The sequence below is a fragment of the Vibrio sp. 1069 genome (assembly GCF_033340555.1).
This window is the reverse complement of the sequence record NZ_JAWOWP010000012.1, coordinates 56606-114276: the sequence shown is the minus strand read 5'-3', so window position 1 is coordinate 114276 and position 57671 is coordinate 56606. Positions and strand designations below refer to the sequence as shown.

Here is a 57671-nt window from a genome sequence, read left to right as displayed (position 1 = left end):
TTGTGGTTTAGCCACAGTTGTTCATTAGCTGAAGAAGCAACGATTGCAAACAGCTACAACTGAGCATTGGTGCACGCTGAGAGTAAATGGTAACCGATTAGATAACCATTGATTGTTTATAAAGTCAAGATCAGCGAAAATAGCGGCCAATTACGATTAACACGACGGATTTGACAAGCGAAGAACTGAAAAGAGAGTACTTCCAAAAGTGTGTACAAATCCGTGTACAAACTAAAAGAATTTATACATGGCAAACCAAGATTTTCTTAATGAAATCAATAAGCGAAGGACCTTTGCTATCATCTCGCACCCGGATGCGGGTAAAACCACCATTACTGAAAAAGTCCTTTTATTCGGAAACGCGATCCAAAAAGCAGGTACGGTTAAAGGTCGTGGTAACGCACAGCATGCAAAATCAGACTGGATGGAAATGGAAAAAGAACGTGGTATCTCGGTAACCACTTCTGTAATGCAGTTCCCTTACAATGACTGTCTGGTAAACCTACTTGATACGCCTGGACACGAAGACTTCTCGGAAGATACATACCGTACGTTAACGGCAGTAGACTCGTGTTTGATGGTTATCGATGCGGCGAAAGGTGTCGAGGATCGTACACGTAAGCTGATGGAAGTAACGCGTCTGCGTGACACGCCAATCGTAACCTTCATGAACAAACTTGACCGTGACGTTCGTGATCCAATGGAAGTATTGGACGAGGTAGAAAACGAGTTGGGCATGATGTGTGCGCCAATTACATGGCCAATCGGCTGTGGTAAAGAATTTAAAGGTGTGTACCACATTCACCGTGATGAAACGATTTTATACGAATCAGGTCACGGTCATGAGATTCAAGAAGTTCGAATCATCAAAGGTCTCGACAACCCAGAGCTTGATGAAAAAGTTGGTGCAGGCCTTGCGGAAAGTGTTCGAGAAGAGCTTGAGCTTGTCATGGGTGCTTGCCCTGAGTTTGATTTGGAAATGTTCTTAACCGGTGATCTTACGCCAGTTTACTTCGGTACTGCATTAGGTAACTTTGGTGTGGATCATATGCTAGACGGTCTAACTGAATGGGCTCCAGCGCCGAAAACTCGTCAAGCGGTTGAACGTGAAGTTGAAGCGACTGAAGAGAAGTTCTCTGGTTTCGTATTTAAGATCCAAGCGAACATGGACCCAAAACACCGCGACCGTATCGCATTCATGCGTATTGTATCGGGCACTTACACGCAAGGTATGAAGATGAACCACGTTCGTCTTGGCAAGCAAGTGAGTATCTCTGATGCAGTAACCTTTATGGCTGGTGACCGTGCACGTGCGGAACACGCTTACGCCGGTGACATCATTGGTCTACACAACCACGGCACTATTCAGATTGGTGATACCTTTACTCAAGGTGAATCACTGAAGTTCTCTGGTATTCCGAACTTCGCTCCGGAACTATTCCGTCGTATTCGCCTGAAAGATCCATTAAAGCAGAAGCAGCTTCTCAAAGGTTTGGTTCAGCTATCAGAAGAAGGTGCGGTACAGGTATTCCGTCCTCTACAGAACAACGATCTGATCGTTGGTGCCGTTGGTGTACTTCAGTTCGATGTTGTTGTGGCTCGTTTGAAATCTGAGTATAACGTTGAAGCGATTTATGAAGGCATTAACGTTGCAACTGCGCGTTGGGTTGAGTGTGGTGATGCGAAGAAACTGGATGAGTTCCAACGCAAGAATCAAGCGAACTTAGCATTGGATGGTGGTGATAACCTAACGTATATCGCTCCAACAATGGTTAACTTAAACTTGGCGAAAGAGCGTTTCCCTGACGTTGATTTCCGTGCGACGCGTGAGCACTAATTTGCGCGGTTAGGGTAAGCCTTAACGCAAACTAGATTTTAAAACGCCCTTGGCTATAAACTTAGCCAAGGGCGTTTTTATATAAGGATAAGATATGAATTGGTTTAAACGTGGGCTAAAGCGTTACGACAACTGGTGTAAAGAGATGGGGTTAACTCCCGATCAGAAACGCAGTTGTGTCCCATATCGAAAAGACCCAGCCCATCAAACTGAAGAGAAGAGTGAAGCCCAACCATCCTCTGATTTTCTGCCCGCAGATACAGATAAAAAGCGTCAAGATGAAGCTCTTTGATACGCACTGCCACTTTGATTTTGATGTGTTTCAAGATGACTTTGCACATCAACTTGAGCTTGCTCAAACGCAAGGCGTCGCAAGAATTTTGATTCCTTCCGTCGGTCCGCAAAACTGGGCTCGTATTCAAACTTTGGCAGAGCAACATGCCAATTTGTATTATGCGCTCGGCTTTCATCCGTATTTTCTTGAAGATAACGTTGAGCAGCACCTTACAGAGCTAGAAGGCTATCTAAATCAAAAAGGGCAGCAGTGCGTGGCAATAGGAGAGTGTGGTTTAGATTTTGCCATTGATGTTGAGCCACAGTTGCAAGAAAAGATACTTGAAGTTCAATTTGAGCTGGCTAGACGCTTCGAACTCCCAGTTATTTTACATAGCCGAAAAGCGCACAATCGCCTCATTCAAATGGTGAAAGCGGCGAATCTCCCTAGAGGTGGTGTGCTACACGCTTTTTCTGGGAGTTATCAGCAAGCCATGGAGTGGGTCAAATTAGGTTTTTTTATCGGTGTAGGAGGAACGATTACCTACCCAAGAGCCAAGAAAACACGCGACGCAATTCAAAAATTACCACTCGAAAACCTAGTAATCGAAACAGACGCACCAGATATGCCTATACTTGGATATCAAGGGGAGTCAAATCACCCAGCCAAACTCATTCACGTCTTTAATGAGCTCGTAGAGTTGCATAACGGCCGAAAGCAATCGATTGCCTCTCAACTGTGGAAAAATAGCAATTTTGCTTTCTCGATATGTGAATAAAATCTAAAGATGTGGTTTGAAATCGAAAACGTTTTCCTGCTTATTGTGAATTAACTCACAAAGCTGGTTGAATCAATCATGAATCTTATAGGAAAGTGTGAGGCTGGCATTACTTTAATTGATTCTGCATGAGTATAATTGCCCCCGCTTTATAGCTCCATTTTGTAACACGCCAATAAATAACTTATAAGGAAGTCATAAACTATGAGCCTGTTTATGAGCCTAATCGGTATGGTAGTGCTTCTTGCGATTGCAGTGGCATTTTCTAACAACCGAAAAGCTATCAACTTTAGAACTGTGGGTGGCGCATTCGCTATCCAATTCGCATTAGGTGCATTTGTTCTGTATGTACCTTGGGGCCGTGATCTACTAAACGGTTTCTCTTCAGGTGTTTCTAACGTTATCAACTACGGTAACGATGGTTCATCATTCCTGTTCGGTGGTCTTGTTTCTGACAAGATGTTCGAAGTATTCGGCGGCGGCGGTTTCATCTTCGCATTCCGTGTTCTTCCTACACTGATCTTCTTCTCTGCACTGATTTCAGTTCTTTACTACATTGGCGTTATGCAATGGGTTATCAAGATTCTTGGTGGCGCACTACAAAAAGCGCTAGGCACTTCGCGTGCGGAATCAATGTCAGCAGCAGCTAACATTTTCGTAGGTCAAACTGAGGCACCTCTAGTTGTTCGTCCATTCGTTCCAAAAATGACTCAATCAGAGCTATTCGCGGTAATGTGTGGTGGTCTAGCTTCTGTTGCTGGTGGTGTACTAGCTGGTTACGCATCTATGGGTGTTCCACTAGAGTACCTAGTTGCGGCATCATTCATGGCAGCACCAGGTGGTCTACTGTTCGCTAAAATCCTTCACCCTGAGACTGACCAGCCTCACGAAAGTATCGAAGAAGCGATGGACGGCGGTGACGACAAACCAGTTAACGTAATCGACGCAGCTGCGGGCGGTGCGGCTTCTGGTCTACAACTTGCGCTTAACGTAGGTGCAATGCTAATCGCATTCGTTGGTCTAATCGCGCTAATCAACGGTATGCTAGGTGGCATCGGTGGTTGGTTCGGCATGCCAGAACTAACACTAGAGCTAATCCTAGGTTACGCGTTCTCTCCACTAGCATTCCTAATCGGTGTTCCATGGGCAGAAGCTGTAACAGCTGGTTCATTCATCGGTCAGAAAATCGTAGTGAACGAATTCGTTGCTTACTTGAACTTCACACCATATCTAGGTGAAAACGCTCAAGTAATCGCGGCAACTGGTGAAGTAATGTCTGAGAAGACAACAGCTATCATCTCATTCGCACTATGTGGTTTCGCGAACCTTTCTTCTATCGCGATTCTACTTGGTGGTCTAGGTAGCCTTGCACCAAACCGTCGTAGTGACATCGCTCGCATGGGTGTTAAAGCAGTTCTTGCAGGTACGTTGTCTAACCTTATGGCAGCGACAATTGCAGGCTTCTGCTTAAGCCTTGCAGCACTATAATTAGAATCGGTTCTTAATATATAGACGCCGTTTTACATCATGCCCTGTAGCAAGAGATTGCTGCGGGGCATTTTTCGTTTTTCGGGCTCCAAAATTTCATCGGGTGTTTGCCTTAGTCGAGGTATTACGCAGTCAATGGAATAGGGGATAGGAAATTTTGAGATACAAACCGTTTGCGCTCTATTTGGTGCTACAGTTTTGCGGTGAAACTCTATAATGTATTAATCACAGGATAGTGGTTAAGCTTGATTCTTAATCACGTAATGAATATTACATAATCGATGGGCAAATGAATTGCCCTGCAATATCAGATCTAATAGGCGTTTTGCTTTGTGATGTGATATTAAAGACACCGCAATCATAGATTGTTGTGCCATAGGCCAAACTGGTACTGTGCGGTGACAAGGATAGCAATTGGCATATGATAAATTTTCGCTGTATATGCCGAGTCTTCAGGGAACCAAGTCCGTTCATTAATAGACTGTTTAGCCATTTACTCACATTGTCTCGACTTGTTGATTATAGTTAAAGACGTGATGTAAGGCTGAGTAGTGAATTTTTTGAATATTGATCGGAGATAGAAATGAGCGATTTAAAAGCAGCAGCGCTACGTGCACTTAAACTTATGGACCTAACTACGTTGAATGACGATGACACTGATGCAAAAGTGATCTCACTATGTCATGACGCGAAAACAGCAGTAGGCAACACAGCTGCAATTTGTATTTACCCTCGCTTTATTCCTATTGCTAAGAAGACACTTCGTGAGCAAGGTACGCCAGAGGTTCGTATTGCAACAGTAACGAACTTCCCACATGGTAACGACGACATTGAAATCGCAGTTGCTGAAACAAAAGCGGCGGTTGCTTACGGTGCAGACGAAGTTGACGTAGTTTTTCCTTACCGCGCGCTAATGGCGGGTGATGAGAAAGTAGGCTTCGAACTAGTTAAGCAATGTAAAGAAGCTTGTGGTGACATTCTTCTTAAAGTGATCATCGAAACAGGTGAACTAAAAGAAGAAGCACTAATCAAGAAAGCATCTCAAATCTGTATTGAAGCAGGTGCTGACTTCATTAAAACTTCAACTGGTAAAGTGCCAGTAAACGCAACACCAGAATACGCTCGCATGATGCTTGAAGTTATTCGCGACATGGGTGTTGCAGAAACTGTTGGTTTCAAACCAGCAGGTGGTGTGCGCACTGCTGAAGACGCAGCAGCATACCTAGCAATGGCTGACGAAATCCTAGGTGACAACTGGGTTGATGCTCGTCACTACCGTTTTGGTGCGTCTAGCCTGCTAACCAACCTACTAAATACATTAGAAGTATCGGACGACGTCGCTGATCCAACAGCGTACTAATTCCAATAATACGTCTGAACGGTAGCACCTAAACGGGTGCTACCAAACCTCTTCTATCCTACTACAACCATGGCTCAAAAGAGCTTGGGAGGCACTAATGTATTTACCACAAGAAATCATTCGTAAAAAACGTGACGGTGAAGTACTTACCGCAGACGAAATCAACTTCTTTATTCAAGGCGTAGCGAACAACACGGTATCTGAAGGTCAGATTGCGGCGTTTGCTATGACGATTTTCTTTAATGAAATGACCATGGATGAGCGCATCGCCTTAACGTGTGCAATGCGTGATTCGGGCATGGTTATCGACTGGAGCCACATGAACTTCGGTGGTCCAATTGTCGACAAACACTCAACCGGTGGTGTGGGTGACGTAACTTCTTTAATGCTTGGCCCAATGGTGGCAGCGTGTGGCGGTTTCGTACCTATGATCTCTGGCCGCGGTCTTGGTCATACAGGCGGTACGCTGGATAAACTTGAATCTATCCCTGGTTACAACATTACGCCGAGCAACGATGTTTTTGGTCAAGTAACCAAAGACGCTGGTGTGGCGATCATCGGTCAAACTGGTGACCTTGCTCCTGCGGATAAGCGTGTTTACGCGACTCGTGATATTACCGCAACGGTAGACAATATCTCCCTGATTACGGCGTCGATCCTTTCTAAGAAACTGGCGGCGGGTCTGGAATCGCTAGTGATGGACGTAAAAGTGGGTTCAGGTGCATTTATGCCAACTTACGAAGCGTCTGAAGAGCTAGCAAAATCAATCGTTGCGGTAGCAAACGGTGCTGGCACTAAAACTACGGCAATTCTTACGGACATGAACCAAGTATTGGCGTCTTCAGCGGGTAACGCAGTGGAAGTTCGTGAAGCGGTTCGTTTCTTAACGGGTGAATACCGTAATCCTCGTCTACTTGAAGTGACCATGGCTTCATGTGCTGAAATGTTAGTACTTGGCAAGCTTGCTGAGAACACAGAAGACGCACGCGCAAAACTGATGGAAGTGCTGGATAACGGCAAAGCGGCTGAGTGCTTCGGCAAGATGGTTGCCGGTTTAGGCGGCCCTGCGGACTTCGTAGAAAACTACGACAACTACTTAGAAAAAGCAGCAATCATTAAGCCAGTTTACGCAACAGAAACGGGCATTGTCTCTGCAATGGATACACGTGCTATCGGCATGGCTGTGGTTGCTATGGGTGGTGGTCGTCGCGTTGCTACTGATGAAATCGACTACGCAGTTGGTTTCGACGAGTTCATCCGCCTAGGTGAGGTCGCAGACAGTGATAAACCTCTTGCGGTCATCCACGCTCGCACTGAAGAGCAATGGGAAGAAGCGGCAAAAGCACTGCGCAGTGCAATCAAAGTAGGTGGTGAATACACACCAACTCCAGAGGTTTACCGCCAAATTCGTGCAGAAGATATCTAATAGAACAAGTAATTACACAAGGCCAAGGCCTACTCAACCATAATAAAAAGCCGAGTGGGCCTAAGGAACGAGCAATGAAAAGAGCATTTATTTTAGTACTAGACTCATTCGGTATCGGTGCAACTGCCGATGCTAAAGAATTTGGTGATGTAGGTTCAGACACACTAGGTCACATCGCTGACCAATGTGACAAAGGCTTAGCAGATAACGACAATCGCCAAGGTGCACTTCGCCTTCCAAATCTATCGAAACTTGGTTTGGCAATGGCGCATAAAGAATCGACAGGTCGCTTCGCACCTGGACTAGACGCAGACGCTGAAATCATTGGTGCATACGGTCATGCAGCAGAGCTTTCTTCAGGTAAAGACACGCCGTCTGGTCACTGGGAAATCGCAGGTGTTCCTGTTCTGTTTGACTGGGGTTACTTCACTGACAAAGCAAACAGCTTCCCGAAAGAATTGACTGACCGCATTCTTGAGCGTGCAGGTCTTGACGGTTTCCTAGGTAACTGTCACGCGTCTGGTACTCAAGTTCTTGACGATCTTGGTGAAGAGCACATGAAGACTGGCAAACCAATCTTCTACACGTCTGCTGACTCTGTATTCCAAATCGCATGTCACGAAGAGACTTTCGGTCTAGACCGTCTACTAGAGCTTTGCCAAATCGCACGTGAAGAGCTAGAAGATTACAACATTGGTCGTGTTATCGCGCGCCCATTCGTTGGTGCTGGTAAAGGTCAATTTGAGCGTACAGGTAACCGTCGTGATCTTTCTGTAGAGCCACCATCAGCAACGGTTCTTCAGAAGCTCGTTGATGAGAAGCAAGGCAACGTGGTTTCTATTGGTAAGATTGCTGATATCTACGCAAACTGCGGCATCACTAAGAAAGTGAAAGCGACAGGTATCCCTGCATTGTTCGAAGCAACGCTAGAGCAAATCAAAGAAGCGGGCGACAACACGATCGTATTCACTAACTTTGTAGACTTCGACTCAGCTTACGGTCACCGTCGTGACGTAGCGGGTTACGCAGCGGCACTTGAGTACTTCGATGGTCGTATCAATGAAGTGCTAGAGATTATGGAAGAAGACGATGTGCTTATCCTAACGGCAGACCACGGCTGTGACCCAACATGGCCAGGTACTGACCATACTCGTGAGCACATCCCAGTATTGGTTTATGGTCAAAAAGTACCAGCTGGTTCTCTTGGCCGCCGCGAAACATTCGCAGATATCGGTCAAACATTGGCAAGTTACTTCGGTACTTCTCCAATGGATTACGGTAAGAACTTCCTATAATTAGTTAGGTTTTTGAAAACTAGGAGCTTGATTGCTCCTAGTTTTATGTTTGCAGTATGTAAATGCTGCTTGTCGGAAATGAGAATACTCTGGCTTATATCGCCTTAAGCGCGGAGCGCTAGAGAAAGGTTAAGGAAAAGAAAATGGCAACTCCACATATCAATGCTGAAATGGGTGCATTTGCAGACGTCGTACTGATGCCTGGTGATCCACTACGTGCAAAATACATCGCAGAGACTTTCCTTGAAGATGTCGTTCAAGTGTGTGACGTTCGTAATATGTTTGGTTACACAGGCACATACAAAGGCCGTAAGATCTCGGTAATGGGCCACGGTATGGGTATCCCATCATGCTCGATTTACGCGACTGAACTAATCAAAGACTTCGGCGTGAAGAAAATCATCCGTGTTGGCAGCTGTGGCGCAGTGAATGAAGACATCAAAGTGCGTGATGTTGTGATCGGCATGGGTGCATGTACTGACTCTAAAGTGAACCGTATCCGCTTTAAAGGTCATGACTTCGCGGCAATCGCAGACTACAACATGGTTCGTGCGGCAGAAGACGCTGCAAAAGCTCGCGGTATTGACGTTAAAGTTGGTAACCTATTCTCAGCAGAGCTTTTCTACACGCCAGATCCAGAAATGTTCGATGTAATGGACAAGTACGGCATTGTTGGTGTTGAAATGGAAGCGGCTGGTATTTACGGTGTTGCGGCAGAATACGGTGCAAAAGCTCTGACAATCTGTACGGTTTCTGATCATATCAAGACTGGCGAACAGACTACATCTGACGAGCGTCAAACGACATTCAACGACATGATGCTAATCGCACTAGATTCAGTATTGCTTGGTGACGAAGAGTAAGCGACGAAGAGTCATTCTATTTTTCGCTCTCAAGAGCTAAAAAACAGCCCGCACATTGCGGGCTGTTTTTATATGAGTTATTAGCGCTACCTAGTTACTTGGTTAGCAGCAGGTTTGGCGCTTTTTTACGACGTATCGGTTGTCGACGTAAAATCAAGATGAACAACATACCACAGACAAAGCTCATTAAGACCATCATGTACATATAACGATCACTCTTGCGATAGTGGTGGTCAGAAATAGCCGTCACCCGGCCCGTCTCAAAGGTCACGCGAACAAAACCGATAAGCGCACCATCTGCAAAAACTGGTTCAACCAACTGCTGGCGACCAATGGAAGCTGTTGCCAAAGGCGTATCCAGGCCAAGAACTTCGCGTACCGATAATGCCTCTTCACTAGACGCTAAACGTACACCCTGTGCATCGTAGATTGTTGCATCAAACACTAAACGGTCTTGTGCTAGCTGGTTTGTTAGCTGAAGTAATCGTTCTTGATCTTTAGTTAAAATCATCTCACTGGCAGAAAGAGACGCCTGTGAAATCAAAACTTTGGTGAGTGTTTCAAGCTGTTGTGCTTGAATTTTCTCATTACCCTTACTGATCACAACACTGTTTTTTATTGTGATAAACAACATCACACACAGCAGGATTAGTGCCAGAATTCTTAGGGCATTCCTTACTGAGAACAAAGATTCACTCATGCTCTTTACTCATCCATTTAAAATAAAACAAAGACTTGCCTTTTTAGTTTGTTGAGGTAACGTTTTAGCAAAGTCATAAGGGATTATATACATGGACGCGTCAAAAAGCTTGCCTATCAGAAAACATACGACACTTTTAAAACGATTACCCGAGACTCGATTTGCCTCCCAATTAGATAAAGCAAAAGCAAACTGGATCGTATTTGCTGAGTACCTTTCGCCAAGTCACTTCGAAGACATTGATTTCTTCACCGGCTTTTACAACCCGATACTAGAAACGTGGAAAGTTGGCCAATATGAAGTAGCCCTGATGGCCGGAGAGTTGACTCCTCAACATGAAACGATCTTACAAAGTCTCAACCTAGATTACGCCTCGCTTAATGAAGTGCCCGATCTATCAACCCAAGGGTTGATTGTATTTGATATGGATTCAACGGCGATCCAGATAGAGTGTATTGATGAAATCGCGAAACTGGCAGGAGTAGGGGATGAGGTCGCTGAAGTCACTGAACGTGCCATGCAAGGTGAGCTGGATTTTGAGCAAAGTTTACGTCAGCGAGTTGGTAAGCTCAAAGGTGCCGATGAATCAATTCTTGAACAAGTTCGTTCCCAGTTACCATTCATGCCGGACTTTGAAGCGCTAATTGCGACGTTGAAAGCCTTGGGCTGGAAAACAGCGATTGCCTCCGGTGGTTTTACTTACTTCTCTGATTACATCAAAGATAAAGTCGACCTAGATTTTGCTCGTTCCAATCAATTAGAAATTATTGACGGCAAACTCACGGGTAACGTACTTGGCGACGTGGTAACGGCGCAGATGAAGTCAGACATTCTAGTGGAATTGGCGGATGAATATGAAATTGAGCAACACAACACGGTCGCTGTCGGTGATGGCGCTAATGATCTTGTGATGATGTCGGTGGCAGGATTAGGGATTGCGTATCACGCAAAACCAAAAGTGGAAGCTCAAGCGCAATCAGCGATTCGCTTTGCTGGGTTAGGCGGTGTGCTCTGTATTTTATCTGGCGCATTGGTGAAGCAGCAAAAGGTCAGCTGGAAAGCTAAACCTTAACCATCCATTCAAAAACACCGCCAGAAAGGCGGTGTTTTTTTTTTTTTCAATTTGGTATGACTTTGAATTTACTCGGTTAACTCCAATCTAATTACAACCTCTTCAGTAATGTCTTCAAATTCACTGTAACCAACGAGCGCTGTTAACTCTTTTTCTAACTTGCTCGCTTGATGTACGCCAAATTGGGTTAAGTCACTTAAATCTTGTTGCAGTAATGATGTCATCGGATCGAAAATTGGCGCAGTAGAAAGGCGAATCACGTAAAAGTCACCCATCATTCGCGCTTTCTTTATAAATTGAATCCGCTCTTTTACGCTGTTGAACTCTTGATGAAGCTTTGACTCAATGCCTGTAATTTTATTGCCTACTTTTGCGGCGCTTATGTAGATATCCTGATGTCTGGCTTGAGCACCTTCTACACGTTTTATTGGCTCTGCGATTAATGTGCTTGTCCGGCCTTTAAAGATAGGTTCAAGTGACAACAGTTGGTCATGCCCAAGACGGGCAAAAAGCTCAATGTGTTTAGGTAGCGGCAAGTTCACCCCGATAACGGGGGTTTTGATTGAAGATGACGTGCTCTTACTGATAAAAATGGGCGTGCTCAGCGTACGCGAGAGCAACATGCAGTGCAGCCTTTCAAGTAGAGCATTACTTGGTAGCGTCTCTTTTTGCGGGATTAGCTTGTCTTGATTGTGCTCGATAATGCTATTGAAAAAAGCGATTACCTTCATGGTTTGGCTGCTTTCATCAATAACTAGCTGCACGCTACAACCATCTGGGCTTACACGAATTACTCGGTATGGCACCGACATTAACGGCAATTTTTTATCGTAGAGTTGTAATTCTCGAAAGTTGATTCTTACCTCTTGCCCAGAACGTAACATCGTGGGCTCACTTAGCCTAATTCCGAGTCCTCTTTTGGAAAGGTCAACAGTACAGCCGCCTGTTTTAGTTTGTCCTGAGTACAACTCTAAAGGTGTTTTAAAACGATAACGAGGCTCTTTACGACGAGACTTTGCATCAAAATAAATGCCCTTTGGATTGCCGATAACTCTTCTCGGATGACGAAACGCGTTTAACGTATTAGCGGGTAAGCGCGGCTTTTCAGTTAGCAGGTAATCTTGCCCTGATTTTTCGTCAGCAATTTCTTGCAAAATACCAATATGAGTCAGTGATTGAGACGTTTCTGCCAACTCTGGAGAGAAAGTTGCTAGGTCTTCCTGCTCTTGCTCTGATAGTTCAAAGATTGAAATTCTAAAGGCGCGCCAACTCTCTCGTTTGCCACCTAAATGCCAAAATAGCTGGCGCTGTTCGCGAGTTGCTTCTGGGCGAAACATCGAATAGAAATAGGTTCGATTCTCGTGCTCGTGAGTAAATGAATAAAGGACATTGGTTGTTCCTTTAACACCAGGCTTAATGAGTGACGCGATGCGTTGCTCGTTGAATAAGGAACCAAACATTTGCTGGTTTCTCTCATCGTGCCAGTATTGCCAAAGCTTTTGATTGTTTGGCGTTAACATTGCTAATTTTAGGTCACTACCATCAAAGAATAGAGGCAAGCTGCTGGTGTGCTTTAGTGCGATATGCTCATAACCGCGAGTTCGAGCTCGAATAATCTTGTCTTGATTGTCGTGACGAGCCCTTTTAGCAGCACTGTTGAGCGCTTCATCTATCACTCGGGTGACGACATTGGTGTCAGTTAAGCGTATGGTTCTGAGGTATCGAACTGAATCATTTTCGTAACAGTCATCAACCGCGAGTATGCGGTATGCAAGCGGTTTCTCTATACCTGCAACGTTAGATTTGCTGGCAAATTCAGTAAACGTGACCTGAATAATTTCCCCAAGGTTATATTTAAATGCGCTAGGGACTTTGAACTTTGCGCCAGAGCTAGATAAATCAATGCTTAATCCATGAAGAAGCTGTCCTTTAGAACGGCAAATTTCAACTTGAGATTGGACTTTCAAGCGTTTTTCTTGGCGCTTTAAATCGTAGCCTAGGTGAACGGGTTCTGCTAAGAACGGGCTTTTAGGATCCGTTAACGATTGCGTTTTTTGCTGAGTAAGGCGCTTGCTCATTACGCGAAAGTTATTTCGCGTGTTGACCAATGCTTCCCACATTCCTTCCGTGTAGCAGCCAAACTTTTTGATGTTTTTATGGTAAGCGTTGAAAGCAACATCATCCAACCAATGTGGAATGCCATCCAAAATATACTCGCGACATTCGCCTTGAACGCGACCTCGCAAATCAATGCTTTTTTTGCATGGAGCCATTAAGCGGTTAAGTTCCATTTTAACCAAAATTTTGGCCGAAGGCGGCTCTTCCTCGGTCAGTTGGCCAAGGACAAAGTCAAAGTCATTCGTACCGTAAACGGGAATGAGTCGTTCTGCGAGCGAGAGAATTTCAGATTGCTGCATTATTTCTGTTAGAGTATGTCGTTACTTTAAATTGTATCGGCTAAGCGAAGTAATACTTAAGTATATCAATAGTTCATTTCAGTTCAGGTCTGACTTGGCTGTGCTTAGTCACATTTGTAGAAAAAATTGAGGCATCATGGCGAAAGCAAAACGAGCGTATGTTTGTAATGATTGTGGCGCGGACTTTCCCCGTTGGCAGGGGCAGTGTAACGCATGTGGTGCATGGAATACGATAACAGAAGTACGTATCGCTGCATCGCCAACCGTTGCTCGCAATGAACGCTTAAGCGGCTACGCTGGTTCCGCAACAGAAGCTACGGTTCAAACGCTATCCGAAATTGATCTGCAAGAAGTACCTCGCTTCACCAGTGGGTTTAAAGAGCTTGACCGCGTGTTGGGTGGTGGTGTTGTGCCAGGTGCCGCAATTTTGATTGGTGGTAACCCTGGTGCAGGTAAATCAACCCTTCTGTTGCAAACCATGTGTAGTTTATCTGCGCAAATGCCAACGCTTTACGTAACCGGTGAAGAGTCGTTACAGCAGGTGGCAATGCGTGCTTCCCGATTGGGCTTGCCGAAAGATCATTTAAAAATGCTATCGGAAACGAACGTCGACAAAATTTGCCAAATCGCCGAAAAAGAGCAGCCTCGTATAATGGTAATAGACTCGATTCAGGTGATGCACGTTTCTGATGTTGAATCGTCGCCTGGCAGTGTTGCTCAGGTACGTGAATCTGCGACGGCTCTGACACGATACGCAAAACAGAATAATGTTGCGGTATTTATTGTTGGTCACGTAACAAAAGATGGTACCCTTGCGGGCCCCAAAGTTCTTGAACACATTATCGACTGTTCGGTACTACTCGATGGTGGAACGGATAGCCGATTCCGCACTTTGCGTAGTCATAAAAACCGTTTTGGCGCTGTGAATGAGCTTGGTGTCTTTGCAATGACAGGCCAAGGATTGAAGGAAGTGAGTAACCCATCAGCGATCTTCCTTTCTCGTGGTGAAGAAGAAACATCAGGCTCTTCCGTCATGGTGGTTTGGGAAGGCACGCGCCCTCTGCTAGTAGAGATTCAAGCGCTGGTGGATTACTCGCAGTTAGCCAACCCTCGTCGTGTTGCGGTCGGCTTGGAGCAGAACCGCCTATCACTTTTGCTCGCTGTGTTGCATAAGCATGGTGGCTTACAAATGGCAGACCAAGATGTCTTTGTTAATGTGGTTGGCGGTGTTAAGGTGACGGAGACGAGCGCTGATCTTGCTTTAGTTATGGCGCTTTTATCGAGTTTTCGTGACCGTCCACTCCCTAAAGATGTGGTGATTTTTGGTGAAGTAGGGCTTGCGGGCGAAATCCGTCCAGTGCCAAGTGGGCAAGAGCGTTTGAATGAAGCGTTCAAACATGGTTTCAAGAAAGCCATCGTGCCAGCAGCCAACATGCCGAAAGGTGGCATCCCTGGCATGCAAATTCACGGCGTTAAGAAATTGTCGGAAGCTATAGAGGCTTTTGACGAGCTGTAATGCTCATAAGAATGGTATTTGTGCAATCACAAACTGTTCTATCCGTCCTCAATAAAATGCGAATAAAGTACATAAATTGCTGTGTTTGACTATGCTTTGGGGACGGAAATTTCACGTTAAAATTTTTTTTCTTCCATCCGCACGCAAGGGTATCAGTATTGACAGAATGTGATATACTCTGCGCGCACTTTATACCTTATTAACAGAGTAAGACAATGACTGATTTATCAAAATACAGAAACATTGGTATTTTTGCTCACGTAGACGCGGGTAAAACTACCTCTACAGAGCGTATCCTAAAGCTAACTGGTAAGATCCATAAGATCGGTGACACTCACGACGGTTCAACTACTACTGACTTCATGGAGCAGGAAGCTGAGCGTGGTATCACAATCCAGTCTGCCGCAACAACTTGTTTCTGGAACGATCACCGTCTAAACATCATCGATACTCCTGGACACGTTGACTTCACTATCGAAGTTTACCGTTCTCTAAAAGTACTTGACGGTGGTATCGGTGTATTCTGTGGTTCTGGTGGTGTTGAGCCTCAGTCAGAAACTAACTGGCGTTACGCTGACGAATCACACGTATCACGTCTGATCTTCGTTAACAAACTAGACCGTATGGGCGCAGATTTCTACAAAGTTGTAGATCAAGTACAGAACGTACTAGGTGCTACACCTCTAGTTATGACTCTACCTATCGGTATCGAAGAAGATTTCGTAGGTGTTGTAGACGTACTAAGCCAACAAGCTTACGTATGGGATGAGTCTGGCCAACCAGAGAACTACGAAGTTCAAGATATTCCAGCAGACATGGTAGAGAAAGCTGCTGAATACCGTGAAATGCTAATCGAAACTGCTCTAGAGCAAGACGAAGATCTAATGATGGCTTACCTAGAAGAAGGCGAAGAGCCATCTCTAGAAGACATCAAACGTTGTATCCGTAAAGGTACTCGTGATCTAGCATTCTTCCCAACTTACTGTGGTTCAGCGTACAAGAACAAAGGTATCCAACTTATTCTTGACGCGGTAATTGATTACCTACCATCTCCAACAGAAGTTGATCCACAGCCTCTAACTGATTCAGAGACTGGTGAGCCAACTGGTGAAGTTGCGACTGTATCTGCAGACGAGCCACTACGTGCTCTTGCATTTAAGATTATGGATGACCGCTTCGGTGCTCTAACCTTTATCCGCATCTACTCTGGTAAGATGAAGAAAGGTGATACAATCCTTAACTCTGCAACTGGTAAAACAGAGCGTATCGGCCGTATGGTTGAGATGCACGCGGACGAGCGTAACGAGATCGATTCAGCACAAGCTGGTGACATCATCGCTGTAGTTGGTATGAAGAACGTTCAAACTGGTCACACTCTATGTGATCCTAAGCACGAATGTACTCTTGAGCCAATGATCTTCCCAGATCCAGTAATCTCTATCGCAGTTAAGCCTAAAGATAAAGGCGGTTCTGAGAAGATGGGTATCGCGATCGGTAAAATGGTTGCAGAAGATCCATCATTCCAAGTTGAGACTGATGAAGATTCAGGCGAAACTATCCTGAAAGGTATGGGTGAACTTCACCTAGACATCAAGGTAGATATCCTTAAGCGTACTTACGGCGTTGAGCTAGAAGTTGGTGCTCCACAGGTTGCTTACCGTGAAACTATCACTCAAGCAATCGAAGATAGCTACACGCACAAGAAACAGTCTGGTGGTTCTGGTCAGTTCGGTAAGATCGATTACCGCATCAAACCAGGTGAGCCAAACTCTGGCTTCACGTTCAAATCAACAGTTGTTGGTGGTAACGTACCTAAAGAATTCTGGCCTGCAGTTGAGAAAGGCTTTGCGTCAATGATGGAGCACGGTGTTCTAGCTGGCTTCCCTACTCTAGACGTTGAAGTTGAACTATTCGACGGTGGTTTCCACGCAGTTGACTCTTCAGCTATCGCTTACGAAATCGCAGCGAAAGGTGCATTCCGTCAGTCTATGCCTAAAGCTGGCGCGCAACTTCTTGAGCCAATCATGAAAGTTGACGTGTTCACTCCAGAAGATCACGTTGGTGACGTAATCGGTGACCTTAACCGTCGTCGTGGTATGATCAAAGACCAACAAGCAGCGTCTACTGGCGTACGTATCAAGGGTGATGTACCTCTATCAGAAATGTTTGGTTACATCGGTACTCTACGTACTATGACTTCTGGTCGTGGTCAGTTCTCTATGGAGTTCTCACACTACGCACCATGTCCAACAAACGTTGCAGAGCAAGTAATTGCTGACGTTAAAGAGCGTAACGCTAAGAAGTAATTCTTAAGTTAACTCTATAACTTGAAAGCCCCGCTTAGTGCGGGGCTTTTTGTATTTAGCAGTCTTATACGCAGAGCGTTTTTGTTTTATTCCTATTTAGCGTTTGTTTTGACGATTGTTATGATGCCGTTCTAGTACTGTTGCCTTTTAGGTCAATGGTCTTAAAGTCTGGTACCACTGACTTTTCAAATATTTCTATTTCTTCCTTCAACCATTGCGCAAACAATTGAGCTTTAGGTCTTTTTAAGTAGCCTTTTGGCGCACACAAGTAATACGCAAAGTTGGGCTTGATAGCGATATCTCCAATTCGGACCAATTTGCCAGAACGAAAATATTGATGGGCTAAACTGTGTTTTACTAATGCCACGCCTTGAAGTGATAGTGCAGCCTCAAGCACGAGATGTGATCCACTGTATTTTAAGGTAGGCTTTGCAGCGCAGTGACCCAAGGTTGCTAACCACATATTCCAATCAAGATCAGGCCAAACATCTTCAATCAGCTCAGCTTTGCTTAAGTCCTCGATGTTATAGATCCCGTGCTCTTTCTGGTACACCGGATGACAAGCAGGATAAAAAGCTTCGTCCATCAGCCATTGTGATTCTAAATTGGGATATTTTCCTAAACCGTAACGAACACATAAATCTATCTGGCTATCTTGAAAAGACACCAAATCATTGGTTGGTTCTAATAGCAAGGCGATATCAGGGTGACGCTGGCGAAAAGCCGTAATTTTCGGGACTAACCAATGATGAGCGAAAGAGGGGAGTGTTGATATCGAAAGGTGGTTCGGGTTTGGATCTTGATTGACTAATCTAACCCCTTGCTGCAAATGAGCAAACCCTCTTTCTGCCTGACTAAACAGTAGCTCTCCCTCTGGTGTGAGCACGATTTTTCTGTGCTGACGAACAAATAGGTCCGTGCCTAAGAACTCTTCTAAATGACGAATTTGCTGACTAATGGCCGCTGGCGTAACAAACAGTTCTTTTGCTGCCGTTTTAAAGCTTCCTTCCTTTGCTGCAACGAAAAAGTAATACAAGCCCTGTAAGGGAGGCATTCGATCTTTCACATTAGTTTTCCTTAACTCTATGGCAGATTCTATCGTTTGAGGATATCAGCGTAGTCGCTGATTATTAAGTGGTCAACATTGTATAGGGATCTTTGAAATGGAAAACATGACATACACTTGTGAGCGTACTATACCTACTGCCCATCAGAGCGGGTTACAGTTAATTTATTCTAAACTGGCGGCTTGGAGAAGGAACTATAAGACACGTCGTCATTTGAGAGAGTTACCAAAGCACCTTTGGGACGATATTGGGTTAGGTGAAAGGGAGATTAGTTGTGAAGTGAGTAAGCCATTCTGGAGAGAGTAGTTTATGAGTTTGATTCAAGCTCAAAGTTAAGTTGCACTCCCCAATGGTGTTGAGGAGTGCAAGCAAAATTACAAGTCTTCTTCCCACACGACCAATTCATCTTTTGGCCAATTGTGGCCTATCTCATGATACTTTTGTTCGAGCACATGACGTTTAATTTTAAGCGTTGGCGTCAGTACGCCATTTTCTATACTCCAAGGTTCTTTAATCATTAACACACCTTTGATTTGCTCATGAGAGGCGAGTTCTTGATTCATCCTGGCAATAACTTTACGTGTGGTACGTGCGTATCGCTCTCGATCAAAGTTAGGGAAGTCATGTGGCACAACCAAAAGAATCGGAGCGGGTAGCCCTAAACCGATGAGACACATCATCTCTACGCGACTGTACTCGAAAAGCTTTTTCTCGATAGGAACCGGAGAGACAAATTTACCTTTGGCGGTTTTGAAGTTATCTTTTTTACGGCCTTGAATCGTTAGATAACCATCTGAGTCGATAGCGCCGATATCGCCTGTGTGTAGCCAGCCCTCTGAATCAAAAGACTCTTGGGTGGCAATGTCATTTTTGTAGTAGCCAGAAAATAGCCCTTTGCCACGCACCATGATTTCATCATCAGCTGCGATTTTTAACTCAATGCCTGGCCCTGCATTACCGACACTACCAATTTTGTCAGCTCTAAATGGGTAGTTGAGCGTGCTGTAGGCAAATGATTCCGTCATCCCCCAAGCCTCTGTGATATCAAGGCCCACTGAGTGGTACCATTCCAACAGCGCTGGCGAGACAGGTGCAGAGCCACAGCCTAATACTCGAGCCTGATCTAAACCTAGACCATCTGCTAGCTTTTTCTTGATCAAAGAATTGACGAATGGGATTTTCAACAGAATATTGAGCTTCTTCTGTGGAAGTTTGTCTTGAATACGTTGCTGGAATAGCGTCCATAATCGTGGGACGGAGATAAACAGAGTTGGTCGGTGCATCTTCACATCTTCGATAAAAGTGTCCAGTGACTCTGGAAATGCTGTTGGCACGCCACCCATAATCGATGAACCGAAGATATAAACACGCTCTGTAATATGAGCGAGCGGTAAATAAGAGAACAATCGGTCGTTTTCTTGGATACCAATATGATTGATCAGTTGCTGAACAGACCAACTGAATGCGCCGTAAGTTAGCATCGCGCCTTTCGGTAACCCTGATGTGCCTGAGGTATACACCAACGACATTAGCTTGTCATCGTAATGCTGCGGACGCTCTTCACTTGGCATTGCATCTGCAATGAGCGCTTGGTATTCGTGCTTACACTTTGGTGCCGTGTCATAAGGTAGAGCGATGCTAATGAGTTCAGGCATAGCATCAATGACTTGCTGAGTTGCTTTGGGATCATCGAGTTTTCCGCCAATGATCGCTTTACTTTCACTATGAGTCACACAGTATTCGATGGTATCTGCACCGGCGGTAGGAAAGATTGGCACACTGACATAGTCACCAAGCATCATAGCAAGATCGCAAATAAACCATTCTGCACAGTTTTTAGATACTAACGCAACTTTGTCGCCAGGCTTTACACCAAGCGAGCGTAGTGCGCTGACAAGTTTTAAGGCTTGATCTGCAACATCAGAGAATGTGTACTCAACAAACTGTCGGTTAATAATTTGTTTTAGGTAGACCTCATTTGGACGCTCTTGAGCCCATTTGAGGATCATTTCATTTGGTGGTGGGAGAGCGCAACCAGCAGCGCTATTTAGATTCGGCTGATTCATTTTAAGTGACTCCATGTCTTCTCATTGTATTTATAATTGTTAACGCATTGTTAACTTTAGCATGTTAAATCGCGACACGGGAATGCATTTTGATGAAATATGTGGGGAAGATAGCGTTAGTTATGGTTGAAGTCGGAGCGACTCGATCTAAAAAGCAATGTGATTGATGCTACGCAAAAGAGAACAGGCTTTTCAGCTGTTATGTCATACCGACTTCATACTAAGAGCACAGGTAAGCAATTTATTTTATTAATAATATTGCGAAAACATAGAATCTATCCTAATTATTTATTAACTAGTGGCTTAGTGTTGAAGATAAGTATAAATGTCTCCTAATTTCTTCAAAGCGCCAAACTTAAAGGTATGTCGTGGTTTTGAAGTAGCTATACTAATCTTACTTTGGAAAGTTAGGAGCTTCACCTCAAGCTATTGCCTGAGATTACTTGGGTACGATCATCAGCAAAAGGAAAGATGTGATGTTACGGAAGACTTTACTGGGTACCTATCTTTGTAGTTTATTCATTGCGGGGAATGCATATGGTGCTGAAGGAGATGATATTCCTCAGCGTGCCCAAACGGTTGGTGATGTTATTGAGCGCCCAGGCGTTCTCACACCTAAAGGTAAATGGTCATTTGATTCGTCTTTAAGCTATACACAAAACTCTTCAAACAAAGTATCTGTTGTTGGGTATACAGTCTTACCAACTCTGATTGTTGGGCGAATTGAAGTGAGTGATTCGGATAGGACTACAGTAACCGTTGGATTAACTGCTCGGTACGGTTTAACAAACGCCACAGAGTTAGAAGTTAGAGTGCCGTATGTGTATCGTAATGACCAAGTTTCTACGCGCCCCATTCAAGATGGTTCAAACAGTGAAGTAGTAAACACAACGGTGGATGGCGGAGGGCTTGGTGATGTAGAGTTCGCATTGAGGCACCAGTTTAACTTTGAGTCTGCGCCATACTGGGTAGGTGGCCTTAGAGTAAAGTCGGATACAGGACGATCGCCTTATGATGTTTCTATTGAAGATGGAAGCAACTCATTTAGTGATGTCCCTACAGGTTCGGGTTTTTGGAGTTTTGAGCCTAATTTATCTCTTATTCACCCTGTTGATCCTGCGGTCTTGTTCGCTAGTCTAAGTTATATTTATAACTTAGAGGATACTGTTACAGTTGGCGACACAAAAGCTGATGTTGAACTTGGAGACACTATTTCTCTTTCAGGGGGAATGGGGTTTGCGGTGAATCCTGATCTTTCATTCTCTTTAGGACTTAGCCATAAAACTATTTTAAAAAGCAAAGTAAATGGCAGATCGGCAGATGATGCTAAGTTGCTTCAATTAGATGCATTAACTTTTGGTATAAACTATGCCTTTAGTGAACGCTCATCTATCAATGTTAGTGCTCAAGCTGGTCTTACAGAAGATACTCCCGACTTTCAATTAACAGTACGAGTACCTTTTAATTTGTAAAATGGATATTAGGCCCTTGAGTCTTGGGCCTAATTTATCGTTAGCGCCTAGTGTTCGCATTATAAATTGATTGGATTATATTGGATAAAGTAGGTATATATTCTTAAAATGATGGTGGCCGATTGATATATCGAACTTTCTTTTGGTATGTAATCATAGATATCAGTCGTTTCTAATATCAAAGAAGCTTAACGTGACAATTTTTCAGATAAAAATGGAAATGCTCATTGAAGGTGGTTCAATAAGGCGTCTTCTAATTGTTGGTTTGCTTTGATTTCCCGTATTACCCCATTTACTTGAGCATCAATGTCTACGAGCGTGCTAAGTCCAATAATACTGTTATCTTTCGTGTTTTGAATAATATTGATAATACTTGAATTTATAAAGTCTGAACTTATTATATTAGGATTTTGAGACGAAGGCATTTTGGGTGAATCTATAGAATCATCTCCAATAATATTGCCTTCACCAAATTGTATGATGTTAACAATACCCTGGTTGAAAACATCTCCACTTTGATTTTCACTATTTGCGCTAATGTTTTTTAAATTACCATTTTCAATTACTAAGTTGGCAATATTTGTGTTCAAAATATCATCGCCATTTATAGTCGTAGTAATGCTTAATCCAATATTAATAATATACTCGTCCGTAATTTGGAAACCACCTCGATATTCTTCTAAAGATAAATTTGAAAGAGGAGTAAGTTCTTTCAGGCCAACATCTTTAGCATTCACATTAAAATGAGGTATTAGCATACAAAGCACTAACAAAAATTTATTGTAGTTCATAATGTAGGCCTTTCAGGTTGTTAAGTTCTTAAAGTTATTTAAAACAATGTTATATTAATTTTCACCGGAAACTGGGAGAGTAATGCTAAATACCCCTAAGGAATCTCTAGACACTCCTGTTTTTAATGGTGATCTTTGATATACGGTGAAATTATCATTGGTTATAAAGCTAGACCGTCCCATTTCCGCTTCGTTACGGACCAGTAACACAATTCCTTGGTAATATTTTTCAAACTCATCCAGTTTCATTATCATGGTTCCTCTAGAAGGGTCTCCTAGAATAACTGAGTGATTGTTTATACCTCTGATGACAACAAAATGCATATACCCGTCGAAATTAACGAGAGTAATCCCAGGGACGCCGACTTCTTTAATTTTCTCCAGTCCTACTTGAAAGCCGTCAGAACGTAACCCTATGGAATCCAAGTAAAACTTCATATCCAACAAAGAAAAACCTTTCTCTTTGATTTTTTCTTTATCACCTTTTTCAAACATGCTTTTGAAGATATCTTGTTCAGATGACTCTGTTGCATAATGAAAAGTGAGAAGAGAAGCCAGGGCGGCAGAGCCACAGCTGAAGTCATACTGTTGGCGAAAAACATCACCGAACACTATTTCTTTGTAGCTTTTAACAGGAACAGAGTAATGTGCTCGGTAAGGTAGCAGTTCTAGTGAAATGGCTGATGCTGAATAAACGAGCATCAGCCAAATTAAGTTATTTAATACTTTCATATTGTTTACTTGAGTGTCAGGTTAACGACGGTAGAGTTCTGGATTAAAACGTTGTTTCCGCTGTTCTGAATTACGTTGGATATACCCGAACTGTCTGCGAACGCTCCACTTGATAGTATATTGTTACCACTCACGGTGTTTGACGCGACATTATCTGACGAAATACCATTGATATCTGATTCTGCATAAACCAAGTCGAGTTCAACATTTTGTCCACCTCTTGATTCATTCATGATATCCAAGCTAACTTCTCCGCCAGATAATGCAATGTCATCAGCGAGTGCAGTGCAGGCAACTATCATACTCAAAGTACAGATTGCCAAACGCATCGCTTTCTCCTACTAGTCGGTTACTCACCCCCAGTAAACACACTTGCATTAGTTGTAACAGATTGTTGTACAAGTGAATTTGAACCAGCATTCTGACCAACGGTAGTAATACCAGCTGCACCACCAAGACCACCAAGGGTGTTCATGTTTTCAACTCGAACTCGAGTATCATCCGCGTTAGTTGCATAAATAACTGATGCACCTGTAACACCACCCATTAGGCTTGAGCTCGCAACAACCATATCTGTATCCATATGGACTTGATTGAAGCTATCAACATTTGTTGAGCTCGAGTCACTTTGATAGTTACTATTGTCGTTAAAGCTGTTCGAGTTTGTTGTGCTTGAATCAGCGTAGCTACGGTTATCACTCTGGTTACGGTTGTCGCTTTGATTACGATTATCGCTGTTATCGTTAAAGCTACTGTTGATACTAGAGTCACTGTTGTCGTTGTTGCTACGTCTTACAGTAGTACTAGAGTCGCTGTTGTCGTTGTGGCTTCTATTTGTGTTAGTACTTGAATCACTACTATCACTATTTAGGCTCACATCAAGATCAGCACTGGTACTGTTGTCGTTAGCGTTAGACGTACTATTGTCGTTGTGGCTTTGAGCTGTGTTAGTGCTCGAGTTTGAGTTGTCGCTGTTGTTATTAAAGCTGTCATCAACACCAAGAGTTGCACTGTTGTCAGTGTCGCTGTTGTCGTTGAAGCTATGACCAATACCTAGTGACGCACTATTATCGCTGTTGTCGTTGAAGCTATCACCAACACCGAGAGATGCGCTATTGTCACTGTTATCATTGAAGCTGCCAGATAAACCGATATCGGTATTAGCGCTGTCAGTCCATTGCATGTTGTCGTCTCCATCATCGATCTCATTCGCGATTAGAGAGCCACTAAATAAAATTGCTGACATTGCTAAAGCAAGCCCTGTTTTGTTTAGAGTCATAACGATTACTCCATTTCCTGTTATTCCTGATTAAAAATGACTGCACTTAACTTCTTGCTGCTTCCTTCAAATGTTGTGGGAAGCGATGAAATTATAAGAAAGGATCAGTGAAAGCTGTTCTCATTATTGAGAATGATTCAGGCTGGAAGGGAGTATTTAGGTGCGTCTCTTTAAGGTGTTAAAGAAAAAAATAACATAATCATAATGTTATTTTTTGTATTTACTTTAAGTACTCATCAAGTATGAAATGAAGCCAATATAAAGAAGTAATTCGTTCTATTGCACTGAGCGGAGCAGTCATCCATTTTTTATAAATGGTATTTTATCCAATTATTATCTTTATTATTTAATATTATAAATCATATCCTTATGCTAACACAGGTTGAAAAGTATGGATAAAAACACAACAGGTTCATACTTTTTAAGTCTTTTTCGGTGCTGAAAAGCAATGCGATATCATTCTGAAGTGCTATATTTTCTACTTAAAATGAAGATAAATTCTCTTTGCTATCCCCAATTAATTTTCTAACGGGGGTTGGTGAAACAGGTAAGTTAATGTGGTGGGACTATGGAAAAGAAGCACTTGATACTGCTAGCTGAGAGTAATTTACAAAGTAACTTAATAAAAAAACAACTATCTTCCATTCATGATGTCGATGTAAAGATAATGCAACCAGATGAAGTGGTGTTCAGAAGTCACTCACTCAGTATCGATTTGATGTTTATTGATTACGATTTTATGCGTCAGCTTGAAGTTCAAGGAAAGTTACCAGATTTTGATCTATTTGGGTGGTCCTTTATGCTTCACAACGTCCCTTGTGAAAAAGTACAAACGGACTTACTGCATTGGAAGTTGTTAAAAGGAATTTTGCTCCGAAGTGCATCAGTGACACATATATGTGATGGCGCGGAATACGTACTGAAAGGAGGGTTGTGGCTACCAAGAATGTACCTAGAGAAGTTAGTCCTCAATTATCGGCATGCAAATTTGTCCGAAGAACAGCAGCATGATGAGTTAACATGCAGAGAAAAACAGATTCTAGAGCTACTTGTGTACGGCATTTCAAATCAACAAATTGCTTCAAGACTTTTTTTATCTGAAAGTACAGTGAAAAGCCATATATACAAGTTGTACAAAAAACTCGATGTCCATTCTCGTCATGATGCGGTTAAGTTGGTAAGAATGAACAATGGCTTAACCGAGAGAAGTTAAGTCATAATTTTGGATGCTCTTTTTATCGGGGTCTGTTCCGTTTTCGCTATCTAATCTAAGCAAGGGCACTCGTATTTGAGTGCCCGTGGTTTATCTGGATTCAATAGTTGGTGTATCAGCAGGCTAAATCATGCCCGTGACAAGGCCTGCTGCCACAAAAAACACGATCATCCATAGCACCGATAGGTTGATCTTTTTGTGTAGATAAAAACCTGCAACCACTAACGCCATGTCGATGGGAGCAACAACTGCGCTGCTAAATACTGGCTGGTAAAGTGCCGCGAGTAGCAACCCTACTACCGAGGCATTGACACCGTTGATGGCGCCGGAGACCAGCGGTTTGCCTGCCAGTGCTTGCCAGTTTTTAAGAACGCCAAGCAGTAAAAGAAACCCTGGGAGGAATACGCCAAGCGTTGCGATCAGAGCGCCTAAAATTGGCGTATCCGAAAGCTCGTAACCGATAAAAGTCGCAAAGGTGAACATTGGCCCTGGTACAGCTTGTGCAGCGGCGTAGCCTGTTAAAAATGCATCTTGGCTGAGCTGGTCGCCAACAATGTTTTGCAGAAGCGGCAGAACCACATGACCGCCACCAAACACTAAGCTACCAGCTTGGAAAAAATCACTAAACAGCCCAAGCAAAGGTAACGTATGAGCCACTAACGGTAAGCCGAGTAAAAGCACCGCAAATAGAGCCAATGGCGCGATAGACGGTTTAAACGACTCGGCTGATGGCGCGGAGTCTTTCTTCAGATATCGCATTCCGACAAAACCTGCTGCGATCAACACGAACATTTGCGTCATGATGCTTGGTGCCACCAGCAACGCAATCGCAGTCGCGACGCACAAACCCGCGGTCAGTTTACTTTGGCAGAAGTTTTTGTACATGCCCCAAGTCGCATCCGTCACGACGACGACTGCGAGCAGTTTTAGGCCGTGAACGATGTTTTGGAACACTGCGGTGTCGGTGATTTGGCTGCTCACCATCGCCAGCGCCAACATGATGACCACTGAAGGAAGCGTGAATCCGACAAATGCTGCGCATGCGCCACCTAAACCGCCACGTTTATAGCCTAAAGCAAAGCCAACTTGGCTTGAGCCCGGTCCCGGCAAAAACTGACTGAGCGTGACAATTTGCGCGTACTCGCTGTCATCAAGCCATTTCAGTTTCTCAACGAAGGTTTGGCGAAAATAACCAATATGAGCCGCAGGGCCGCCGAAGCTGAACCAACCCAGCCAGAAAAAAGTTTTGAATATGGTGAACATGTCGAGCCTGTTTATCTAAAAAGCATTGTTGCTAATTTATCGAATGCTCTAAAATGACTCAAATTGATGATTTTAATTTCATCTATGAATGAAATGGGATGAGGATGTTGGAGTGAAAGAGGACATTCAGTGGCGCAACATTGACTTGAACTTATTGGTGACGTTTTCCTACTTGTATCGCTATCGAAGCGTTAGCGTCGCGGCAGAGAAAAGTTACGTTAGCCAGTCGGCGATGAGTCATAGTTTGTCTCGTTTAAGGTTGTTGTTTGACGACCCGCTTTTTGAGCGAAAAGGGCACAAGATGGAGCCCACCGAGCACGCTCACCACATCGCGCCAACTGTGCATCACTTGTTGGATTCTATCGCCAAAGACTTGCTCACTAAGTCTGCCTTCCAACCTGAAAATTACGCGGGTGTATGTCGCATCGGGTTAACGGATTATGCCGAGTTTATCTTTGCTCCTCGGCTTTATGACGAAATACGCCAGCGCGCCCCAGAGGCGCAGATCAGTTTTATTAACGTCAATCGTAGCAACTACGTGGCATTAACTGAGCACGAAAAGCTCGATGTCATTATTGGCAGCATGCCGGTGTTGGATGACAACTTTGAGAGCTTGTACTTGTACACCGAAAAACACGTGTGCATGTGTGATAAACAGGTGTTGAAAGGGGAAACACAGCTGTCTCTGGAAGCGTTCGCGAACATAGAGCAAGCTCTGGTAAGTCCCGATGGGAGCTTAAAGACACAAGTAGACCAAAAGCTCGCAGAACATGGCTTGAGCCGCAAAGTCACCGTGGCGTCGCGCAACTTTCTCACTATTCGGCATCTATTGAAAAAGCGCGATCTCATTGCCATCGTGCCAGAAAAAATGGCGTTGGCGGAGGGCTTTTCGGACGATCTCATTACTGTTAAGCCGCCGATCGCCGTTGCGGATTTTGATATTGCCATGCTGTGGCATTCCAGCCGAAACAATGAAGACAAAGGCATTTGGCTACGCGAGTTGGTTTCTTCGACCATCACCTCTAAATGATAAACATTTGGGGCACTCATGGTGCTTAGAGTGATTTGTTGTTGAACTTCTTACTACCCGCTGAGTTATCGGCGTTACGCCGAAACAGCACTGATTGTGCAAAATGAATATCTTGGGTTAGGGGGGGATGTTCCAGATTTAATTCATAAAAGAGATTAATGGAAAAGGTATCATTGAGTTGTACCACGTAGTTTAAGCTCTGTTTGAACGTATACATGAAGAGGGAGTAAGCGTCCATCTCGGTATTTTTCCACTAGTAAGTTCACTCCCTGAGTTCCCATCAACTCAGAGTGAATACGAATTGTAGACAACGGCGGAAAGGTAAAGCGAGCAGTAGGAATATCATTCATACTAATCAGCGTAATATCCTCTGGTATCTTTAAGCCAAATTCATGGATTGCACGTACTATGCCAATCGCGATGGAGTCTGAATCAATGAATACTGCTTTCGGGAAGTCACCTTTGGCTAGCATCTCTTTCGCTAAGTTATAACCGGACAAACTAGAGCAGGCACAATAGTGTATATCATGTTCTGCGACCACGCCTTTTAGATAGCCATAGTCCAAAAACACATTTTCACGAGTGTCAGCTGCGTCGTGCTTGTCTTGACCGCCAATATAACCGATGCGGCGGTGGCCTCGTTGTACAAAGAAATCAACTACTTGCCTACTGATTCGAATAAGGTCGACATCAACGCAATCATAAGGGCAGGTTGGATCTGAAAAGTTTATGTAGCAAATGCTATCGGCTAGACGTTTAGGTAATTTATCTACTACCTTTTGGTCGACATTTCCGACTAAAAGGACACCTGTTATCTTTTTCGTTTCAACATCAATTTCACTGTTATAGCAATTGGTTAGCGTAATACCTAATTTGTCGCATTGCGTTTCAATCCCATGACGAATTGATAAGTAGTAAGGGTCATTCACCTCTGTTTCTTGTTTGTAGTTATATAAGGCTAAAAAGTGATGTTTTTGCTTAGCTTCTTTGATGCCTTTCTTCGAGCTACTGGTGCGGTACTCCAGTTTTTCTGCAATTTCCAAAATGCGGTATTTGGTTTCTTCTTTAACGCTCAACGTTGGGTCGTTGTTCAAAACCCGCGATACGGTTGCAAGTGAGACGCCTGCTTCAATGGCGATATCTTTTAGCTTTGCCATGTAAATTTCCCGTTGGCACTGCCCAAGTGTGAGCTCAATAATCTGACTATTTTAAACAGCTACTTAGATATGCACAAACCTTTAGTAAGACAGTCCTAAACACTTTAAATCATCATATCAAGCCAAATTGTTTTCATGAAATAGACTCTATTGAGTAATAAATAAAGCCGTAAACGTAAGGATTATATTGCTGTAAAAATACTGAAAAACGCGACTGGTTTGGAAACTTGCTACTTGTGGTAACTCTAGTACTTAATAGGACTCGAGCTGTTTAGAGTTTAATCAAGCAAACGTTTTATTGTTCATGTTTATGTTTTGTGTCTCCTTTTATAAACAAATCAATAGGAAAGTATTCAACTCTATTTATAATCTCCGCGCTTTTAAAAGCTGTCTAACAGTATGAAAAATTAGGAAATTATAATGAAAAAAGTATTGCCATTATTGGCTTTAGGTGCAGTGGTTGCTTCAGCATCAGTTCAAGCAAAAGGTAACTGGTATGTTGGTGCTGATTTGGTAAATTCAGATCTTAAAGTTAAAAGCTTGTCAAAAGATCTTTCTGCGACAGGTCTTAGCCTTGCTGTAGGTAAAGAGCTTCAATATTCAGAAAACTTCAAACTAGCTTTTGAAGGTGAGTACATATACTTTGGCGACTTTGAAGAAACATTTTCTTACATGGGGTGGCCGGTTAAATTTAGTGTTGATGCTTCTGCGTTCAATTTCAATGCGAAGCCTAAATACCAATTTGCAGGTACAGGCTTCTATGTTGGTGCGATTGCTGGCCTTGGTGTAATGAGTGTTTCTTATGAAGTGAAATCATCTAGCACTGTTACCGATGATGGTCGTGATGTAGGCTTTAACTACGGTGTTGAGGCTGGTTATGAGTTCGCTTCAGGTTTGGTTGTATCTGGTGGCTACCGTGCTTCTTCGGTAAGTATTGATGCCGAAAACGGTGGCAGCGAAGATTTTGATTTTGACAGCCTGTACGTTGGTGTTGATTACAAGTTTTAAGCTTGCGTAAGCAAAACATAGATACTAAAGAGGAGCCGTTAGGCTCCTTTTTTGATCAGATTATCAATCAACTCATAATGGTGATCTTGTACGCCTGCAAGGTTGCCATATTTGGGTTGGTGGCGGTCATTTTCTTTCGCGTGTTGCCAGCCAATGGTGTGACGCACAAAATGCTCTGCAAACGCGTGGGAAACTTCCAAGCAACCTGCCAGTACGGTATCAACATAACTTTGCATGATTGGGCTCTTTGCGCATGGTGGTAGTGGCTCGTCTTTTACGTAAACCCAAATGTCGTGTTCTTGGTTAAAACTCGCATCTGTTTCGATTTGATCTGGCTGCAGTTGAATACGATGATAACCTCGCTCACGGCGATCGAATTCTGCGAGCGCTTCTTTATTCACTTCGAGTAAAACGCCATTAACCTGTCCATCGCCTTGGTTCACCACTAATGGAGAGAGGCTGTAGCTGTCGTCAATCTTCCCCCAGTAGCGCACCAGTCCATGAGCAATGACGGGAATGGCTTCTCCCGTTTGTCCGGTTAACTTACGTGACGCAGAATTAATCAAACTGCCATAGCCAAATATGTACATCTTCGTTGCATCCCTTAACTGATGGTTGTGTCTCTCACCGTTTATACCTAACCCGCCTCTGAAGCACAACTTTACCTCTTAAGTATAATCTTAATTATAAACATGTATTTTTTATGCATGTTTGTGGTAGCATCAATATTGTAGTTGAGTCAACCAGCATCAAGAGACGCTTGAGGGCAAGATAATGCTGAATATCACCGATAAAAAAGTGGAAGAAAAAATCCCCGCATGGCTGCGATTAGGCTTTCGGCCGTTTTTTCTGTTTGGGTCGATTTACGCCATTGTTGCGATCGCGTTGTGGGTGCGGATGTTCCAAGGCGGACAGCCAAACGCATTAGCCGTGCCTGCATTATGGTGGCACGTACATGAAATGTTGTTCGGTTTTTCGATGGCCATTGTAGTTGGCTTTGTACTGACCGCGGTACAAAACTGGACTGGCATTAATGGTACCAAGCATTACATGCTTCTGGCTTTATTTGGCTTGTGGTTAGTGCCCCGCATATTGCTTTGGACACAAGCACCGTTATGGTTAACCAGCAGTATCGAAGCGGTATTTTTACTGTTTGTCGCCTATGAGGTGGGCATTCGTGTGTATCGAGCCAAAGGTTGGCGTAATTTGTTTTTCGTTCCACTGTTTCTTTTAGCCATCTTTGCGAACTTTGCAAGCTACGCAACGATAAAAGGTATGCCGCCCTTTAGCTCTTCAGCGGTGTGGCAAGCAATGCTGTGGTGGTTTACCTTGCTGTTGTCAGTGATGGGCGGACGTGTAATTCCATTTTTTACTGCGCGTCGATTTAATTTCGAAAAAGCGCAACCATTGGCTTGGTTAGAGTGGTTCGCGAACTTGCCATTGGTAATGCTATTTGTGCTGAGCTTTTTCCCTGTGACGTTTGCAGAACTAGGTAGTCCTTTGATGCTATTTGCAGGTGTTGCTCAGTTGGTGCGTTTTGTTCGCTGGAAACCTTGGTTAACCCTGAACGAGCCTTTAGTATGGTCGCTGCATGCTGCGTATTTGTGTTTACCACTAAGCTTAATTTTGCGAGGCGTCTGGGGAGATGCATTTGCCAGCCATAACCTCATTCACCTGTTTGCGATAGGTGCGTTAGGCGGTTTGATTTTAGCGATGATTACACGGGTGACGATGGGACATACTGGTCGCATGATCTACAAAGGGCCAAACATGAGCCTTGCGTTTGCAGCGATTACCGCGGCAGCTTTGGTTCGCAGTTTCGCCGTGATCTTTGATCCAGCGAACATGATACTGTGGATTGATATCAGCGGTGGATTATGGATTGTTGCGTTTGGGCTATTTGTGTGGCGCTTTGGTGTGATGCTTGTGACCCCTCGTGTGGATGGTCACCCCGGATAAGATTCTAATGTGAGTAGAGAAAAGAGGAGCCGCGTGCTCCTCTTTTGGTTTTTGTTCTTTATAGGTTTAGTGTTTATTCGTCTTCGTCGTCCGCTTTATTCGTGAGCCCCAAGCGTTTAAATAGCCACCACTCTAGACCAAAAATGACAATTAAGGCGATGCAGAACCAGGTGAATGCCATGGTGGAATCCACGCCTGGCATTCCACCAACATTGATACCGAGTAAACCTGTTAAGAAGCTGGTTGGTAGAAAAATCGTTGCTACCAAAGTAAACAGGTAACTGTTTTTATTGGTTTTCTCATCACGATGATGTTTGATCTCTTCTTGGAAAAGCGCCACTTCTCCAAGATAAAACTCAAGTGTTTCATTTATGCGCGTAATATTATTGTGTGCGAAGCGATATTGATGAGGTCTCAAAGCAATCAATTCTGATTCTGACTCCACAAGATCACGGATAGCGTACTGCTGAGGGCGAATAAAACGCTTGATAGAAATCAGTGCTTTTTGAGTCGCCATATGTTTGTACGTCGACTCATCATTCACGTCGAACTGGTTTAGTGTTTCTTCAATCGTATCAAGGTAAATGTCTATTTTACTGTTTAATCCTTCAATGATCTGATGAAGTAAACTGGCAAGACTTTTTGGGCCTTTGTGTTCCGCTAATGCTTGGCGAATCTCCATGATCGCGCGTGATGGAATTTTACGAGTTGAAATGAGTGCGCCTTGAAAGTAGAGAATTCGAATACTAAGCATATCTTCTGGTGATGCATTGCCGTTCATATTGACGCCTCGTAAAATCAACATGAAGTTCTCGTCATCCAAAGGATGGAAAGATGGTCGGCTTTCGTCGGCTAATAGATGATCAACCGTAGCTCGAGGTACTTGGTTCTGCTCCAGCCAACCACGAATATCAGGATGCAGCCGTTCGCAATGGTACCAATGCTTAGCTTGAATTTGCTCTGCCGTGGTGGATTGTTGAGTTGCTTCTGGGGTTGAGAAGTCCCAATGTTCAATCATAAAACCCATTTTCTTTTCCTTGTTTGAGCCGATACCAAAATAACCTCAAGATACTTCTTTCGCGAGAATTGCATTGCCATACAGAGGCAATACTCTGAGTACGGTACTCTGAAGTCATTGATGCATTATTTTTCAAATGAGTATGATTGTATTTAACGCCAAATGTCTATGAATAGTTGTTCTTATTTGCAATCGAGTGGAGCGCACCAAGGTGTTGTGCTTAAACAACAAAACAAAAAGCCTGCAACTAAGCAGGCTTTATTGTGGGGGAGGGAGGGGAGCTGTTAGCCAACTTGAGAAAGATTAACCACTTTCTGTTGTAGCTTTTTCTTTAAATAGTCCGTTAAGGCCTGTTTTTCTTCCTCGTTCATGTAAAGACCAAGCTTAGTACGGCGCCATAAAATGTCTTCATCGGTCATTGCCATTTCATGGTTCATTAAGTAATCGATCTCACGTTGGTAAACACCACCTGCTTGTGCCGAGAACGTTTGTCCTAAGTCAGCTTCACTTGTTGTGCCTTCCATTAAGTTCCAGGTTTGGGTACCAAACTGTGTGACATAACGAAGAATCAATGCTTCTGGCGCCCAAGTGTATTTAGCGTGAATTTGTTTAGCTAATTGTTCACGACTACAGCTGAAGTTACCACCAGGAAGGGTTTGGTTGGCCGTCCAGTCTTTACCCATTTCAGGTAGGAACGGAGCAAGTTTCTTCATTGCTGCTTCACCTAACTTACGGTAGGTCGTTAACTTACCACCAAAAACAGAAAGCAGAGGTGCATGGTCGTATTCCGCATCGAGCTCTAGCGTGTAGTCTCGTGTGATTGCTTGCGGAGAGTCAGATTCATCGTCACATAAAGGACGAACACCGCTGTATGTCCAAACTACATCTTCGCGAGTCAACTGGTGGACAAAGTGTTGGTTTACGATATCAATGAGGTAATCGACTTCGTCATCTGAGATCGACACTTCACGTGGGTCACCTTTGTATTCCACATCTGTTGTACCAATGATTGAGAACTTATCTAAGTAAGGAATCATAAATACGATGCGATTGTCTTTGTTTTGAAGAATGTAGGCTTGCGGTTCGTTGTGGATACGAGGAACAACGATGTGCGAGCCTTTGATTAAGCGAATGTTACGAGGAGAGGCTTGCTCTAATCCATCATCAAAGAACTGTTTTACCCAAGGCCCCGCAGCATTGACTAACGCTTTCGCTTGACGTTCGAAACGTTGGTCTGTCATCACATCGTGAATAGTAACATGCCAGATACCACCTTCACGGTGTGCTTTTTCCACGCGGCAGTAGTTACGCACTTCAGCATGGTTTTCGCGAGCCGCAAGAACGTTCAGTAATACTAAACGTGCATCATCAACCCAACAGTCAGAGTATTCGAAACCCGTTTTCATTTCTGGTTTTAGCAAGCCAGATTTCGCAAGGTTGACGGTTTTACTGCCTTGCAGCGTCGTACGTTTACCCAAGTTATCGTAAAGGAAAAGGCCACAACGAATCATCCAAGCTGGGCGTAGGAATGGGCGATGCGGTAAACGGAAACGCATTGGTAGTGCGACGTGTGGTGCTTTACGAAGAATAACCTCACGCTCTGCGAGCGCTTCCGAAACTAAACGAAACTCGTAGTGTTCAAGGTAGCGTAAACCGCCGTGTATCAGTTTAGAACTTGCTGAAGAAGTCGCAGATGCGAAGTCATTTGCTTCATATAAGCCAACACTCAAACCTCGGCCTGCTGCGTCTGCCGCAATACCAGCTCCGTTAATGCCGCCACCGATTACGATCAAGTCTAAGGTAGTGGATGAGCTAGTAGTGGAAGCATTATTTTGTATACTCATAAATTTGACCTCTTGGTGAGCGAACGAGCATTTTAGAACATAATGTAATCCTAGCTCAGGTTTCGTTTGTGATCATCTATTATTTTCGTTTGTGAGCGTTTTGTGTGATTTAGACACAAAAAAACCTCTGTCTAATTAAGACAGAGGTCATTTGAGGGGGAATTATACGATTGACGTTACTCGTTTTCGGAGTTTGATTCGTTAGCTTCAACCACTTCAAGTGGGATAGAAGCTTCCTTCAAAATTGACAAGATTTCTTCTGGTGGCTGCTTATTGGTAAAGATCATGTTGAGCTGTGCAATATTGCCTAGTTTCACCATAGCATTGCGCCCGAACTTGGTGTGGTCTACGGCCAGAAATACACTACGGCTATTGTCAATGATCGCTTGTTTTACCCGGACTTCGTGGTAATCAAAGTCTAATAGCGAGCCATCGAAGTCGATACCGCTAATGCCGAGAATACCAAAGTCGAGACGGAACTGTTTAACGAAATCGAGGGTAGCCTCGCCAACAATACCGCCGTCTCTGCTGCGGACTTCTCCACCCGCTAAGATGACTTTGATTTCAGGGTTAGGGAAAAGAATGGTCGCAACATTGATGTTGTTGGTGACAACACGCAACTGTTTATGGTTTTTATTGAGCGCTCGCGCAACTGCTTCTGGTGTAGTGCCAATATCGATGAATAGTGTGGCACCATCTGGAATGTGTTTGACTACCTCGTCTGCAATGACATCTTTTTCATTGAAGTTGAGCGCTTTACGCGTGTTGTAAGATGTGTTTTCAGAACTGAGAGGAATAGTGGCTCCACCGTGATAACGACGAATTTTGTTGTCATCGGCGAGTTCATTGAGATCGCGTCGGATGGTTTGTGGGCTGACATTGAATCTTTCTACCAACTCATCCGTGCTGACATAGCCTTGTTTTTTCACCAGCTCAACAATCTGCTGGTGTCGAGGTATTTGCTTCACTTACCACTCCCTTGTGCATTGGTAACGGCCAATGCTTCAAATTCGAAGCTCTATTGTGCTCGAATTTGCTCGTTGTGAGAAGTAAGCGAGTTCAGGAATCGGGGATAAAGCGCAAAAAGAGCGCACAAATGGCGCTCTTCTTTTCTTATGGAGATGAGATTAATCTTCTTCGTCGTGAAGTTCAGACCAGGTTTGTGCACATTTCACTGCACGTTTCCAGCCCTTGTAACGACGATTGCGTTTTTCTTCATCATCGTGTGGCTCAAAGGTGCGATCAAGTACCGCTTTATTCTGCAACTCATCAATGCTATCCCAGTAACCAACTGCAAGGCCGGCAAGGTAGGCTGCACCAAGAGCGGTAACCTCAGTTACTTGAGGGCGGTGTACTTCTGTGTTCAATACATCGGATTGGAATTGCATTAGGAAGTTGTTCGCTACTGCACCACCATCGACGCGAAGGTTCGCAAGCTTAATGCCTGAGTCAGCTTGCATCGCATCCAGTACGTCACGAGTTTGATAAGCGATGCCTTCCAATGTTGCACGGATGATATGGTTTGAATTCACACCGCGAGTAAGGCCGACAATCGTGCCACGTGCGTAGGCATCCCAGTATGGAGCGCCTAAACCAGTAAATGCAGGCACGACATAAACGCCGTTTGATGTATCCACTTTTGTCGCGAAGTATTCAGAGTCTTCTGCACCGTTTAGGATTTTCAATTCATCGCGTAGCCATTGGATAGAAGCTCCACCCATGAATACGGCACCTTCAAGTGCATAAGCTGGTTCGCCTGCAGGACCACAAGCCAAAGTAGTTAGAAGGCCATGTGTCGAAGTGACTTTTTCTTGGCCAGTATTCATTAGCAAGAAACAACCCGTACCGTAAGTGTTTTTCGCTTGACCCGCTTCAACACACATTTGGCCGTAAAGCGCCGCTTGTTGGTCACCTGCGATTCCAGAAATAGGAATACGAGTACCGCCTTTACCACCGATGTTGGTTTTACCGTAAATTTCCGATGAGCGCTTCACTTCTGGCATCATAGATGCTGGGATGCCAAGCTCATCTAACATTTTTTGATCCCAACATAGATCGTTGATGTTAAACAGCATGGTACGCGATGCGTTAGTGTAGTCGGTTACGTGAACGCGACCTTGAGTCATCTTCCAAACTAACCAAGTATCGACAGTACCAAACAACAGCTTACCTGCTTCTGCGTCTTCTCGTGCGCCTTCAACATTGTCCAGAATCCATTTAACTTTGGTACCGGAGAAGTAAGGGTCAAGCACCAAACCAGTGTTGTCACGTACATAGTTTTCGAGACCGCGTGCTTTTAAATCTTCACAGATATCAGCAGTACGGCGACATTGCCATACAATCGCATTGTAAACGGGTTTACCTGTTTCTTTGTTCCAGACGATAGTCGTTTCACGCTGGTTAGTAATACCGATAGCCGCTAATTGGTCGCTACGGATGCCAGACTTAGCTAGAGCTTCTACTAAGGTAGAGCTTTGTGTTGCCCAGATCTCCATTGGATCATGTTCAACCCAACCAGCTTCTGGATAAATCTGAGTAAATTCGCGTTGCGCGACGCTTACGATGTTCGCATCATGATCAAGAATCACTGCGCGAGAGCTTGTTGTACCTTGGTCTAGGGCAACAATGTATTTTTGCTCAGTCATGGTAAGAATCCTTTTGTTTCGTTATTTATATTTTAGTAAATGTTCGAGTTACGTCAGTTTTAAGCTCTAGCTTCTTCTGTTTCTTCTTCCGTCTCACATTGGTTTGGAATCGTGCAACCGTGACCTTGTTGTGGAAGGTAAGCGGCAATCGCTTTTGGATACAACCAACCACCAAAACACGCACCTGCAATCGGAGCAAGTAAAGGCACGATAAAGTAAGGAATGTCTTTAGCACCTGTCAGAGCGTAATCCCAACCAGCGAAGTAAGCGAACAGCTTTGGTCCAAAGTCACGAGCAGGGTTCATCGCAAAGCCTGTTAGTGGGCCAAGTGAACCACCGATGACGGCAATCAAAATACCGATCAATAGAGGGTTCATTGCGCCACGTGCCGCGCCGTTATTTTCATCGCCCAGAGCCAGAATCGCAAACATCAGCACAGCAGTGATAACGAATTCCACAGCAAAAGCACCAAAGAAAGAGAGGGAGGCATGCGGATAGGTTGAGAAGATACCAGCAGTTGCTAGTGCATCTTGGCTGCTGCGAACGAAGTTATGAGCGATTTCGTAGTCGGTGAAAAGGTTGCTGTATAAGCTGTATACCAATGCAGCAGAACAGAATGCCCCAAGCATTTGAGCGATAATGTATGGCACCACTTTCGCCTTATCAAAACCATGGAACATAGCAAGTGCGATGGTAACGGCAGGGTTGATGTGTGCACCAGAGACGCCAGCCGTACAGTAAATAGCGATGGCGACACCGAAGCCCCATACAATACTGATTTCCCATTGTCCAAATGATGCGCCTGTTAGAACTAAGGCTGCAACACAGCCTACGCCGAAGAAAATAAGTAGTCCTGTACCGATAAACTCGGCCAAACATTCTCCGAGCAGAGAGGGGTGTTTGTTCGTTGTCATGTTAAAAGTCCTTTGATCATTTTTGCCTGTCTAGCACGGTACTATTGTGCATATATAAACGTTTGCGAAAACAAACGAGCGTTAAAAATGAGCGTTTGAGCATAAATTTGTTAATCAAAGTCTTCGTTTTTGTTAAATGGCGCATCTTTTAACCGGAAAAGAACACAACGAAAATAATTTATTTGTCACGAGGCCAGTGTTGAGAGCGCTCAAATTACCGATGTGAAAAAGAATGCACAACTGGTAAGAGGAGTTTTGTGAAGCTGCTACGTGCTTGGAGATTTATTACACAGAACTTGTGTAGCAGTTAACCCTAAAGGAGTAGGAGAATGTCAAATGTATCAAGGGCTAGCAGTGATATAAAAAAATACGCTGTCATGTTTGGACTTTTAGAAAAAATCGTCATCCCATTGATACCAATAGGATGAGTTGAGAAGAGAATAAACGCTGTTAATGTCTTGTGTTTGTGAATCATTGCTTCGGCTTGTATTCAGATAAAAATTGTTTTTTTTATTTCGTTTGATGCTAAACGTGATCGTTTTTCAGCTTTTTAGTTATTAGTTGGTTCGGAGCGAGTAGGGCAGGCGTAAATCGCCCTTTTTACGGTTAGTTTATGTTCTAATTCGAGCCTTTGTTTCAAAGGTTTCGAATTGGAATGCTCAAGTGAGAGGTTTGAATATCAGTTTCATATTAACGAATCTTGAGTAAAGTTGAACGATGATCTAATTAATGCTCATATAATTTACTGTATTTACTTATATTTAATCCATGTGCAACATTTGTCACAGAAATAAAATCCTAACTCCATACAATTCATGAACTTTCGAACGAAGATTTATTTTGTTTCGTTCGCTCCTTTTGTGTTTTTACCATCGCATACAAAATAATGAGGTTCCTATGTTTGGAATATTCAAACCTAAGGCGCACATTGATCGTCTGTCCCCTGGCAGCATCGATAGCACCTACTCTCGCCTCCGTTGGCAACTCTTTATCGGTATCTTTGTTGGCTACGCCGGTTACTATCTAGTTCGTAAAAACTTCAGTTTGGCGATGCCTTATCTTATCGAGCAAGGCTTTAGCCGCGGAGACTTAGGTGTCGCCTTGGCAGCTGTTTCCATTGCATATGGTCTCTCTAAGTTTCTAATGGGCAGCGTTTCAGACCGCTCCAACCCTCGCTATTTCCTTAGTGGCGGCCTATTGATGTCTGCATTAGTGATGTTTTGCTTTGGCTTTATGCCATGGGCGACTGGTAGCGTCACTGCGATGTTCATTTTGCTTTTCTTAAACGGTTGGTTCCAAGGGATGGGGTGGCCTGCTTGTGGCCGAACCATGGTGCACTGGTGGTCACGTAAAGAGCGTGGTGAGATCGTTTCGGTTTGGAACGTGGCGCACAACGTGGGTGGTGGCTTGATTGGTCCACTATTTATTCTTGGCCTGTGGGCATTTAACGATGATTGGCGCACTGCATTTTATGTTCCTGCATTTTTCGCCACGTTGGTTGCTGTGTTTGTTTGGATGACGGTTCGCGATACCCCTCAGTCTTGTGGTCTGCCTCCTATTGAAGAATACAAAGACGATTACCCAGATGACTATGACAAGTCCCATGAACAAGAAATGACAGCGAAGGAAATCTTCTTCAAATACGTCTTCAACAACAAACTTCTTTGGTCGATTGCAATTGCAAACGCATTTGTTTACCTAATTCGTTACGGCGTACTGGACTGGGCACCTGTTTACCTAAAAGAAGCGAAGGATTTCTCGGTAGATAAATCGTCATGGGCTTATTTCTTATACGAATGGGCTGGCATTCCAGGAACACTATTGTGTGGTTGGATCTCTGACAAATTGTTCAAAGGTCGTCGTGCACCTGCTGGTATCTTATTTATGGTGCTAGTGACAGTTGCAGTGATGGTTTATTGGTTTAACCCTGCGGGCAACCCAACAGTAGATATGATGGCGCTTATTGCAATTGGCTTCCTAATCTATGGTCCGGTTATGCTGATCGGTTTGTACGCACTTGAACTCGCTCCGAAGAAAGCGGCAGGTACTGCCGCTGGTCTTACTGGTTTGTTTGGATACCTGGGTGGGGCAGTTGCCGCAAACGCGATTTTGGGCTATACCGTAGACCACTTTGGCTGGGATGGTGGCTTTATCATCTTAGTGGGTTCTTGTATTACTTCTATCGTGTGTTTGATGTACGCCTTCTTAGGTGAACGTGCGCACCACGAGCAAAAAGAGCGCGAGAAGGAAGCGCTAGCGTAATATTTATTTAAAGAGGCAGTGGAATACTGCCTCTTCGCTTTATCAAGGAAATAACAATGAAAACAAAGTCAGTATGTCTTACTTTTTTAGCACTTAGCCTTTCTGCTGGTGCGATTGCGAAGCCGCTTGTCATTGCGCATCGTGGTGCATCGGGCTACTTGCCTGAGCACACGCTAGAAGCCAAAGCACTTGCTTACGCAATGAAACCTGACTACATAGAGCAAGATGTGGTAATGACGAAAGATGACCAGTTGGTCGTGTTGCATGACCATTATCTCGATCGCGTAACGGATGTTGCGGAGCGTTTTCCTGATCGTGCACGTAAAGATGGTCGTTATTACGCGATTGATTTCACTCTGGCGGAAATCAAATCCTTGCGAGTTACCGAAGGGTTCAACATCGATGAGAAAGGCAACAAAGTAGCGGGCTATCCAACCCGATTCCCTATGTGGAAATCTGACTTCACCGTGCCGACGTTTGCTGAAGAGATTGAGCTGATCCAAGGCTTAAACAAAACGCTGGGTTATGACATCGGTATTTACCCAGAAATTAAAGCGCCTTGGTTCCATCGTCATGAAGGTAAGGACATTTCTAAAGCAGTACTTAAAGTCTTGAAGCAGTACGGTTACGGCTCTCAAGACGACAAAGTCTACCTTCAGTGTTTTGATGCGAATGAACTTCAACGCATCAACAGTGAACTCATGCCTGCAATGGACATGGACTTAAAGCTCGTTCAGCTTATGGCTTACACGGACTGGAACGAAACTATGGTGTACAAAGGCGACAAGGCAACACCATACAGTTATGACTGGATGTTCGAAGCCGACGGAATGAAGAAAGTAGCGAGTTACGCGGAAGGAATTGGACCTTGGAAGCCGATGCTGGTGGATGATAAGTCAACCAAAGACAATATCATCATCAAGCCGTTGATGAAGGCTGCAAAAGACGCTGGCTTGCAAGTGCATCCATACACGTTCCGCGCCGATCCAGGACGCATTCCAGCGTACACTGACAGCTTTGAAGGCATGATGGATGTGTACTACAACCAAGTAAAAGTGGATGGTTTGTTTACTGATTTCCCAGATAAAGCGGTCAGCTTTTTAAATCAGTAATCACGCATTTTTCTTTAAGCTAAAAAATCCCCCAACAGTTTCCTGCTGGGGGATTTTTCTTAACTATTTATTAGTTGTTTTTATGCAGTTCGCTGTTCAGTTCAACCGCGCTCTTGTTAGCAAGACATTCGATTTGACCTGTTACAGAGTTACGACGGAACAGTAGGTCAGAAACTCCAGCAAGATCGCGTGCTTTCACCACTTCGACTTCTTGACCGTCAGAATCTAGCATGCGTACTTTAGAACCAGCAGTTACGTACAGACCTGATTCGATAGTACAACGGTCACCCATTGGGAAACCAAGACCTGCGTTCGCGCCTAGTAGCGAGTTTTCACCGATAGAAACCACAACTTTACCGCCGCCAGATAGCGTACCCATGATAGATGCGCCGCCGCCGATGTCAGAGCCGTTACCAACCACTACGCCAGCAGAGATACGACCTTCAACCATGCTTACGCCTGTTGTACCCGCGTTGAAGTTGATGAAGCCTTCGTGCATTACTGTTGTGCCTTCGCCAACGTGTGCGCCAAGACGTACGCGAGAAGTATCAGCGATACGAACGCCAGTTGGTACCACGTAGTCCACCATTTTAGGGAACTTGTCTACGCAATCTACGCTTAGTGCACGACCCGCTAGGCGAGCTTCGATTTGACGCTCTGCTAGTTCAGGTAGATCGATTGGACCTTCGTTAGTCCATGCGATGTTGTGCAGTAGACCGAAGATGCCGTCTAGTACCGTGCCGTGTGGTTGAACTAGGCGGTTAGAGATAAGTTGAAGCTTTAGGAAGCCTTCAGCAACGCTTTGTGGTTGTTCGTCAGTTGCAAGGATAACCAGTACAAGTGGTTGTGCTGATTCTGCTGCTTTTGCTGCGAAAGATGCGTTTGCCGCATCGCCGTTTGCTTCAAATGCTGCTGCCAGTTCTGCGCTTTGTGCTGCAGAGATCTCGATAGCTTGGTTGCCTTGCTCGTAACCTGCTACTGCTGCTAGTGCGTTAACAAGCGCTTCGCTTGGGTTAAGAACTGGGTTTGGGAAAAACGCTTCGATGATTTTGCCGTCGCGGTTTTTAGTTGCCGTACCAAAGGCTAGAGAGAAGAAAGCCATAGTTGATCTCCATGTGTTGAGTCTTGTGTCTCGTCTGTTCACTGACAAGAAATAATTAAGTTGTCAGTCATCATAAAGAGAGTGTTGGGGAGTTTAAAGAGGGGAAATGGAGAAAGTCCGTAGATGGATACCTTTTGTCTTTTTAGAGATATGTTTGTCTGATGAGAAATGTGGCTACGAGGTGGTCTATTGGGGGAGTTTTGCTGAAACGATAGAAGGCAGTTTCTTGTCTCGGCTCTAGAAAGAAAGGGCGTTTTCCTATTCTGGCGAGTTCTTTCGAGATACAGAGGTATGTTTTTAATTGTTTAGAACAAGGTGTCGTATAAGTTCAAATAAATTTGGCGCAAGCTTGAGGCGGCTCGGTTTTGAGATAAATAATTCTTTATATTCATATTGATTCATATTAAGGTTGATCTACGTTTTTAAGCATTTTCAATGAGATCAGTATGGGTAAAAAAGTCGTTACGGTTACAACGTCTGAGCTGGAAAGAGATTTGTTTAATGTGACTGGTGATAAGTTATTCGCTTCCAAGCAAGCTTCGCAATTTCAAATATTTTATGCAGGTTCAGTGATAGATTCTATTAAGTATAAGAGAGGGGTGATATCCAAAGATGATCTTTTACTTAATCAACATATAAGGTGGGAGCATAATAAGGCCCATAGTTATCGCTTGGCCAAAAACATCCTTAAAAAAACAGGGCAATGTCGTCCTAAGAATGTAGCTGCTCATCATATTGTATCATGGAAAGACATTAGAGCTGCAAAGTCCAGAATGAGGCTATCAGCATTTCGAATCGATATAGATAGTGCGGAAAATGGTGTATTTTTACCAAGATGGAATAAACATGTGCCCCATTCGCAAATGGTTGAAGCTTATTCTCACTCCTGTATCCATACTTCATTTTACTATTTGAACGTTGAACATTTACTTGAAAATACGATTGCTCAGGATGCAGATAGAGAAGATATCGTTGAGGTTTTAGAGGATATTGGAGACGACTTGAAAATGGGCATGTTTCCAATAACCAGAAAAATAAGGGCGAATGAAATTGCAGTTTAAAAAACAAACTTTTACTAAGGTATTTGGTATTCAGCCAGATGTGGATAAATATTTATATCTAGAGCACACGAGCCTATTGGGTTTAGACGACGTGAATAATGAAGTTTTACCAATATTCGATGGAGCTTCAAAAATATCAACTTGGCAACCATTGACACTTGATTGGCTCCGGCATGATGATTCCGATGACTTAATAAAACCAATGATTGCTGCCTGGGGTAGCTGTACGTACGTAGTTCGCCATGATATTGCTAGCTTGTTCAAAGATACGCTCGGAGATTGTTGTGAATTCCTACCTGTAAATGTGGATAACTCCATTTGGTATGCACTTAATGTGACTTCTAAATTGGATGCATTACATACTGAACTGTGCGAGATAAACTACAAGCCAAATGGCAGAGTTCATAGAACTAGACCATATAAGCGTTTTGTTATTGATCGTGCTAAAGTTTCAACCCCGAGGCTCTTCAAATTAAGTGGTTCTCCAATAAGCATCTATACTTCAAATACCGACAATAGCTTTTTAAATCTAGTGACTAAAAACGAGTTTACCGGGGTTAGTTTTTATGAAGTAGAGAGTGTTTAACTTCAGGAATAAAAAAACGCCGCATAATGCGACGTTTTTTCTAAACAAATGAGAGGCTTATGCAGCGTCTTCTTGGTCGCTATCTTCTTCAACAGCTTCAAGCTTCTTTGCTTTTTTTGGTGCAGGTTTACGTTTTGCACCAAGAGCGTAAAGCACTTCTTCTTTGTTTTGCGCAAGGAACATTGCAAGATCTTCTTGCTTACCTTCGTCTTCTAGAAGTTCACTTTTACCCAGCAGTGAGAATAACTCGTCTGCCATATCCAGCATTTTGTCGTATGCGTCAGCTTCCGCTTTAGAGGTAAAAGTCATTTTCTCTTCTCCATTGCGTTCTACCACGTACTTGACGATTACAGCCATGGTTGGTCCCCTAATTTGGTGTATTGATACTGGCTTTTTATACAGTTTTTGACCAATCAAGTCTAGCGACAAGCCTCAGAATGAGAGACACGTACAACTAACTGACTAGCATTTAAACTATCTTGGTTTCACTTTGCGGATTTGTCCGCCAAAGGAAGGTTTGTTGGTCGCTCCCAATCTTGGCAAAATTCGATAAACGTTCTGAGCAATGGGCTTTGATATTTCTCTTTATGAACCAGTAACCAGAAGCGACGTTTCATATCTAAAGGCATGTCGAGCAGTTTTACGCGGCCGTCACGAATAGCAGGTTCTGCAGACAAACGTGACAAACAGCCCAAGCCTAACCCTGCCGATACTGAGTTGATCAACGCTTCGGTGGTATTGAGCTGAAAAGCTTCATGCCAATGTTCCAAGCGCGGCGCGACAACGCGCATAAAAAATTCGCGTGAACCAGATCCTGCCTCTCGCAATATCCATTCACTGTTTTCTAGCTCGGTTAAGTTTACTGGCCCTTCGTGCGCGGCTGGGGAATTGGGCGCGCAAATCACGCACATTTCATCTTCGCTAAACTGGGTAGACTGCAATTCAGGGTGAAGTGTTTTGCCTTCAATGAGGGCTATGTCTAACTCGTAATCGGTCAGCATGTCGCAGATTTGTGCGGAGTTAGAAATGAACAGACTTTGAGAACGATGGTTCGTTTGCTGACGAAATTCGCTAAGCAAATAGGGCGCGACTTGGTTGCCAATGGTGTCGCTGGCACCAATGCGAAGTTGGCCCGATAGCGCTTGGTCACCATCGAAAATGCTCTCGATGTCCTTGGCTCGGTTGAGTAATTCATCCGCCAGTGGCAGTAGTTTTTGACCTTCTTGGTTCAAAATCAGTCGGTTATTAACACGATCAAATAAGTGATGGCCGATCTGCTTTTCTAATTCTGAGAGTGCCATGCTCACTGCGGCTTTCGATAAAAAGAGACTATCAGAAGCCGCTGTGAGCGTTTTGTGCTGCGTGATCGTCGTAAACACTTTCAGTTGTTTAAGAGAAATGTGACTTGCCATACCCCACCGTTAAGTAATTCTGAACGTTTGTTTTAAATAATTAGATATATCGGAACGAAGTGCAAGCGTATTATACGTCCCATCAAGAGTGAGTCTGGTTGAGGTCATCATGATTCAAAGAACAAAAGCAAAAGTAATGGGAGCACCAACTCCAATGGCGGGTTTGGCTCTTGGTATTGCAAGCTTGGGCTGGAGTTGGGAGAACTTCGCCGAATTACATGGCTACGGACAGTGGATTAGTGCGGGTATCGCGAGCATATTGTTGGCTATATTGGCAACCAAGTTTTTGCTACATAATCATCTATTGAGACAAGATCTTGCTCATCCGGTTGTGGGCAGCGTGGTTCCGACATTTGCGATGGGCACTATGGTGGTATCGAACTCTCTCGGCCATTTTTACCCATTAGCTGGCGATGCGCTTTGGCTGATTGCGGTGGTTTTGCACATCGTATTCTTGGTGAGCTTTGTTTACCATCGCGCCAAAGATTTTGAATTGCACCACATGGTTCCTAGTTGGTTTGTACCGCCTGTGGGTATCATCGTTGCGGATGTGTCTTTCTCTGGCAACCCGATGTTAGCACCAGTGGCACAAGGTGCATTGATGTTTGGTATGGTGGCGTACGCGATTATGTTGCCGATGATGATTTACCGTTTCATGTTTACCCATGAAATTCCGGATGCAGCGAAACCAACAATGGCAATTATGGCGGCACCAGCAAGTCTATCATTGGCAGGGTACTTAACGGTCACTGCGACACCATCACCAGTGATCATCGCTATGCTATTTGGTATCGCGGTATTGATGACAGCCATCATTTACCTCGCATTCTTTAAATTGCTTAGACTGCCATTTAGCCCAGGCTATGCGGCGTTCACTTTCCCGATGGTGATCGGTGCGACGGCGCTGTTTAAAATGGCGAATTGGATGGAGTTGCAAGGATTGGCTGCGCACTATGTTCAACAAGTGCGAGGCTTAGCTAGTCTTGAGTTGATTGTGGCAACATTTGTTGTCTCTTATGTGGCCTTACAATACATCAACAACTTGTTGATTCAGCCACGCTTGATGCACGCTCATCACGCTTAAATAGCAGATAGGAAAAAGCCTCTTGGTCTTACAACCAAGAGGCTTTTTTATTTCAATCGGCGTCGATGTTGGACACTAGCCTTTTTTGTAAAATCGCGACATCTCATCCAGAGAATAACGAATGATATCGACAGGAATTTTCTGTTCTTTCTCGACTTTTAACTGGCGATTCAGTTGCTGAGAGTGCCCGCCAGGGTTGACCACAAGCATCAGTTCTTTGCCGACCAATGCATAGTTGTAGTAGCTGCCTGCAATATACCAATCGCGAGAGGCAGAGCTATCAAACAAGTTATGACCAACGCTGTATGAACTCGTTGTGCCTTGAACGTCAAACAGCGTATTCATCATGGTTGGCACGACGTCAAAATGGGTCGTGCGGTAATCAACTTGCTCTGGCTGACGATTTGGCATGTACACGTAAAGAGGCACATGTACTTGAACGTCACTGTAGTTACCCGTGTGGCCCCAATAGTTCATCTTATGGTCGTTAAACTCTTCACCATGATCTGATGAAATCACCACAATGGTGTTGTCTAAGTCGACATTTTTCAGCACATCACCAATCAAGCTGTCGATGTAGTACAACGAGTTCTTGTATCGATTGTGGTAAAGCGAAGCGTCAAAATCGTTGTTGAGCAAAATGTGGTCAACGCGTTCCCAGTATGGTTTGAATTTCGCAAATTCAGGTTCGGGAAATACTGTGCCGTGGGCGGCATCGTAGAACAGAAAACCAAAGTACGGCTTGTCGCTATCCTGCTTTTGGAACTCGATGAACTTGTCTGTTATCTGCTGATCGCGCTCGACAGCTGTTTCCCCAGTTTGTTTCAGGGTCAAGTCCGACACTTTTTTGAATACCGTGCGAGAAAGTGGCGGGCTGGTGAGCGGTGCCGAGCCAAAAATGCCCATGCGGTAGCCTTCTGCTTGCAGCGTATCCATAAACACAGGAGAGCGTTGGCTTGCGTAAAAGCTTTCCCAGTAGGTTGCGGGCAAGCTGTAAAACAGGCTGAAAATACCCGCTTGAGTTGAGTTGCCGCCGCTCATATGTTGTGTGAAATTCACTGTCTTTTCAGCGAACTTAATGACATTTGGCATGACTTCCGGCGTCGCATCACTGTAGCGCCACGCATCAACCAAGATAAACAAGACATTGGGCTGTTTCTCTTTGCTTTGCACTTGAATCGGCGCAAGCGGGTAGTTGAGTGAGCTACGTTCAATGTTGGTTAACTCTACGCGGTTCTTAGATGCAATGTTCTCATCCACTAGGTCGTGTTTGTAAATAAATTTACGAGCCGTCAGCGGGTAGTAAAGTGGCCAGTTATTCGAAAACTGACTGACTTCATCGTCGTAAAGGGCATTTTTGTACGCATGAATCATCTGTGTGCTGAGCAATACAGCAAACCAGACGCTGATCAAAACGAACTTAGCTCGGCTTTGTGCCAGTTTATTACTTACCCAAACGGTACAAGCGAGCCCGATCACCAGAATGGCAATTTCACTGATGAAGATTAGCCAACTCATCCACGAAATATCGAAGACATCACCGCCACCTTCGAAAAACATACGGATTAATAGAGCGTTGATGTGAAGTTTGTATTGCTGAAAAACGAGGATATCGACTTTAAACATGATCAATAGACAGATCGCGATAGCGATCACGATGCCTTTGAATACTCGAGTCGGTAGAAAAGAGAGCAATAAACTCAACAACATAAATGGAAGAGCGATCAAGCCCAGCCAGCCATATTGAGTCGAAACCAAATAGTAACCTTGCAACAAGGTTAGCGGTTCATTCTGATTGTTAGACAACACAAAAGGATAACAAGCGATCGACAGGTACACTGCAAAGCAAGCAAAAAAAGCAATCAGCCAAGCGCTGTTGGAAGACAGTTTGCGAAACATACTTTTTGTTTGTTTATAAATTATGGGTAGAGGGAGTATAAAACAGTGTTTTTTATTATGGAATAGTTGCGACGAATGTCACATTTTGTATGGAAGTGTCAGACTTGATTGACATGTGAAAATTCAGAAGATTCATACTCTATTTGAGTGATATATAACCTTTTGTTTTTTCCGAACGCGAGATCACTGCGGGTTTAAATGGGGCTGTGCTAAGCTAGCTAACAGTTTCAATCGGCGCTCGGTATTCCCAATTTGTTTACTGTTTATCACTCCAACCAAGTTGACGTTCTTAAATCACTCCTTGTCGAACTGATTCGAATCAGTCCGCTGGAAAACCCGTTCGAAAAAGAACAAATTCTGGTTCAAAGTCCGGGCATGTCCCAGTGGCTAAAAATGGAATTGGCCAAAGAGTTTGGTGTTGCCGCGAACATTGATTTTCCGCTTCCTGCTACCTTCATTTGGGAAATGTTTACGCAGGTGTTGCCAGACGTGCCAAAACGCAGTGCGTTTAACAAAGAAGCGATGACTTGGAAGTTGATGCATCTGCTGCCGGGGCTTCTCAACCAAGACGTGTTTTCGCCGTTAGCGCAGTACCTCAAAGATGACATTGACCACTCTAAGCTGTATCAGCTGGCTGAGAAAATTGCCGATATTTTCGATGGTTACTTGGTGTATCGTCCGGAATGGATCGCAAGTTGGGAAGCTGGGCAGAGTGTGCCAGAGCTGGAAGATGAGCATCCGTGGCAGCCGATCTTATGGCAAGCGTTGTATGATCACACTGTGTCATTAGGGCAGTCTCCTTATCACCGTGCCAACCTTTATGAGCACTTTATCGACACGTTAGAGAGTTTTAACTGCAATTTTGACCATTTACCCAAGCGTTTGTTTGTTTTTGGCATTTCTTCGTTGCCGCCTCGCTATATGGATGCGCTAAAAGCAATTGGTGAACACATCGACGTGCATCTGATGTTCACTAACCCTTGTCGTTATTATTGGGGTGAAGTTCGAGATCGCAAATATCTGGCTCGTTTGGCGGCGAAACATCGTCAGCACGTTGTGTGGCAGGACGATCACTCGGAAGTGCAAGGTGAAACTGAGCAACTGAAAGGTTCATTGGAAGATAATGTGATCGATGAGCTGCACACCGATGTGGTCGGAAACAGTCTGTTGGCGTCCATGGGTAAACTCGGGCGCGACAATATGTATCTGTTGTCTCAGCTGGAATCTCATGAAATCGAAGCCTTTGTTGATGTTGAGCGCGACAGTCTGCTCCATCAATTGCAAGCGGATATTCTCAATCTTGAAGAACATCAAGATGACCAACAGATTGAAAACAGTCATCACAAACAAGTGGTTAGCTTGGGTGATAAATCACTGAGCCTACACGCTTGTCACAGCCCGATGCGCGAAGTGGAAGTGCTGCATGATCAACTATTGGCGATGTTCGATGCTGACCCAACGTTAAAACCGCGCGATATTATCGTGATGGTCGCGGACATCAACGCTTACAGCCCTGCGATTCAGGCGGTCTTTGGTAACGCGCCGGGTGAGCGTTTTATTCCCTATTCGATTTCTGACCGAACCGCCGATCAAGAGAGCCCAATTCTGGCCGCATTTATGCAGTTGGTGAACTTACCCAATACGCGCTGTTTGGCATCAGAACTACTCGAACTTCTGGAAACTCCGGCGATATTAAAGCGTTTTGAACTCAGCGAAGATGATTTTTTACAAGCCAAACAATGGGTTGAGGAATCGGGGATTCGCTGGGGATTGGATGCCAATACCGGACGCGAATTTGAACTGCCGGAAACCCGTCAAAACACATGGCAATTTGGTATTCAACGCATGTTGCTTGGCTACGCGATGCCAGAATCCGCAGGTTTGTTTGAAACCGAGCAAGGCAGTTTGTCTCCGTACAACGAAGTGCAAGGCATGGGCGCAGAGCTGGCGGGCAAGTTGGCACACTTTATCCAACAAATTAGCACTTATCGAAGCAAACTTTCTCATGTTCAGACTATTGATGGTTGGCGAGAGACTTTGGTTTCACTGCTGGATGACTTCTTCTCAGTTGAGTTAGAAGGCGAAATGGCGCTCAAATCCATTCGCGATACGCTCAGCCAACTCAAAGAGCAATTAGCTGATGCCGCATTTGATGATGCGTTATCTCCGTCGATCATCAGCCAATACCTTCAAAACAAATTATCTGGCACACGAGTCAGCCAGCGCTTCCTTGCTGGTCAAGTGAACTTTTGTACCCTGATGCCGATGCGCTCTATTCCGTTTAGAACCGTTTGTCTACTGGGGATGAATGACGGCGTGTACCCACGCTCCATGCCGCCAGAAGGCTTTGACTTGATGACAGGAAGAACCAAACCGGGCGACCGTTCGCGCCGAGATGATGACCGTTACCTATTCCTCGAAGCGATGTTGTCTGCACAACAAACGCTCTACATCAGTTATGTTGGCCGTTCAATCCAAGACAATACCGAGCGAGTGCCTTCGGTTCTGGTTTCTGAGCTGATGGAATACTGCCACCAAAACTATTGTTTAAGTGGTGATGAAGCGTTGCCCGTTGATGAGTCTGGCGACAACTTATTAAATGCGTTGGTGAATACCCACGCCATGGTGCCGTTTAGCCCAAGTGCGTTCCAAGGCATGCACGCCAGCTACGCGAAAGAGTGGATTCCAGCGGCATTGACTCAAAGTAGTCAATCGCAAGGCTATGTTCGTCGTGATTTTAATCGGGCATTAGACGACTATCTGTTAGGAGCGACGTTCCCACTTGAGCTCGACTTAGTCGAGTTGCAACGTTTCTGGCGCTTACCTGTGCAGTATTTTTTCAATCGTCGTTTAAAAGTAACCTTTGAACCGCCACTACCGGTGATGGAAGACGACGAACCCTTTGTTTTAGGTGGTTTGGAAAGCTATCAAATGCGTGATGAGCTGTTAGAAACCTTGCTTGAAGCGACATTGATGCAGCCAGAGAAAAAAACAGAGGTGCTTAAACACTTTATGAGTCAACAGCGCGCGCAAGGCAAACTGCCGGTGGGGGCGTTTGGTGATATCGAATTTGAAACCAACCGAGTTCAGGCGGAAGAGCTGGTGGATAAACTGGCGTTTTTATCTGGTGCGCCTCAAGACGATTTGGAAATCGACCTGACGTTTGATTCCTTGTTTGAGCGAAATGAAGGCGAAGAGAAAAACGTTCGCCTAACAGGTTGGCTAACTCAATGCTACCAATCCGGTTTGATTCGCTATCGAAGCGGTAAGATTCGCTCGCAGGATTACCTTGCTGCGTGGATCGATCACCTTGCCATGTCGGCGTCGGGTCATGCTAAGAAAACTCACATCATTGGTTACGATCGTAAAGAAGGCGCGCTGCATTTGATCTACCCAGAAATTGCCGATGCGCAGTATGCCAAACAGCTACTGACTGAATTAGTTCGCTTATTTTTCGAAGGCATGACTAAGCCTTTGCCTTATTTCCCGAAAACGGCGTTGGCTTGTGTTGAAGCGGGCTTTAGCCGCGGTCAGTGGGTAGATTACGAAGAGAAATCTTTGAAGAAAATGGCTGACGCATTCAATGATGGCTTCATGAGCCCGGGCGAAGGCAGTAATGCGTACATCTCTCGAATTTGGCCTGCTTGGAATGATGAGTTGGCCTCAGAAGTTCGTTTGCTGACAGCATTAGTACTGCAAGGTGCGCGCTTAGCGGTTCAAGACGCTGATGATGTGAAAGCGTAATAAAGACAGCTGGATAAAGAGAAGGAAGAGTAGGGTGGCCGCCAGAAAATCATTATTTTTTGTAGGGCGTTCGCTGTACGGCCACAAGGTCAGAGGGATCATGATACTTTTGTTTAATTCATTTGAGTTGTGCCGCCAAAAAGGTTTGGCTTATCTCGTGGGGCGCATACTAACGGTACGTCTTATGGATAACCGTGAGAAAGATCTCACAAAGCTCTAAATTATCCAACTTGTTAAACATATTAATAGAATTTTTAACTATAGATCACATTTATTAGGTGATACGTCCTAGTAAATAATCCGGAGAGATTCAGCGTTATGGATCAAATGTCAGGTGCAGAGTGTCCTCTACATACGTTAGACCGCACAGAGCAACCTCAACCAACGCCACTAGAACCGATGACGTTTCCTCTGCACGGTGCGAGGTTAATCGAGGCATCAGCAGGTACAGGTAAAACCTTCACTATTGCAGGTTTATATCTGCGTCTTTTGCTTGGTCATGGCAGCGCGGAAACTCGACATCGCGTACCGCTTACGGTCGACCAAATTCTGGTTGTAACCTTTACCGAAGCGGCAACTGCGGAATTACGCGATCGTATCAGGGCAAGAATCCATGATGCGCGAATCGCGTTTGCGCGTGGACAGAGTTCCGACCCGGTGATCCAACCTTTGCTTAATGAGTTTGACGATCACAAGCAAGCCGCAGAAATTTTATTGCAGGCAGAGCGTCAGATGGACGAGGCGGCGGTCTACACCATTCACGGTTTTTGCCAACGTATGCTAACGCAAAATGCGTTTGAATCTGGCAGCCGATTTAATAACGAGTTTGTGACCGATGAAAGTCACCTAAAAGCGCAAGTTGTAGCCGATTACTGGCGCCGCAATTTCTACCCGTTGCCATTTACCTTGGCTGGGGAAATTCGCCAGCTATGGAGCTCTCCATCTGCGTTGTTGTCTAACATCAGCAATTACTTAACCGGTGCGCCGCTAAGCCTTTCTGTTCCTGCTATGAAAGGTAGTTTGGCTGATCTTCATACTGAAAATTTGAAAAAAATTGATGAATTAAAAGCACAGTGGCGAGAAAGCCAAGATGACTTCTTAACGCTGATTTCAGATTCAGATATTAACAAACGCAGCTACACCAAAAAGTCTCTGCCGACGTGGTTGGAGGCGGTGAATGCTTGGGCGGCAACGGAAACCACAGGTTACGATTATCCAGACAAGCTGGAGAAATTCGCGCAAAACGTCTTGTTGGAAAAAACACCGAAAGGCAGTGCGCCGCAGCATGCGGTATTTGAAGCCATTGAAACATTTCTTGCCAATCCAATCAGCTTAAAAGCGCCACTGCTTGCTCATGCGATTGAGCATTGTCGTGTGATGCTGGCCAACGCGAAAAATCAAAAACAGTGGCTCTCTTTCGATGATTTGCTGACGCAACTTTCTGCTTCTATCGATACGGACGAAAGCGAGCTTTTAGCGGCGCGTATTCGTACTTTGTACCCTGTCGCAATGATTGACGAGTTCCAAGATACCGACCCGCTTCAATACAGTATTTTCAGCCGTATTTATCTGAACAACCCGGAATGTGGTTTGTTTATGATCGGTGACCCCAAGCAGGCGATTTATGGCTTTCGTGGCGCAGACATTTTCACTTATATCAAAGCGCGTAACCAAGTAAGTGCCCACTACACGTTAGGAACCAACTGGCGTTCTAGCGCAGATATGGTGCAGGCGGTAAACCAAGTATTTGCTTTGCCAGACAGTCCATTTATCTACGATTCGGATATTCCGTTCTTACCCGTTAAGTACAGTCCCAATGCCGAAAAACGCATTTGGACTATGGGTGGCCAAAAGCAACCAGCGCTGACTTATTGGTTGCAAGAAGCGGACGATAAACCGCTACCAAAAGGCGAGTATTTGACTCGAATGGCAGAGGCGACCGCAAGCCAAATCCAAACCATTTTGACGCAGGCTCAACAGGGGCAAGCGTGTCTGGTGAATGGCGAAAAACAGAAAGCGGTTCAAGCGGGCGATATCGCGGTATTGGTTCGAACAGGTAGCGAAGGTCGAATGATCAAACAAGCGTTGGCTGATCAAGGCATTGCCAGCGTGTACCTGTCTAACCGAGACAGTGTGTTTACCAGTTCGGTGGCGCAGGATTTACAGCGTTTGCTGCAAGCGGTGCTGACTCCAGAAAATGACCGTGCGCTGCGTGCAAGTCTTGCTTCTGAGCTGTTTGCCCTCGACGCAGCAAGTTTGGATGCACTTAATAACGATGAAATTGTGTGGGAAAACGCCGTAAACGAATTCAAAGAATATCGCAAACTTTGGGTTCAGCGTGGTGTGCTGCCGATGCTGCGGGCGGTGATCAGCAAACGCCATATTGCCGAGCGATTACTAGAAGAAGGCGCGAGTTCACAGGGTGAAAATGGTGAGCGAGTGCTTACCGATTTAATGCACATCGGTGAACTGCTTCAACAAGCCAGTAATGAACTGGACAGCGATCACGGTCTACTGCGTTGGCTCGCTCAGTCTATCAGTGATGCGGAAAACTGTTTGGGTGGCAGTGATGACCAAATCCAACGTTTAGAATCGGAACGTAACTTAGTGCAGATCGTAACTATTCACAAATCAAAAGGCTTGGAGTATGACCTCGTATTTCTGCCGTTTGTGTTCAGCTATCGAGAAGCCAGTGAAGCCAAATATTACGATGCAGCCAATGACCGCACGGTACTGGATATTACTGGCAACGATGCGTCCATGAAGCAAGCGGATAAAGAGCGTTTGGCGGAAGACTTACGCTTGATATACGTAGCACTAACGCGAGCTGTGTATGCGTGTTTTATCGGTGCCTCACCTTTGCGCAATGGCCGTTCGACCAAAGAGCCAACTGGTGTACACCGCAGTGCGATTGGCTATTTGATTCAAAATGGTCAAGAAGGTGGCATTAACGATTTGCAACAAGGTTTAACAAAGCAACAAGACGAGCTTGATTGTGTCGTTGTGGCCGATCCGCCGCAGCAACTCGAAGAGAAGTACGTAGCGCCACAAGAAGAAATACACGATCTTAGCGCGAAAGAGCTGCAAAACCCTATCGATAGAAACTGGCGCATCACCAGTTATTCTGGCTTGGTCAAGCAAGGCTCTCATCACGCCGAGCATGATGCCACGATTGAGATTACGGGTTTTGATATCGACTCATCTGAAGAGCAAGACGAAGCGGATTTGGTGGAGCCAGAGCGCTCTATTTTTACCTTCCCTCGTGGTGCGCGTCCGGGTACGTTCCTGCACAGCTTGTTTGAGGAAGTTGAATTTACTCAGCCAGCCACTACGGAAGAGAATACACAAATCATCCTTGGCTTGATGGAAAGCGAACAGCTCGATGAAGAGTGGCTACCTATTTTACAGCAATTGATTGATACCGTACTCGCAACGCCGTTGGATGGTAAGTCTTTGCTGCTGAATCAAAAAGCACCGTCGCAACGTTTGGTGGAGATGGAATTTTTGCTGCCGATTGAAGTTTTGTCTGCACCGGCGTTAAACCGAGTCATTCAACGTCACGATCCGTTGTCGGCGAAAGCGGGGGATTTAGGTTTCCAAACCGTGCAAGGCATGCTCAAAGGTTTTATCGACTTGGTGTTTGAACATCAAGGTAAATACTACGTGCTTGACTGGAAATCGAATCATCTTGGCGACGATGTGACGCACTATCATGGTGAGGCTCTGAAATCGGCGATGGCAGATCACCGCTACGATTTGCAGTACCAGATTTATGCGTTAGCCCTGCATCGTTTCCTACGCAGCCGATTGGCCAATTATGATTATGAACAGCACTTTGGTGGCGTGTATTACTTGTTCTTGCGCGGCATGGATGGGCAGAGTGACCACGGCATTTTTGCCGCGAAACCAACTTTCGAGTTCTTACAAGAGATGGATCGTTTGATTGATGGTCAAGTACTTGAAACGCGCTCAACTCAAGCTGGGCAGATGGAGCTACTTTAATGATGACAAATCACAATCTTCATTCTGACCAAGATAGCCTATTGGTAGTGTTGGAACGCTTGGCGCACAAAGGTGCTATTCGTCAGCTCGACTACCAATTCGCCTGTTTTATTGATTCTCAAACGCATGATGAACAGTCGGACAGTCAAGCATTGGCGTTTATCGCTGGTGTTGTCAGTAGTGAGCTTGGCAAAGGACATATCTGTCTGTCTCTGTTCGATGCACAAGGGCAATCTACGGATTTAGCCAGTAAGCTAGGGCTGTTTGGTGAGTCGGCATTGGCGCTTAATACACAGTTGCAAGGCATAGACTGGATTCATGTATTACAAAATTCCAGCGTGGTCGGCGCGCAAGGAGAAGCCTTGCCTTTAATGTTCGATGGTGAGCGTCTGTATCTGCATCGCTATTGGCATTATGAAGTGACACTGGCGGAAAAGCTCAATCAGCTGGGCGCCGCAGTTAACTTGCAACCACAAGAGTTTGCGCGATTATCCGAGTTGCTCAACCATTTATTTGCACGCCAATACCATTTTCTGTTTAACGCGTTAGGCAAAGCAGTAGAAGCGGGAAGCAGCAACCAAGTGTTGCGTCAACAATTGGTGTGTGACCACCTTGAT

46 protein-coding genes (1 of these 46 cut by a window edge) are annotated in these 57671 nt (G+C 44.5%); 25 read left to right on the top strand and 21 right to left on the bottom strand.

Features of this window, described 5'->3' with window-relative positions; genetic code table 11:
- Positions 1-247: 247 nt before the first annotated feature.
- The 4 genes from prfC (at position 248) to R7040_RS17430 (ending at position 4377) form a co-directional block, all read left to right on the top strand.
- Positions 248-1837: a peptide chain release factor 3 gene (gene prfC, locus R7040_RS17445; RefSeq protein ID WP_005391671.1), complete on the top strand. Its 1590-nt coding sequence runs from the start codon at positions 248-250 to the stop codon at positions 1835-1837.
- A gap of 94 nt (positions 1838-1931) precedes the next feature.
- Positions 1932-2129: a DUF5363 family protein gene (locus R7040_RS17440; RefSeq protein WP_005380125.1), complete on the top strand. Its 198-nt coding sequence runs from the start codon at positions 1932-1934 to the stop codon at positions 2127-2129.
- Positions 2116-2889 (top strand): TatD family hydrolase, encoded by a 774-nt coding sequence (locus tag R7040_RS17435; protein WP_064354270.1) that lies wholly within the window; start codon positions 2116-2118, stop codon positions 2887-2889. Before R7040_RS17440 ends, R7040_RS17435 begins: the two co-directional genes overlap by 14 nt.
- A gap of 204 nt (positions 2890-3093) precedes the next feature.
- Positions 3094-4377, top strand: coding sequence for a NupC/NupG family nucleoside CNT transporter (locus R7040_RS17430; RefSeq protein WP_005380131.1), 1284 nt, complete (start codon positions 3094-3096; stop codon positions 4375-4377).
- A gap of 358 nt (positions 4378-4735) precedes the next feature.
- On the opposite strand, the gene R7040_RS17425 is transcribed toward R7040_RS17430, so the two are convergent.
- A complete protein-coding gene (locus tag R7040_RS17425) occupies positions 4736-4870 on the bottom strand; it encodes a hypothetical protein (protein WP_005391675.1) in 135 nt (44 codons plus the stop codon).
- A 90-nt stretch (positions 4871-4960) separates the two neighbouring features.
- On the opposite strand from R7040_RS17425, the gene deoC reads away from it, so the two are divergent.
- The 4 genes from deoC (at position 4961) to deoD (ending at position 9321) form a co-directional block, all read left to right on the top strand.
- Entirely contained in the window at positions 4961-5737 is a 777-nt protein-coding gene (gene deoC / locus R7040_RS17420; RefSeq protein WP_005380133.1) for a deoxyribose-phosphate aldolase, read from the top strand.
- A 97-nt stretch (positions 5738-5834) separates the two neighbouring features.
- The gene (gene deoA, locus R7040_RS17415) at positions 5835-7163 is read left to right on the top strand and encodes a thymidine phosphorylase (RefSeq protein WP_025768209.1); all 1329 of its coding nucleotides are present in this window, start codon (positions 5835-5837) and stop codon (positions 7161-7163) included.
- A gap of 74 nt (positions 7164-7237) precedes the next feature.
- Positions 7238-8458, top strand: coding sequence for a phosphopentomutase (locus R7040_RS17410; RefSeq protein WP_182039868.1), 1221 nt, complete (start codon positions 7238-7240; stop codon positions 8456-8458).
- Positions 8459-8601: 143 nt separating this feature from the next.
- Complete coding sequence (gene deoD / locus R7040_RS17405; protein WP_005380140.1) at positions 8602-9321, top strand: purine-nucleoside phosphorylase; 720 nt, start codon at positions 8602-8604, stop codon at positions 9319-9321.
- 94 nt (positions 9322-9415) lie between these two features.
- On the opposite strand, the gene R7040_RS17400 is transcribed toward deoD, so the two are convergent.
- Complete coding sequence (locus R7040_RS17400) at positions 9416-10021, bottom strand: YtjB family periplasmic protein (protein ID WP_005391677.1); 606 nt, start codon at positions 10019-10021, stop codon at positions 9416-9418.
- Positions 10022-10112: 91 nt separating this feature from the next.
- On the opposite strand from R7040_RS17400, the gene serB reads away from it, so the two are divergent.
- Positions 10113-11093 (top strand): phosphoserine phosphatase, encoded by a 981-nt coding sequence (serB, locus tag R7040_RS17395; protein ID WP_005386439.1) that lies wholly within the window; start codon positions 10113-10115, stop codon positions 11091-11093.
- Positions 11094-11161: 68 nt separating this feature from the next.
- Here the strand turns inward: serB and R7040_RS17390 are convergent, their stop codons facing one another.
- Positions 11162-13510 (bottom strand): PilZ domain-containing protein, encoded by a 2349-nt coding sequence (locus R7040_RS17390; RefSeq protein ID WP_238952098.1) that lies wholly within the window; start codon positions 13508-13510, stop codon positions 11162-11164.
- 136 nt (positions 13511-13646) lie between these two features.
- On the opposite strand from R7040_RS17390, the gene radA reads away from it, so the two are divergent.
- Both radA and fusA read left to right on the top strand, forming a co-directional pair.
- A complete protein-coding gene (gene radA, locus R7040_RS17385; RefSeq protein WP_318081448.1) occupies positions 13647-15026 on the top strand; it encodes a DNA repair protein RadA in 1380 nt (459 codons plus the stop codon).
- Positions 15027-15241: 215 nt separating this feature from the next.
- On the top strand, positions 15242-17332 hold the full coding sequence (gene fusA / locus R7040_RS17380; protein WP_005386444.1) for an elongation factor G: 2091 nt from the start codon (positions 15242-15244) through the stop codon (positions 17330-17332).
- A 118-nt stretch (positions 17333-17450) separates the two neighbouring features.
- On the opposite strand, the gene R7040_RS17375 is transcribed toward fusA, so the two are convergent.
- Positions 17451-18398: a LysR substrate-binding domain-containing protein gene (locus R7040_RS17375; RefSeq protein WP_017820432.1), complete on the bottom strand. Its 948-nt coding sequence runs from the start codon at positions 18396-18398 to the stop codon at positions 17451-17453.
- Positions 18399-18495: 97 nt separating this feature from the next.
- On the opposite strand from R7040_RS17375, the gene R7040_RS17370 reads away from it, so the two are divergent.
- A complete protein-coding gene (locus tag R7040_RS17370; protein WP_081248197.1) occupies positions 18496-18705 on the top strand; it encodes a DUF1127 domain-containing protein in 210 nt (69 codons plus the stop codon).
- Between the two features lie 68 nt (positions 18706-18773).
- Here R7040_RS17370 and R7040_RS17365 read toward each other — a convergent pair whose 3' ends face one another.
- The gene (locus R7040_RS17365) at positions 18774-20465 is read right to left on the bottom strand and encodes an AMP-binding protein (RefSeq protein WP_005391687.1); all 1692 of its coding nucleotides are present in this window, start codon (positions 20463-20465) and stop codon (positions 18774-18776) included.
- Positions 20466-20941: 476 nt separating this feature from the next.
- Here R7040_RS17365 and R7040_RS17360 point away from each other — a divergent pair, with 476 nt between their 5' ends.
- On the top strand, positions 20942-21937 hold the full coding sequence (locus R7040_RS17360; protein WP_005380160.1) for a transporter: 996 nt from the start codon (positions 20942-20944) through the stop codon (positions 21935-21937).
- A 224-nt stretch (positions 21938-22161) separates the two neighbouring features.
- Here R7040_RS17360 and R7040_RS17355 read toward each other — a convergent pair whose 3' ends face one another.
- From R7040_RS17355 to R7040_RS17340, 4 genes are read right to left on the bottom strand one after another with little or no spacing between them, the layout of a single operon-like run.
- Positions 22162-22728 (bottom strand): hypothetical protein, encoded by a 567-nt coding sequence (locus R7040_RS17355; RefSeq protein ID WP_005391689.1) that lies wholly within the window; start codon positions 22726-22728, stop codon positions 22162-22164.
- A gap of 54 nt (positions 22729-22782) precedes the next feature.
- The gene (locus tag R7040_RS17350) at positions 22783-23460 is read right to left on the bottom strand and encodes a C39 family peptidase (RefSeq protein WP_005380165.1); all 678 of its coding nucleotides are present in this window, start codon (positions 23458-23460) and stop codon (positions 22783-22785) included.
- A gap of 5 nt (positions 23461-23465) precedes the next feature.
- Positions 23466-23789 (bottom strand): hypothetical protein, encoded by a 324-nt coding sequence (locus R7040_RS17345; protein ID WP_005380167.1) that lies wholly within the window; start codon positions 23787-23789, stop codon positions 23466-23468.
- A gap of 20 nt (positions 23790-23809) precedes the next feature.
- On the bottom strand, positions 23810-24739 hold the full coding sequence (locus R7040_RS17340; protein ID WP_005391691.1) for a hypothetical protein: 930 nt from the start codon (positions 24737-24739) through the stop codon (positions 23810-23812).
- A gap of 568 nt (positions 24740-25307) precedes the next feature.
- On the opposite strand from R7040_RS17340, the gene R7040_RS17335 reads away from it, so the two are divergent.
- Entirely contained in the window at positions 25308-25952 is a 645-nt protein-coding gene (locus R7040_RS17335; RefSeq protein ID WP_005380169.1) for a helix-turn-helix transcriptional regulator, read from the top strand.
- A gap of 123 nt (positions 25953-26075) precedes the next feature.
- On the opposite strand, the gene chrA is transcribed toward R7040_RS17335, so the two are convergent.
- The gene (chrA, locus tag R7040_RS17330; protein ID WP_171345831.1) at positions 26076-27215 is read right to left on the bottom strand and encodes a chromate efflux transporter; all 1140 of its coding nucleotides are present in this window, start codon (positions 27213-27215) and stop codon (positions 26076-26078) included.
- Positions 27216-27327: 112 nt separating this feature from the next.
- Here chrA and R7040_RS17325 point away from each other — a divergent pair, with 112 nt between their 5' ends.
- Positions 27328-28245: a LysR family transcriptional regulator gene (locus R7040_RS17325; protein WP_115386440.1), complete on the top strand. Its 918-nt coding sequence runs from the start codon at positions 27328-27330 to the stop codon at positions 28243-28245.
- Positions 28246-28415: 170 nt separating this feature from the next.
- Here the strand turns inward: R7040_RS17325 and ebgR are convergent, their stop codons facing one another.
- Entirely contained in the window at positions 28416-29402 is a 987-nt protein-coding gene (gene ebgR, locus R7040_RS17320) for a transcriptional regulator EbgR (RefSeq protein WP_025768213.1), read from the bottom strand.
- A 420-nt stretch (positions 29403-29822) separates the two neighbouring features.
- Between ebgR and R7040_RS17315 the strand changes: the two genes are divergently transcribed.
- Entirely contained in the window at positions 29823-30410 is a 588-nt protein-coding gene (locus R7040_RS17315) for an outer membrane beta-barrel protein (RefSeq protein WP_017820436.1), read from the top strand.
- A gap of 38 nt (positions 30411-30448) precedes the next feature.
- On the opposite strand, the gene R7040_RS17310 is transcribed toward R7040_RS17315, so the two are convergent.
- On the bottom strand, positions 30449-31000 hold the full coding sequence (locus tag R7040_RS17310; RefSeq protein ID WP_042521366.1) for a gamma-glutamylcyclotransferase family protein: 552 nt from the start codon (positions 30998-31000) through the stop codon (positions 30449-30451).
- A gap of 184 nt (positions 31001-31184) precedes the next feature.
- On the opposite strand from R7040_RS17310, the gene R7040_RS17305 reads away from it, so the two are divergent.
- The gene (locus tag R7040_RS17305; protein WP_318081449.1) at positions 31185-32369 is read left to right on the top strand and encodes an NnrS family protein; all 1185 of its coding nucleotides are present in this window, start codon (positions 31185-31187) and stop codon (positions 32367-32369) included.
- A gap of 73 nt (positions 32370-32442) precedes the next feature.
- Here the strand turns inward: R7040_RS17305 and R7040_RS17300 are convergent, their stop codons facing one another.
- From R7040_RS17300 to R7040_RS17280, 5 genes are all read right to left on the bottom strand, one after another.
- Positions 32443-33396, bottom strand: coding sequence for a CorA family divalent cation transporter (locus tag R7040_RS17300; protein WP_005380188.1), 954 nt, complete (start codon positions 33394-33396; stop codon positions 32443-32445).
- Positions 33397-33671: 275 nt separating this feature from the next.
- The gene (gene glpD, locus R7040_RS17295) at positions 33672-35231 is read right to left on the bottom strand and encodes a glycerol-3-phosphate dehydrogenase (RefSeq protein ID WP_213967757.1); all 1560 of its coding nucleotides are present in this window, start codon (positions 35229-35231) and stop codon (positions 33672-33674) included.
- Positions 35232-35407: 176 nt separating this feature from the next.
- Entirely contained in the window at positions 35408-36199 is a 792-nt protein-coding gene (locus R7040_RS17290) for a DeoR/GlpR family transcriptional regulator (protein WP_005380192.1), read from the bottom strand.
- A gap of 159 nt (positions 36200-36358) precedes the next feature.
- Complete coding sequence (gene glpK, locus R7040_RS17285; protein ID WP_005380193.1) at positions 36359-37876, bottom strand: glycerol kinase GlpK; 1518 nt, start codon at positions 37874-37876, stop codon at positions 36359-36361.
- Positions 37877-37935: 59 nt separating this feature from the next.
- The gene (locus tag R7040_RS17280) at positions 37936-38790 is read right to left on the bottom strand and encodes an MIP/aquaporin family protein (protein ID WP_005380195.1); all 855 of its coding nucleotides are present in this window, start codon (positions 38788-38790) and stop codon (positions 37936-37938) included.
- Positions 38791-39687: 897 nt separating this feature from the next.
- Between R7040_RS17280 and glpT the strand changes: the two genes are divergently transcribed.
- Both glpT and glpQ read left to right on the top strand, forming a co-directional pair.
- Positions 39688-41052, top strand: a complete 1365-nt coding sequence (gene glpT, locus R7040_RS17275) for a glycerol-3-phosphate transporter (RefSeq protein WP_005380199.1) — start codon at positions 39688-39690, stop codon at positions 41050-41052.
- A 56-nt stretch (positions 41053-41108) separates the two neighbouring features.
- Positions 41109-42164 (top strand): glycerophosphodiester phosphodiesterase, encoded by a 1056-nt coding sequence (gene glpQ / locus R7040_RS17270; protein ID WP_005380201.1) that lies wholly within the window; start codon positions 41109-41111, stop codon positions 42162-42164.
- Between the two features lie 70 nt (positions 42165-42234).
- Here glpQ and dapD read toward each other — a convergent pair whose 3' ends face one another.
- Positions 42235-43266: a 2,3,4,5-tetrahydropyridine-2,6-dicarboxylate N-succinyltransferase gene (gene dapD, locus R7040_RS17265; RefSeq protein ID WP_025768219.1), complete on the bottom strand. Its 1032-nt coding sequence runs from the start codon at positions 43264-43266 to the stop codon at positions 42235-42237.
- A gap of 446 nt (positions 43267-43712) precedes the next feature.
- On the opposite strand from dapD, the gene R7040_RS17260 reads away from it, so the two are divergent.
- Complete coding sequence (locus tag R7040_RS17260; RefSeq protein ID WP_033905557.1) at positions 43713-44327, top strand: AHH domain-containing protein; 615 nt, start codon at positions 43713-43715, stop codon at positions 44325-44327.
- Complete coding sequence (locus R7040_RS17255; RefSeq protein ID WP_136976869.1) at positions 44317-44913, top strand: hypothetical protein; 597 nt, start codon at positions 44317-44319, stop codon at positions 44911-44913. Before R7040_RS17260 ends, R7040_RS17255 begins: the two co-directional genes overlap by 11 nt.
- A gap of 57 nt (positions 44914-44970) precedes the next feature.
- Here R7040_RS17255 and R7040_RS17250 read toward each other — a convergent pair whose 3' ends face one another.
- Both R7040_RS17250 and R7040_RS17245 read right to left on the bottom strand, forming a co-directional pair.
- Positions 44971-45270 carry a YebG family protein gene (locus R7040_RS17250; protein WP_054700491.1) on the bottom strand — a complete coding sequence of 100 codons (300 nt, stop codon included), beginning with the start codon at positions 45268-45270 and terminating at the stop codon, positions 44971-44973.
- Positions 45271-45398: 128 nt separating this feature from the next.
- Complete coding sequence (locus R7040_RS17245; RefSeq protein WP_005391712.1) at positions 45399-46325, bottom strand: LysR substrate-binding domain-containing protein; 927 nt, start codon at positions 46323-46325, stop codon at positions 45399-45401.
- Between the two features lie 109 nt (positions 46326-46434).
- On the opposite strand from R7040_RS17245, the gene R7040_RS17240 reads away from it, so the two are divergent.
- A complete protein-coding gene (locus tag R7040_RS17240; RefSeq protein ID WP_005391714.1) occupies positions 46435-47409 on the top strand; it encodes a TDT family transporter in 975 nt (324 codons plus the stop codon).
- A gap of 75 nt (positions 47410-47484) precedes the next feature.
- On the opposite strand, the gene R7040_RS17235 is transcribed toward R7040_RS17240, so the two are convergent.
- Positions 47485-49308 carry a DUF3413 domain-containing protein gene (locus tag R7040_RS17235; RefSeq protein WP_318081450.1) on the bottom strand — a complete coding sequence of 608 codons (1824 nt, stop codon included), beginning with the start codon at positions 49306-49308 and terminating at the stop codon, positions 47485-47487.
- A gap of 252 nt (positions 49309-49560) precedes the next feature.
- Between R7040_RS17235 and recC the strand changes: the two genes are divergently transcribed.
- The 3 genes from recC to recD all read left to right on the top strand — a co-directional run.
- Positions 49561-53052 carry an exodeoxyribonuclease V subunit gamma gene (recC, locus tag R7040_RS17230; protein WP_318081451.1) on the top strand — a complete coding sequence of 1164 codons (3492 nt, stop codon included), beginning with the start codon at positions 49561-49563 and terminating at the stop codon, positions 53050-53052.
- A 327-nt stretch (positions 53053-53379) separates the two neighbouring features.
- Positions 53380-57054, top strand: a complete 3675-nt coding sequence (gene recB / locus R7040_RS17225) for an exodeoxyribonuclease V subunit beta (protein ID WP_213908250.1) — start codon at positions 53380-53382, stop codon at positions 57052-57054.
- Positions 57054-57671: the start of an exodeoxyribonuclease V subunit alpha gene (recD, locus tag R7040_RS17220; RefSeq protein ID WP_373921530.1), read on the top strand. The gene runs 1530 nt beyond the window's last position; the window shows 618 of its 2148 coding nt (coding positions 1-618); it begins with the start codon at positions 57054-57056; the stop codon falls past the right edge of the window. The genes recB and recD overlap by 1 nt, the downstream gene beginning before the upstream one ends.

Coding starts and splice junctions, on each gene's coding strand:
- R7040_RS17350 (WP_005380165.1), bottom strand. CDS start 23,460: ATGAAAGTATTAAATAACTTAATTTGGCTGATGCTCGTTTATTCAGCA.
- recB (WP_213908250.1), top strand. CDS start 53,380: ATGTCAGGTGCAGAGTGTCCTCTACATACGTTAGACCGCACAGAGCAA.
- R7040_RS17370 (WP_081248197.1), top strand. CDS start 18,496: ATGGAAAACATGACATACACTTGTGAGCGTACTATACCTACTGCCCAT.
- glpD (WP_213967757.1), bottom strand. CDS start 35,231: ATGAGTATACAAAATAATGCTTCCACTACTAGCTCATCCACTACCTTA.
- R7040_RS17400 (WP_005391677.1), bottom strand. CDS start 10,021: ATGAGTGAATCTTTGTTCTCAGTAAGGAATGCCCTAAGAATTCTGGCA.
- ebgR (WP_025768213.1), bottom strand. CDS start 29,402: ATGGCAAAGCTAAAAGATATCGCCATTGAAGCAGGCGTCTCACTTGCA.
- R7040_RS17250 (WP_054700491.1), bottom strand. CDS start 45,270: ATGGCTGTAATCGTCAAGTACGTGGTAGAACGCAATGGAGAAGAGAAA.
- R7040_RS17310 (WP_042521366.1), bottom strand. CDS start 31,000: ATGTACATATTTGGCTATGGCAGTTTGATTAATTCTGCGTCACGTAAG.
- R7040_RS17360 (WP_005380160.1), top strand. CDS start 20,942: ATGTTACGGAAGACTTTACTGGGTACCTATCTTTGTAGTTTATTCATT.
- R7040_RS17235 (WP_318081450.1), bottom strand. CDS start 49,308: ATGTTTCGCAAACTGTCTTCCAACAGCGCTTGGCTGATTGCTTTTTTT.
- chrA (WP_171345831.1), bottom strand. CDS start 27,215: ATGTTCACCATATTCAAAACTTTTTTCTGGCTGGGTTGGTTCAGCTTC.
- R7040_RS17300 (WP_005380188.1), bottom strand. CDS start 33,396: ATGGGTTTTATGATTGAACATTGGGACTTCTCAACCCCAGAAGCAACT.
- R7040_RS17345 (WP_005380167.1), bottom strand. CDS start 23,789: ATGCGTTTGGCAATCTGTACTTTGAGTATGATAGTTGCCTGCACTGCA.
- fusA (WP_005386444.1), top strand. CDS start 15,242: ATGACTGATTTATCAAAATACAGAAACATTGGTATTTTTGCTCACGTA.
- R7040_RS17245 (WP_005391712.1), bottom strand. CDS start 46,325: ATGGCAAGTCACATTTCTCTTAAACAACTGAAAGTGTTTACGACGATC.
- R7040_RS17430 (WP_005380131.1), top strand. CDS start 3,094: ATGAGCCTGTTTATGAGCCTAATCGGTATGGTAGTGCTTCTTGCGATT.
- serB (WP_005386439.1), top strand. CDS start 10,113: ATGGACGCGTCAAAAAGCTTGCCTATCAGAAAACATACGACACTTTTA.
- radA (WP_318081448.1), top strand. CDS start 13,647: ATGGCGAAAGCAAAACGAGCGTATGTTTGTAATGATTGTGGCGCGGAC.
- R7040_RS17340 (WP_005391691.1), bottom strand. CDS start 24,739: ATGACTCTAAACAAAACAGGGCTTGCTTTAGCAATGTCAGCAATTTTA.
- R7040_RS17280 (WP_005380195.1), bottom strand. CDS start 38,790: ATGACAACGAACAAACACCCCTCTCTGCTCGGAGAATGTTTGGCCGAG.
- prfC (WP_005391671.1), top strand. CDS start 248: ATGGCAAACCAAGATTTTCTTAATGAAATCAATAAGCGAAGGACCTTT.
- dapD (WP_025768219.1), bottom strand. CDS start 43,266: ATGGCTTTCTTCTCTCTAGCCTTTGGTACGGCAACTAAAAACCGCGAC.
- R7040_RS17365 (WP_005391687.1), bottom strand. CDS start 20,465: ATGAATCAGCCGAATCTAAATAGCGCTGCTGGTTGCGCTCTCCCACCA.
- R7040_RS17260 (WP_033905557.1), top strand. CDS start 43,713: ATGGGTAAAAAAGTCGTTACGGTTACAACGTCTGAGCTGGAAAGAGAT.
- deoD (WP_005380140.1), top strand. CDS start 8,602: ATGGCAACTCCACATATCAATGCTGAAATGGGTGCATTTGCAGACGTC.
- R7040_RS17305 (WP_318081449.1), top strand. CDS start 31,185: ATGCTGAATATCACCGATAAAAAAGTGGAAGAAAAAATCCCCGCATGG.
- glpK (WP_005380193.1), bottom strand. CDS start 37,876: ATGACTGAGCAAAAATACATTGTTGCCCTAGACCAAGGTACAACAAGC.
- glpQ (WP_005380201.1), top strand. CDS start 41,109: ATGAAAACAAAGTCAGTATGTCTTACTTTTTTAGCACTTAGCCTTTCT.
- R7040_RS17315 (WP_017820436.1), top strand. CDS start 29,823: ATGAAAAAAGTATTGCCATTATTGGCTTTAGGTGCAGTGGTTGCTTCA.
- R7040_RS17425 (WP_005391675.1), bottom strand. CDS start 4,870: ATGGCTAAACAGTCTATTAATGAACGGACTTGGTTCCCTGAAGACTCG.
- glpT (WP_005380199.1), top strand. CDS start 39,688: ATGTTTGGAATATTCAAACCTAAGGCGCACATTGATCGTCTGTCCCCT.
- R7040_RS17240 (WP_005391714.1), top strand. CDS start 46,435: ATGATTCAAAGAACAAAAGCAAAAGTAATGGGAGCACCAACTCCAATG.
- R7040_RS17410 (WP_182039868.1), top strand. CDS start 7,238: ATGAAAAGAGCATTTATTTTAGTACTAGACTCATTCGGTATCGGTGCA.
- R7040_RS17440 (WP_005380125.1), top strand. CDS start 1,932: ATGAATTGGTTTAAACGTGGGCTAAAGCGTTACGACAACTGGTGTAAA.
- R7040_RS17335 (WP_005380169.1), top strand. CDS start 25,308: ATGGAAAAGAAGCACTTGATACTGCTAGCTGAGAGTAATTTACAAAGT.
- deoC (WP_005380133.1), top strand. CDS start 4,961: ATGAGCGATTTAAAAGCAGCAGCGCTACGTGCACTTAAACTTATGGAC.
- R7040_RS17355 (WP_005391689.1), bottom strand. CDS start 22,728: ATGAACTACAATAAATTTTTGTTAGTGCTTTGTATGCTAATACCTCAT.
- R7040_RS17390 (WP_238952098.1), bottom strand. CDS start 13,510: ATGCAGCAATCTGAAATTCTCTCGCTCGCAGAACGACTCATTCCCGTT.
- deoA (WP_025768209.1), top strand. CDS start 5,835: ATGTATTTACCACAAGAAATCATTCGTAAAAAACGTGACGGTGAAGTA.
- R7040_RS17435 (WP_064354270.1), top strand. CDS start 2,116: ATGAAGCTCTTTGATACGCACTGCCACTTTGATTTTGATGTGTTTCAA.